Source organism: Hahella sp. KA22 (genome assembly GCF_004135205.1).
Classification (GTDB): domain Bacteria; phylum Pseudomonadota; class Gammaproteobacteria; order Pseudomonadales; family Oleiphilaceae; genus Hahella.
The window spans coordinates 342,797-400,467 of sequence record NZ_CP035490.1 but is presented as its reverse complement, the minus strand read 5'-3'; the positions used below and the strand labels follow the sequence as shown (position 1 = coordinate 400,467).

The following is a 57,671-nucleotide window of genomic DNA, read 5'->3' as shown; positions in this document are numbered from 1 at the left end:
AAAGCGGCGTCGTTCAGGCAAATCCAGTCCTTAATGCGAAGAAGAAAATTATTAGCAGTTTAGCTGATTTGTATCCTGAACTGCTTTTAATTCAGGTAATTACCCGCTTATTTTTTGGGGTGACAATGAGGTTTGGCAAACTTCGGCTGCTCGACCGCCATGAAAATCGTGGATATGTGAATGTCGCCGTTAGGGATGTCAGTGTGGTTTAGCTGTATTGACGGCGACGGCTTACTGTATAGAATGGCCGCCTTTTGGGAAATCTCATGGATTTGAATCTAATCGTTGGCGTTCTGATCGAGAGTGCTTGCCTGTTCGCTGCGGCTAAGCTGCTGAAAGTCTCGCTGGCGTTTATTGAGGCATTCTTGATCGTTCTTGCGGCGGCTTTGATTGGACTCTTTGTCTATGGGCTGCCTGGTTTGCTTCTCGCGATTGGATTCTATCTGGTTGCATTAAAGCTGATTACCAAAGCGGATGCTTATTCAGAGATTTTTATTCTTACACTCATAGGATTAGGCGTCCAGGCGCTACTGAAAAAGTTCTTATTCGCCGTCATTCTGGCCTGATTTCAACCCATACGCCCACGGTTTTGCTGTATGGCGTTGCCTCTACATCTAGTATTTACTTTTAGTATTCAAAACAATATATTGTGCCTCAGCTATGGTTCACGCCTGTTCAAAGGTTGTGCTAAGAGGGAATCCGGTGAGAGTCCGGTACTGACGCGCAGCGGTGTGGGGGAACGAAAGCGACGCGGGCGGAAACGCCCACGCACTGTCCTGAAAGTGGATGGGAAGCGGTCGCCGTAGGTTCGCAAAAACGTGTAAACGCCCCCGAGTCCGAAGACCTGCCATGCTGAAGTTATTCATGCCTTCGCGACTCAGGGTAATGATAAAGCGCCGCTTTGTGCGAGGCGATTTTTGTCCTGTCTGCGCGTCGCTTTATGTCCCTAATCGTGGAGGTTCGGCCAGAACACGCGATAGAGGACAATTCCATGACCGGCAGTTTTTCGTCCCCCAGTGAGGCGCGCGCCTCCAGTTCCCCATCTGTTTCATCCGAATCACGCACTCATAACGCCCTGCTGCAGGTGATCAAACGCACCGGTCAGGCTGCGCCGTTTGACGACCGAAAAATCGCCATGGCGGTGACCAAGGCGTTTTTGGCGGTGGAAGGACAATCCGCGTCCGGTTCGCCCCGTGTGCGGGATTCCGTAGAAAAACTGGTTAAAGATATCGTGGCTCGCCTGCGCCGCCGCAGCCCGGAAGGCGGTTCGGTGCATATTGAAGAAATTCAGGATCTGGTGGAGTTAGGCCTGATGCGCGGCGGCTTCCACAAAGTGGCCCGCGCTTATGTACTGTATCGTGAAGAGCATGCCCGTCAGCGCGCGCCTGCGCCAAGCGAACAGGCAGGGGAGACGCATCCCGATATCAATGTGAAATTCACTGACGGCTCAGAAGCGCCTTTGAATATGGGACGTCTACGTACAGTGATCAGCGATGCCTGTGCGGATCTGGACGGCGTCAGCGAGGAAAAAGTGCTGCAGGGCGCACTGAAGAACCTGTACAACGGCGTTAAGCATAAAGACGTCAACGCCGCGCTGGTCATGGCGGCGCGTCCTCTGATCGAAGAAGAACCTAACTATTCCTATGTGTGCGCCCGTTTGTTATTGGACGGTTTGCGTGAAGAGTCGCTGAGCTATCTGAATATCGCTGCGTCCGCCACGGAAACTGAAATGGCGGAACTGTATCCGTCTGCGTTCCGCGCCATTATCGAACGCTGCGTGGAGCATGAATTGCTGTCGCCAAGTCTGCTGGAATTCGATCTGGAACGACTGGGCGCCGCGCTTAAGCCTGAGCGTGATCGTCAATTCACCTACTTGGGGCTACAGACCCTTTACGATCGTTACTTCATTCACTGGCGCGAGACCCGCCTGGAATTGCCGCAGGCGTTTTTCATGCGCGTCGCCATGGGGCTGTCGGTGCAGGAAGACGACCCTAACGCTCGTGCGATTGAGTTCTACAACTTGTTGTCCTCTTTTGATTACATGTGCTCCACGCCGACGCTGTTCAATGCCGGCACCAACCGTCCGCAATTGTCATCCTGCTATCTGACCACTGTGCCGGATGACCTGGAGGGTATTTACGGCGCGATCAAGGACAATGCGCTGCTGTCCAAATGGGCGGGCGGTCTGGGCAATGACTGGACGCCGGTGCGCTCTCTGGGCTCCCACATCAAAGGCACTAATGGTAAATCCCAGGGCGTGGTGCCGTTCCTGAAGGTTGTGAACGACACGGCCGTGGCAGTGAATCAGGGCGGCAAACGTAAAGGCGCCGTGTGTGCTTATCTGGAGTCCTGGCACCTGGATATCGAAGAGTTCCTGGAACTGCGCAAAAACACTGGCGATGAACGCCGCCGCACCCATGACATGAACTCCGCCAACTGGATTCCTGACCTGTTCATGAAGAGGGTGTTCGAGGACAAGGAGTGGACGCTGTTCTCACCCAGCGATGCGCCGGATCTGCACGATTTGTACGGCTCCGCTTTTGAAGCGCGCTATACCCACTACGAATCCCTCGTGGAAAGCGGCGCCATCACCCTGTTCAAGAAAGTGCCTGCGCAGAATCTGTGGCGCAAGATGCTCTCCATGTTGTTCGAAACAGGCCATCCCTGGGTGACCTTCAAAGACCCCTGTAACCTGCGTTCGCCGCAGCAACACGTTGGCGTGGTGCACTCCTCGAACCTGTGTACGGAGATCACGCTGAACACCAGTCAGGACGAAATTGCGGTGTGTAACCTGGGCTCGGTCAACCTGGTCAACCACATTCGCAATGGCGAAATCGATCATGATCGTCTGCGCAACACCGTGTATACCGCAGTGCGCATGCTGGATAACGTCATTGACATCAACTATTACGCGGTTCCCCAGGCGCGTAACGCCAACCTGCGTCACCGTCCTGTGGGCATGGGCCTGATGGGCTTCCAGGATGCGCTGTACAAGCTTGGCCTGCCGTATAGCAGCGTCGAAGCAGTGCGCTTCGCCGATCAGTCCATGGAGCTGATCAGCTATTTTGCGATCACTGCTTCTTCTAATCTGGCGAAAGAGCGCGGACGCTATGAAACCTACGAAGGTTCCCTGTGGGATCAGGGCGTTCTGCCTATCGATTCTCTGGATCGTCTGGAGCAGGAGCGCGGCGCGGAATACTGCACGCTGGATCGTGGTCACAGTCTGGACTGGACGCCAGTGCGCGAGCTGGTGAAAAAGCAGGGCATGCGTAACTCCAATGTCATGGCGATCGCGCCTACGGCGACGATTTCCAACATTGTCGGCGTATCCCAGTCCATTGAACCGACGTATCAGAACCTGTTCGTCAAATCCAACCTGTCCGGCGAGTTCACCGTGATCAACCCCTGGCTGGTGCAGGAGTTGAAGGCGCGGGATCTATGGGATTCCGTTATGGTCAACGATCTCAAGTACTTTGATGGCTCCGTTGCGCAGATCGATCGCATTCCAGAAGACGTGAAGCAGTTGTTCCTGACCGCGTTTGAGATCGATCCTCGCTGGTTGGTGGAAGCGGCCTCCCGTCGCCAGAAATGGATTGATCAGGGGCAGAGCCTTAACCTGTACATGGCGGAGCCTTCCGGTAAAAAACTGGACAACCTGTACAAACTGGCCTGGTCCCGCGGCCTGAAAACGACTTATTACCTGCGCTCTCTCGGCGCCACGCAAATGGAGAAAATTTCTTCCGGCGCGTCCCAGAGCGACAACGCCAAACCTGATGTTGACGACACTGAGAATCAGGAACCGCAACCGAAGTTCTGTTCGATTCTCGATCCGGACTGCGAAGCCTGTCAGTAAGCGACGATAACAACCAGGAGCTATGACCATGAATACCGAACTGATGAAGCAGACTGCGACCTTGTCGGACTGGGACGATCCTCTGGCGGTGGCGATTCCTGCTGTGTCCACATCCTCGGCTGTTTCTCCACAGTCATCCGTTTCCACCTCTCCCGCTGCGGCCCCCGCCGCCGGGGGAGCCCCTGACAGCGTGCCAGAGCCCGCGGCCCTGGCGGAGGAGGCGATGGAAGAACAGGTTTTACAAAAGCTGGACCCGGTTAACCCTGACGACAAGCGGGTGGTGAACGGGATGACTGACATCAACCAGCTGGCGCCGTTCAAGTATCCCTGGGCGTGGGAGTTTTTCCTCAACGCCAACAAGAACCACTGGACGCCTCTGGACATCAACATGTCTCAGGACGTGTACGACTACCATCACAAGCTGACTCTGGAAGAAAAGCATGTGTATGAAAACGTGCTGGCCTACCTGACTACTTCCGATATCCTGGCCATGCGTAATATCGGTCTGGCGGTGATGGAGAAAATGAGCGCACCGGAATTGCAGATCTATCAGGCGCGGCAGGTGTACGAAGAATCTCTGCATACCTGGACCTATCAGCACTGTATTGAAACGATTGGTCTGGATCAGAGCGAGATTTATAACCGTTACCGCGTCACGCCAGCGATCTATCGCAAGATCAAGATGGGCAACGAGCGTATCAGCGCGCTATTGCGCCCGGATATCAACCTGCGTAACCGGGATGACCTGGAAACCTTCGTGATGGCGTATATTTTCTTCGCCGGTATTTTCGAAGGCTGCTGGTTTTACAATGGTTTCAGTCCCATCTTCGCTTTGCAGCGTCGCGGATTGATGAAAGGCACCGGCGAGCAGCTGCAATACATCATGCGCGACGAAGTCATGCACTGCGCCTTCGGTATCCGCGTGGTGAAACAGATCATCAAGGAAGAAGGCGTCACCCTTGATCCCAAAGCCATCAAAACGCTGTGGGAAGAAGCAGAAGCAGCGGAGACCGGCTACGCCCATTTCCTGCTGAAAGAACCGATCCTGGGCTATACCGCGGAAGACCACATCGAACAATTCCGTTTCATCGCCAACCGCCGCGCCAAGCAGCTGAAACTGGACGAGCCCTTCCCCGGCGCCGGCAACGCACTGCCCTGGCTGGACGAACAGGCCAGCATGCGTAAAGAGAAAAACTTCTTCGAAACCCGCGTGACGGAGTATCAGACCGGGGCGTCGTTACAGTGGTAATTTTATCTGCAAGCATACGGCGACAGATAATCTTTTAATCTCCGTTGAGATTGTTGATTAAATGATAGCCTCGCCAGTTTGGCGGGGCTAAAACTCATTATTTTTGCTGTTTAGATACTTAATGAGTCTAGAAGAGAACTGGAGGGAAGATCAGGATTTTGTTAATACGAAGCTACTTTTGCCCGTAACCTATGTGTATTCCATGAATAATGGCGGCTGCTTTTTAGCACAACAAGTGGCTGACCCTCTCTTGGCGCACTTCAATTACTCAGACTAGGTGCAAAAGTCCAGTTGTACCAATTACGGGGCAGAGGATGCATCGATTTGTAGCTTGGTTGACACAGAGTTTTAACGCTTTCCTAGGGAACCTCTGAATAACCCCAAGAATCAGTCATAATACGGCAGTCCAACTCAGCAGGAACACTTTTCATGGATCAGATGACTTTCTCCGAAGCCGAATACCAGAATAAAAAGCGTAAGACCCGCCGGGAAATCTTTCTGGAGCGGATGGATAAGCTGATTCCCTGGGAACGGTTGGAGAAGAAGGTCGCCCGTTATTATCCCAAGGGCGAGAATGGCCGGCCGCCGTATCCGTTATCCGCCATGCTTCGCGTTCACTGCATGCAACTGTTCTATAACCTCAGCGATCCCGCGATGGAAGATGCGCTGTATGAGATTGAGTCCATGCGTCGCTTTGCTGGTCTGCGCCTGTCAGACCGATTGCCGGATGAAAGCACGATCCTCCATTTTCGTCACCTGCTGGAGCGTCACGGTTTAGGCAAGACGCTTTTCAAGGAAGTGAACAAACAACTACAGAAGCAAGGGCTGATGATGCGGGAAGGCAGCATTGTGGACGCGACGATTATTTCCGCCCCGAGCTCCACTCAAAACCAGAGCGGCCAACGCGACCCGGAGATGCGCCAGACCAAAAAAGGCAATGAGTGGCGCTTGGGTATGAAAATGCACATTGGCGTAGACAGCGCCCGGGGACTGATTCACAGCCTTGAAACGACGGGAGCGAATGTCCATGACATCACAGTTGCGGGCAAATTGCTGCATGGAGAAGAAAGCGTCGTGTTCGGCGATGCCGGTTACCAAGGCATTCATAAGCGGGAGGAACACCAGAAGCGGGCGGGTGTCGCCTGGTTTATCGCGAGACGTCCAGGCGTGCGCCACACACTGAGCAAAGAGCATCAGAGAATGGAGATGCTGAAAGCGAGCATCCGAGCCAAAGTGGAGCATCCATTCCGCTACATTAAGCAGGTGTTTGGTTATGGCGAAGTCCGCTATCGAGGCCTGGCGAAGAACAGGAATCGATTATATCTACTGGCGGCCTTCAGCAATCTTCTTATGGTGTGGAAAGAGCTGCGGATATAGGGCGATAGGCCCACTTCCGCCCTGAAAGGGGCGAAAGTTGTTGGAAAAAGCAGTATATGGTTGGGCCAAATGCACAATGGAGAGGGATATTGGGATAACTATGGGTTATTCAGAGGTTCCCTAGTTTTTGTCTCTGAAAGACTCTGCTATAGCCTCTAATTCAGCCATGAGATTGTTATCTTCATCAGTATTTTCTTTTTCATTCGGCTTTTTAGGGTCAAAGTGTTTGATAATATCAATCAGCAAATATTTGTTTCTATCTATAAATCCATAGCAGTAGACAAGAACAAAACCACTTCTTCTATAAAATTGGAGGGTTCTATTGGGCCATGCTTTATTATCTCTTCTTATATGGAGATGCATGAGCTCCAGATATCGCCTATTAAAGGTCCTTGTATAGGGTGCATCTCTCCCAAAATCACCTGGTACATATCCATCTTCTTCCTTGTACCTTCTGAACTCGCTTTCTAGCTTTTCTTGCTGCTGTATGGTCAGCCTGTTTTGCAGGAGCTCATGCATGAAAACTTCAGCCATTCCAGCCCCCATTTTTATTTCTGGGCTTATTGGCGATTTCACTCAGCTCTGATTCCGTTAAAAAGTCACTTGACAGCGCTTTTCTTATTAGGACTCTTGTTTTTATATATCTTTTCTACCTGCTTAGTCTTCTTATTCAAAATGAACTTTATTTCCATTTATCTATACGCCCTTTTTTCTTTAGATTTTCTATATCTTTCTTCGCATTTTCTGATATGTTTACCAAATCTTCTTCGGTAATGCCGAGGCTGCTTTCTTCGGGTGAAATAAGCTTCGTGCTGCCTCTCTGGCTATATTCTATATACTCCATCATTTCTTCAAATAAATATGGCGAAACGGCATAGAATAGAACGTCATTTTTGTCATCAACAACAGCAACAGGCTCCGCATCTGCTTCTTCTAAAAGCTTTGCGAACTTTTCTTTGAACTCCTCTAACGGAGAGGTAAATGTTGATAATATTTCTTTGCTCATACAGTTTTACCTTATCTCTTTAAAACTCTTAAATAACACATTGAGCTTTATTTCAGGGGGGGCTATAAAAGCCATTATACCACCAGCTCGCATATCGCCTATCGGCCTTTATCCCTAAGAGTGCTCAGGGTGGGGGCCCCGAAATCACTATATTTATTTAATACTGTGAGCGTAGCCACTAAGTTTTTTGGATTCAGTTCAACCGCATATTCTTGAGTCAAACTGTAGTGTTCCCAGAGGCTTAAAAGTCTGTGATGTGGAAAGGGGCGCCACGCTCAATTCGCATAGTAAGGCTCAGCGCCTTTTGCGCTAACTTCGTGAATCGTACGTCTCATATTGCTTGGTATTTTTCGACAAGAATGGAGAATTGTGCAAAGGGTAGAGAGTATCGTGTTAGCTGTTTGAGCGACCATGGAGTCATTCTTGTGTTCGATAACTACAGTTGAATACATTTTGGAGGTTGCATATGTCCGATGGAAAAAATAAAACCTGGTTTATTACCGGGGCTTCTCGCGGGTTGGGGTATGAGATTGCTGTCGCGGCGTTGGCGGCGGGGGAAAATGTGGTGGCGACCGGGCGTAACCTGGATGCGCTGCGTAAGGTTTATGAGTCTGACGACCGCCTACTGTTGCTGGCGCTGGATGTATGCAGTCAGTCTCAGGCGGCGGACTGCGCCAAGCAGGCTGTGGCGCGCTTTGGCGGCGTCGATGTGCTGGTGAATAATGCGGGATACGGCCAGTTGGGCGTGTTTGAGGAAGTGGCCACAGACAGAATTTCCGCTCAGTTTGAGACCAATGTATTTGGATTAATGGACGTTACGCGTGCAATATTGCCCTACATGCGGGAACAGCGTAAGGGGCGTATTTTCAACATTTCCTCAATCGGCGGCGCGATTGGTTTTGAGGGCGCGTCGGCGTACTGCGCCTCCAAGTTCGCCATCGAAGGGTTCTCTGAGTGTCTGGCGGTGGAGGTGAAGCAGTTTGGCATTGGCGTCACCCTGGTGCAGCCCGGCTTTTTTCGTACGGATTTTCTGGATGACAGTTCAATCAGTTATGGCGATCTGCGAGTGAGCGACTACGAGCAGTACTCTACTGCTGTGATGGCAGGCTATCGCATTCGTAACCATCAGCAGGCTGGCGATCCGGCCAAGCTGGGCGAAGCCTTGGTGAAGCTGTCCCGCGAGGAGAATTGTCCGCTAAGATTCGCTGCCGGCTCGGATGCGGTGCAGTATCTCAGCCAGGCATACAGCGCCCGCCAGAGTGAGCTGGATCAGTGGGCGTCGTTATCCGTATCGACGGATATTTTGGAATAAATTTTCGCGCAGGCGCGCGATTTCAACAGGAGGCTGGGTATGTCGGAAATCCATGACCGGATTAAGGAATTAGCCGGTCTGATTCAGAAGCACTGTCCTAATGATGGCGTGCATGAAAGCGACATCCCCAGACTCTCGTTCATCCGCTCATCGTCCCCTACAGAACCAGTGCTCGCCGTTCATCAGCCTGCGGTATGCGTCGTGGCGCAAGGTGCGAAGAAAGTCATCTCCGGTGCACAGCTATTCAAGTACGACGCCGCCCACTACCTGGTGGTGTCGGTGGACCTGCCTATTGCTGGTCAGGTGATGCAGGCGTCGCCGGAGCAACCTTACTTGTGCATGCGGTTGGATTTGGATCTAACTATCCTCAGCGAGCTGATTTTGGACGAAGGAAGCGTCGATAACAGCGAGCCTCAGCAAAGCGTCGGCGTCAGTCTGGTGACGCCTCGTCTCCTGGATGCGTTAATCAGACTGGTTGCGTTGCTGAACGATGAGCCCAAAGACATCTCCGTTCTGTCTCCGTTGGCGGAAAAGGAGATCCTGTACTGGCTGGCGAATGGCGACCAGGGCGGCATTCTGCGTGAAATCACTAACGGAGACAGTCGTTTACGACAGATAAGCAAAGCCGTTCAGCATATAAAATCCACCTTTAATCGGCCTTTTGACATGGAAGAGCTGCTGCACCTTACCTGCATGAGCGCGTCATCGTTTTTCCAACATTTCAGGGCCGCCACCCACATGACGCCGCTGCAGTACCAGAAACAGCTGCGGCTGCTGGAGGCGCGACGGCAACTGTTTTTGGGCGACCAGGACATCGCCAACATCGGTTATGGCGTCGGCTACGACAGCCCCTCACAGTTCAGCCGCGAATACGCCCGCCTGTTCGGCCTCCCACCCTCCAAAGACCTGACGCGTATAAAAAACGCCGGCGCTTCAGAATACTGGCTGCCATAGTTGGCTGGTTTGGCTGTGGTGAAAAAGCCGACCATCCAAAGACAGTCGGCTTGCTGGCGTCTCAGGCCTGTTGCCTCAGGCGACTGAGTAGTAGGTGAGGGCTAGCAGTTCACTCCAGTTCGCCCACCAGATCCACCCCTGAGTAGTCGCGATAGGCGCGGATACTGATGTACCAGTCGCCGGCGGCGGGGTTGTTGATGGTGCAGACTTCGTTGTTGCCGTTGGTGTAGGGGCGGCAGTTGTATTGGGATGTGGTGGGCTGGGCGCCTTGGCGGACGTACAGGTCAGCGTCGCCGGAACCGCCGGAGGTGGTGGCAGTGAGTTTACTCATTCCTGAGGGGACGGACAGCTTGAAGTGCTTCCAGTCGCCGGTGTTGTCGGAAAGATTCTTTTCCTCGATTCTGGGTGTGTCGCCCACGCTGACGGTTTGCGTTTTACTGGCGGTGTTGCCGTCGTTATCGGTGACATTGAGGCTGACGCTGTATCCGCCAGCGCTGGCGTAAGTATGTGTGGGATTGCGGGAGATGGAGGAATTGCCATCGCCAAAATCCCATTGCCAGCTGACGATTTCGCCATCGCTGTCGGAGCTTTCGTCGCTGAAGCGCACTTCCAGTTTAGCCACTGAGAAAGAGAAGTCTGCGACAGGATCGCCGTTGGGCGTTTCATTATCGCCAGCGGGAATCTGATTATTGAAGTAGCTGGCCACTTGCGGCCAGATCTTATGAATCAGCACGCCCTGGTTGGGACAGCCGCCAAAGTGATGCAGTGCGATGACGCGGTTGGTTTGTCCGGCAAGAACCGGCGATCCGGAGCTGCCGCCGATAGTGTCGCAGTTATAACCCATGTCGGTGCCGGTTCCGCGGCCGTTGACGGATGGCTGATCCACCCGGCACAAACCGCCGCTGTTCTGGTCGCTCTCAATGGAAAGCTCCTTGGGATTGCCGCTGCCATGCTGAGGTATGTAGATGCGTTCCTGATTGGTCGCGGGACGCACATCCAGGCCGAAGTAACCGAAAGACTGGATGGAAGAGAAATTGTTGACGGTAAACAGGGTGTAATCCAGCTCATAGTTGGTGGCCAGCATGCTGGCGCCGGTGACTACTTTTGTTCCCGCTAACGAGCCGCTGCCGCAGCTGGTGCGCTGATAGTTGAACCAGACTTCCGTATTGGCCACGCCGGACTGGGACGAGACGCAATGGTTATTGGTGAAAATCCGGTTGTCAGGGCCGACGCGCCAGGCGGTGCACAGGCTGGAGCCATTGACGAGTATGCGCGCCACCGGGCGTGTGCGTTCATACTCTTCTGGATGGCTGTCCGCCCAGCACTGCACATCGCGTCTTTCATTGACGCCGCAAGTAGAGAACCCGCTGGTTTGCTGACTCATGAGTTCGTCGATCTCTTCCTGGGGAAAGCCCTCCATGACGGTGTCGACTTCAATACTGTAAGACGTCTGGCTGCTGACGCCGGGGAAATATTCCACGATAGCGGTTGATCCGATCACGGAAAGCGCGGCGAAAGAGGTTGCTCCGTCATCGCCTTCGCGTAACGTATGCAGTGATGGATTGTCTCCGCCGTAGCGATGCGCAATGTCTCCCTGGGCGTTACGTACGACGACGTAGCTTCCTTCAGGTATGTCGAAACGGGAGAAATGCACTTTGATGAAACTGGCGTTTTCTTTGTGGATTTTTATACGGCGATCACTGACCGCCTGATAGGCGGCGACGCTTTCTCTCCTTAGCTGGCGTTCATCCGTCAGTAGTCCTTTGAAAGGCGTTTCTGAAGCGATGGTTATAGGTGGTTGGGGAGCTGCAATGGCGTCATCCGACGCCGCCTGCAAGTTGGCGGATAGTGTTAAGGACAAAGCAAGCCCGGCGACCCAAGCTATTTTTGTTTTCATAAGGTCCTCTCACATTAGATAGTTAATTCCATTTTCCTAGCCTTAGCGGCGGTTCTAACCCTACCTCTTACGTGAATGGATATACTCAAACGGAATATTTATAGTTATTGGTATTCTAATGGTACAGGATAGCCAACTTATTCGAGCAGTTAGAAAAGAAGTGAAAGTTTCTACAATTTAGTCTAAAGGGCGGGACGTTTATGCTCGAAAGGAATGAGCGGCGGCCTGAATGATCTGTCGAAGGCGACATGGAATGGCGGCCTGTTTCAGGCTTCCGCCGGCATGCTGACACTAACGCTGAATACAAAAACGCCGGCCGCTCATACAAGCGGCCGGCGTTTTAAGTTAAGGCGTGAAACACGCCCCCCGTCATGGGGCAATACGAGCGCGTGAGGCCTTAGCTTTGCTTCAGCCAGTGACGGAAATCTTCCCGTTCCAGTAAGGGGCCGAAACGGCCATCTTCGCGCAAAGCGGCTTCATCGAACTCATAGCTGAAGCGCTCCTTCAAGACTTTCAGGGTTTCCCAGGCGATATCGAGCCGGTCAGTCTTGATGAGGGCGAAGGTCAGCGTGGAATAACTCGGCTCATAGTAAGAATCGCTGCGAATGGCTTCGTAGGAAAGTCGAATCGCCTCGTTGTACTTTTCGCTGAGCAGCTTGACTCGCGCCAGCTCGTCCAGAATGCCTGCATCTTTTAGGCGCGTCTGCTCAATCTGCGCCTGCAGGTGTTCCGCCGCCGCTTGATAGTTTTCCTGATTCAGGCTGCGGTAATAAAGCAGCCACTGATAGTTGGGCGAGGTTCCCAGACGTTCATTCAGCACGGCGGTTTGTTCTACGAATCCCGTCAAATCTCCTGCGTCGAGGAGCGACTCTGCGTAGACTAACTGGAGATAGTCATCGTTGCGGCGCTCGTCCGCGAGGCCTTCGAAGACGCGGTGAATCTCTTCGACATTGCCGGACTTGGAGACTTTGCCAAGTTGCAGGAGCAATGCCTGTTTGGTGGGATTGCCTTGCAGGTTGATTCGATAGCTCAAGGACAGCCCTTGCGCGATGCGATAGCTCAGGTCGTACACCGACAGCCAGTTGTGGAAATCGGTAATCCGATATTCCCCTGAGGCGTCTCTGCGATAGTAAACCGTCAGATACCCCAAGGCCTCGTCGTCCAATCGATAGGTAATTTGAGACTGCTCAGGACGGATACTGGCGATGTCGTAGTAACCGTTCTCCGTCGGCATATCGAGAAGACTGCCGGCGACGATGGCGCGATAGTTGGATAATTGCGTATCAATGAGTCGGTTCTTGGCGCTGGGACGAAACGCCACGGGCAGATCAGAGCGATCCACGGCTTTGCCCAGCAGTTCCTGCATGTCCACCATGTCGACGATCTTGTCGGTGTTGCGCAGGTTCAGAAGATCCCGCAATTGCTTGGCGAATTCATTGATGGGACGCGAAGGATACTCCCCTGGCGCTTCCTCCGCCGCGGTGGCGCTATCCGTAGACGCGGATTGCGTGGCGCAACCAACGATGAAGAGGGAAAACATCAGAACGCCAAGTGTCGCGCAGTGTTTAATGAGCCATTTAGCGGAGCGGATCATTGCGGCGCCTCCAAACCATAAACCATTGATTGAATGGATGAGATAAAGTCTGCAAAGCGCGACTTATCCGTCTCCTCGCTGCGCGTCACCTGATAATAATGTTCGCCGGAATCGTTGATCTGCTTCTTCAGGTCCAGGAATGACTGAGTTTCCGCCGCAGGCATGGCGGCGCGCTTGAATTCCAGCTCATGATGCAGATTCAACGTGCGACCCAGATAGTCTTCCTGATAGAAGTAGTTGAAATAGTCGTTGCTCTGGCTGACCTTGGCGGCCTGATCAGTAAATTTGAGACTGTAGGGATATTCCAGGGAAATATCATGCACCACTCTGATTGGCCCTGGCAGCGTCAGCGGCCCTGAACGTCGCGTCACCGCCGGACTTTTTACGTACTCAAACAGCGAGTAGGCGTAGAAGCGGGTCGCCTGCACGTCGTCCACAGGCGCATAAAACTCACTGATACGGTAATGCTCATCGATGATAAAGCGGTTGTTATCGCTGTCGTCGGTGATTTGAACCGGCTCCAGTTGTTCTGCGCCCGGATACAGTTTCTGCATGTAATTCAGCATATCCTGGCTGAACTCGCGTATGGATTTATTAGCCAGACGCTGGCGCATACGATCCGCTTCAATACCGGTATATTCTGTGGTGATGAAGTGTTCCACGGGTGCGCTGTAATCAATCACCTTGAAGCGCTCGTGAGTGATCATGCTTGGGGTCGCCGCCACATCCGGCAGGCCGACTTTGACCAGCTCCCGCTCGCTCGGATGGCCGATAATCAGCGCTTTGCCGTAATCGTAGTATCCCAGGGTGCTCAAAGAGCCTTTCTGGTAGCGACGGGTGGGGTCCAGCCAGTAACGCTGGCCATCCAGCTCCACCAGGGTGATGACATGGTCGAAACCGCCGGGTGAGGGCGCGATCTTATCGACGCCGGAAGCGATCTCCCAGGACACCAGGGCGGGGTAGGCGTCTATGCCGATACTTCTGAGCAAAGACACCAGCAACAGGGTTTTGTCCTTGCAGTCGCCGTAACGGTTTTCGATGACGGTATCCGGCGCCCGGGGCAGGTGGGAGTTCTGACCCAGCTCGATGCCCAGATAACGGATTTGTTCCTGTGCGAACTGCAGCGCAGCGATCACCGCCTGCTCTTTGGGCATGCTTTTCAGCTCATCCCGCAGGTCGCGCAGTTCTTTGGATTTGATGGGGCGCGCAGCGTACAGAGGCTCCGCCCAGCGAATCACGCCATCCCAGTCAGGAAAATCCGTCAGGCTGATAAAGCTGCCCGGCTCATAATCCAGTGGGTAATCGCCTTCGTTGTAGTAGGCGGCGACATTGGCGTCATCCCACACATAGACTTTGGATTTACCGTAAGCGCCGATGCTGGGCTGGGCGTCGTATTTCACGGCGGACATGCGCAGTTCGCGGTTGGGCGGCGCAATAACGCGGGTGTACAGACGATGCACTGGCACTTGCCAGGACATGGAGAGGCCCTGGAAGTAGTGGTCGCCGAAGACGGGGTTGCGACCGACGATGGAGTAGCTGAAGTCCACGACGTCGCCCACGCGAGTGCCTTTGACGAACACCACGCTGGTGACGTAACCGCTGAACATTTCCTGGCTCAGCTCGGTTTCTTCTCTGATTAAGGTGATGCTTTGCGGGTCCAGACGATCAATGACTTTGCCGTCGCGAATAACGTTCAGCTTGTGCCAGACCAACTGTTGAAAGTCTGGATTGAAGGTGACCTTGAGGTGGGAAATTTCCTCCAGGCCATCCAGATTGTTGGCGCGTTCGACAAAGTGATAGAAGTATTGCGGCGAGCGCGTGGCGGCGCTGGTCTGGCGGTCCACCAGCAAATACTCGACTGCTCCATTGTCGTGTTCAGGAGCGGCAGGCGCCTGCACGGACTCCACCCACTTCGGGGTGGTGGAAATGTCGTAGGCGTAACCATTGGATTTAAACGTTTGGCCGTTGGCCTGGCCGGCGAGCATAACGCCCAGGGTGGCGAGAAGGCCATAAAGTCTGCCGGAGAAGCGATTCATTCGTCTTCCTTGTGAGTACATCAATCAAAAAAAGGGTAGGCGGCGCAGTTTACCACGTACCCGGGAGCATGTGAGTGGTCGAATTGTAAACAAATTAAGAATGTCGCCGCGTTATTCCGCGGCGTAAACTTCTTCTCCGCGCAGCCAGGTCATCATGACCCGGGCCTGACGAATGTCTTGGGGGGCGGCGTCGAGGATATTTTTGTCCAGCACCACAAAATCCGCAGACTTGCCTACGCGGATGGAGCCAGTGATCGCCTCCAGCCCCAGGGCGATGGCCGCGTTGATGGTATAGGCGTCGAGTGCGGCGCGCACGCTGGGCAAGCCGCGTTCCTTAAGCTGCACGGCATTGGCGATGGCGGCCATTGGATTGATCGGGTTCACGTTCCAGTCACTGCTGAGAGTGACATTGGCGCCGCTGGCGTACACCTCCCCCAAAGGAATGAGACGATGCGCCCGCTGCTTCCCAATCAGTGGTTCGGCCCAGCTATGGTCCGCCGCGCCGATATAGTCGGAGCCCACCTGAAAATCCGCATCCACTTGCAATGCTTTGAAGCGGTCCAGATCGCTCGCGTCCACCAGCTCCAGATGCGTCATGTTGTAGCGGCGTTGTGAGCCGGCTTGACGAGCGGCGGCGATGGCGTTGAGACTTTCGCGCACTCCGCCGTCGCCAATAGCGTGGATATGCGCGCCATAGCCGAGTCGGTCCAGCTTGACCAGCCAGTCCTGCATGACCGCCTGGGGCAGGTAATTAAGGCCATAGGGCGATTGCGGAAAATAGGTGAAATCATAGGGCTGCAGGGTCTTCGCCGTGCCATTGATGAGAATGCCGTCGCTGTACATTTTCACCTGGTTGACGATCAACAGTCCGTTTGGATCTGGATTGTAAATCGAACGCAGAAAGTCCAACTGCTCCTGTTGCGGCACATGAGGGTAAATCCAGGGGCGCAGGGAGACGCGGGCGGTCAGCTCGCCATCCGCCGCCACCGCGCGCCAGACGTCATACCATCCGCGTTTCCAGTACAGACGACCGTCGCCAATGGTGGTGACGCCGTAACGGGCGGCCTCCGCCAGACCACTTAAAAGGCCGTCGTAGCTGACCTCGAACTTGTTGCGCAAACTGTTCCAGGCCTGTTCCATGACGATATCGCCAGCGTTATCGACAATGACGCCATTTAGTTCGCCGGTTTCCGGGTCTTTCATGATCCTGCCCCCTTGTGGGTCCGGCGTATCTGCATTGACGCCGGCGAGGCGCAGAGCGACGGAGTTAACCCACATGGAGTGCGACGTCTGCTCCATGATCACCACGGGGCGATCCGGGAATACGCTGTCGATCACTTGCAGGGGCGTGGGGCCTTCTCCGTTTAAAGTGGCGTCGATGGTATGGCCCCAGCCGATTACCCACTGGTCTGGTTGCGAGGTTTCACGGCACTGGCGTAAGTAAGGCAGCTGTTCGCTGGGAGTCAGGTCCGGGGCGAGTTCGCAATCGCCGCCAGCGGAGGAAGCGGCCTCGAAGACATGATTATGGTTGTCGATAAAGCCTGGTAACAGCAGTCCGCCTTTTACATCAATAACCTGCGTGTTCTCATCCATTAACGATTCGATATCCGCAGTGTCTCCCACCGTGAGAATGACGCCGTTACGCGTCGCCACCGCCTGCGCCATGGGCTTCTGCGCGTCGGCGGTGTATACCACGGCGTTAATGAAAGCCAGATCGGCCCCGCCGTCGCTGGAAGTCGTCGCCTCAGAGGTTGAAGCGCAAAGTGAAAGCGCCAACACAATCGGGGCGCACACATGGGGTGGATTCATTGAGTCGGCTCCTTGGGCCAGCATAGGGTGAAGCAAGCGCCGCCTTGGCGGCTGTCAGTCACGCTTACGGTTCCGCCATGCAACATGGAAATACTTTTTACAATCGCCAGGCCCAGTCCGGCGCCGCCGGAATCCCGTGAGCGGCTGGGGTCGAGACGTGTGAATGGCTCGAAGACGCGTTGGCGTTTGCCGGGCGGCACGCCGGGGCCGTCGTCGTCCACTTGAATCTCGAAGTGAGTATCGGTCAGGCGCCAGCTGATTCTGACGCTGTGGTCGGCGAAACGGGCGGCGTTTCGGATCAGGTTCACCAATGCGCGGGAGAATAAGCGCCGATCCGCCCACACCTGAATTTCCTGTGTGCTCGGCTCCGCGGGCGTAACGAATTCCACTTGTGGATGCATTTTGCGTTGTTTGGCCAGAATCTCTTCCACGACATCCATCACTGCGACAGGCTCACACTGCAGGTCGCCGCGGCCGTGCTCCAGGCGGGAGTAGCTGAGCACTTCTTTCACCAAACCGCTCAGTTCATCCAACGCGCCGCTGATCTCCTGATGCAGTGTGCGGATGTTTTCCGCATCCGGGGCGGTTTTCGTGGTTTCGTCATCCGCCAGGTCCAGCGCGAAGCTGATGCGCGCCATCGGGCTGCGGAACTCGTGAGCGACGCCATGCAGCAGGTCGCGCAGATCGTCATAGTGGCGGGCGCGGCTTTCTTTTTCCCGGGCGATATGACGTTCCACGGTTGACGCCTGCTTCAGCAATTCCGCTGGCTCTTCGGCGGACTGCACGGGGCCGGTGGGGCCATTAAAGAGACCATTGATGCGACGCAATGCGGCGCTAACCTGGGAGATGGATTCCCGTAATGGCCGCTTCACGCTGGCGAGGAGCAGGTACAGGACCACCGCTAACAGACTCAGATAAAGGACAACGTAGCCCGCCAGCCAGCTATAGAAAGAACCGCCGTCGCCTTGTTCCTTGAAGACCGCCTCCAATGTCATGTTTTTGTCAGGGATAGCGGTTTGCACGCTCCAGGAGTCCGGGGAGCTGCGCTCCGTCACCAGATATTCGCCCGCCATCAGGCGACGACGCTGATCAAGAGTCAGACTCATGTCCTTGTTCTCCAGAATGGAGTATTCGATCAGCTCATAAGAGGGCTGTAGCGCTATGTCCGCGCTTTCCAGCAGGTCCGAGGCGGCGGCCAGCAAACGGTCGCCAGCGGCAGTGGCTTCCTGCTCGGACAGCTCCGCGGCGACTTCCCGCAGGCCTTCTCCTGAATGACGACGGGATTCCTCGGCGGAAAGCGCGCTCTCCCACCACAACAGGGGATACGCCCAGTCGTAAGCGATAAAGCATACGCAAAACAACAACGCCAGGGCGGCGTAAAAACGCAGAAACATGCTCAACTCTCCCTTGTATCGGCGTCGTCGACAAACAGATAGCCTTCTCCGCGAACGGTTTTGATCATGCGCGGGTGTTTGGGATCGTCGCCAAGGCGTTTACGAATCCGCGAGACGCGCAAGTCGATGGAGCGATCAAGTCCGTCATACTCCAGGTTGAATATTTCCCGATACACCAGGTCGCGTGAGATAACTGAGCCCGCCTGGCGGGCGAGGTAATAAAGCAGGTTGAACTCCGCCGTGGTGAAGTCGATGGCGTTGCCGGCTCTGACTACCGTTCTGGCGTTGGGATTGATGACCAGATCCCCGATATGAACGGCCGCGCTTTCCTGCATTGCAGCAGCGTCCGAGTCCTGTACGGAGTAGGTTTCGACGCGGCGTAACTGGGCGCGGATATGCGCCAGCAGCACCCTGGATTTGACCGGTTTGGCCAGATAGTCATCGGCGCCGACTTCCAGGCCGGCGACTTCGTCGATGTCGTCATCCAGGGATGTCAGCATGATGATGGGGCCTTTATAGTGTGTTCTGACTTCCCGACACACGGATAAACCATCCATGCCCGGCAGCATGACATCCAATATGATGAGTTGCGGCTGATTGCGCTCCAGCCAGGCTACGGCGGACTCTCCGTCGTGAATCACATGCACGGAAAAGCCGTTCTGCTCCAGAAACTGGCGAACCAGCCGGGTCAGGCTTTTGTCGTCATCCACCAGTAGCAGCCGCTCAGTTACTTTCATGCTTCGTTTTCTCCATTCTATTTCCGCTGACATCAGGCCAGCGCCCGTGCTATGCGTCGTCACCGGGCGCGCGTTCGCATCAGGGCCCGGAGTGGATAACCAAAGGGTTATTGATATACAGGCTTTCCCACTCCTGTAGCTCCGGGTCGGTCAAGGGTAAGGAAAAGGTCGCCCAGTGGGCCTTTTTGCGGCACATGTCCGGCTTCAGGCGCACTACTGTCAGATCTGGACCTTCCCAGAAAAGCCGGAAATCATCCCGCCGCGTGCATCCTGTGCTTTTAACGCTGAAGACCAACTGATCCAGTTGAATCGACACGGACTGCAGCACGGCGGGTCGGCTCAGGGGAACGCCGGTTTGCGGCGCCTCCGTCTCCTCGGCGTACCCTGATGTCGCCGCCATAGATAACGTCAGTCCCAGGGCTAATATTATTCTGCTGTGCGCTTTCGTTCTTTGGTAAGAATAGCAATCGCTCATTGCGGCGACCTCCTGTAATTGGGTTGACAATTGTCGCTCGTATATCGGCGCGCCAGCCATAGCAGAGCGAGAAGCGGCAGCAGGAATCCGATAGCGCCGCCACCGCCTTTTTTGCCGTTGCCTTCGGAGGCGTCGAGAGCGACGGACCGAATGTGGGCGCGTTTGTTTTCGCTCGTGGTCTGTTCGCTGACGTCCTGGAACGACCAGGAAACGGTATGCTGGCCATCGTTCAAGGTGTGTTGGAATCGCTTATATTCACCTTCCGCTTTGGCGTCAAATATGCGCTGGCCGTCGATGTATAAATTGAGGTCTTCTGCGGCGCTATTTTCGATTTTCCACTCGAAGCTGAATACGCCTTTTCCGCTGAAGTGGGTTAGCAGCAGTGACTGGCTTTTCTTTTCACTCAATTCTGTAGTCAGTGTCCGCTTGCCGTCTTCTTCACGCTGAGTCCAGTCGCCTTCCTGGCTCTGTCCCCAAATGAAGGTGGCGTTTTGTCCCAGCTTGAAGTTGGCGTTGTTGATGGACTGCGCCGAGAAGACATAAGTCCAGTTCGGATGTGCGCTGTCCGTGCTATTGATCGTTAGCTTTGTGGTTTTACGCCCGGTTTCCGCGAACTGAAGCGTCAGGACCAGATGACAGACGGCGCCGGGTTTCAGCATCGCATTGTCACAGGCGGAGGCGTCAATTTGATAGCCACTGTCTCCGGTTAAGGTGAGCCCCTGTAATACCAAGTCTTTTTGGCTGTTGTTGGTGAGCGTCAAAGTCTTCTGAAGCTTGTAGCCGGCGCTAATCTGTCTGAAGTCCGTCTGGCTGATCGCAAGACCGTCCGCCTGCGCCATTTGCTCTTTGATCCACGTATTAAAGGTGGCGACGCGGGCGTAAACACCGGGAAAACCAGCTTTGGCGCAGCCTTCGCCAAAACTGACTACGCCAACCTGCGTCAACGCGCCATGGTTGTCCCATAGCATGGGTCCGCCACTGTCGCCGTCGCAAGTATCTTTTCCCCCCTTTGGGTAACCGGCGCACATCATAGTGTCGTCGATCGTTCCACTTATTGCGCTATAGGCGGTTGCGCACTCGGCCTGATCGTATAGGGGAACCTCTGTCTGGCGCAGCTTGTCAGGATAGTCGGCGCCGTCAGCAGACATATTGCCCCAGCCCATTACGGTAAAAGAGGCGTTGGGCGCCAGCGACGCCATAGTGGCTTCATCCGCCAGGGGAATAACCGGATGTTTGACCGCTTCTTTCAGCTCCAGCAGCATCAGGTCGCCATAGGGCTCGCCCAGCGCATGCACGAAGCGTTTTACACCGACGCGCTGTTGACCTTTGTCCTGCGATTTGAGATCAAAATCGCCGGCGACGACGAACACCGAGTCTGCCGGCTCGTCGCCAATACAGTGCGCGGCGGACAACGCCCAACGCTCCGCGATCAGGCTGGCGCCGCAAAAATGGTCGCCCAGGGTCGCGTTCTGAATAGACAGCATCCAGGGATAGCCGCCGGCTGATTGATCGCCGCCGATGATTCTGGCCGTAATAGGTTCCTTCGCAAGCGCGACATGAGACAGGGCGATCATGCCAAGCATTGCGCTCAAGGACAGAACTTTGTGAGGACTCATTCCAAACTCCACTTAAAAAACAGATTTACGCTTTTCCCGGCGTAGGCTAATTTGTTGGTGCGGCAGCGCCCACCGACGGCGCTATTTAAGTGGCTGGCCATGTAGAGCTCTATCTCGGTTTTGTATCAGATCGTACAGGAACGAGGGAGGCGGTGGGGCGACGCTTGTCAGGAATGAATTCAGTAACGCTGATTTAAGGTGGACAGGATAGTGACGACGTTAGAGCATGATCGGACTTTGGGCATCGCAGACATTGCGCAAGCCAAACGCAGAATACACGGGTATACCCTGGAAACGCCGTTAGTCAGCTCGTCTTTGCTGAACCAGTGGCTGGGACATGAGGTTTATTTCAAAGCTGAATGCCTGCAGAAAGTAGGCGCGTTCAAGGCCCGCGGCGGGTGCAACACAGTGCGCTGGCTGCTGGAGAACGGTCGCAGACCAGAGCGCATCATCGCCAACAGCTCCGGCAATCATGCGCAGGCGGTGGCCTGGGCGTCGAGTCTGTTTGGCATCCCTTCGACGATTTTCATGCCGGAGAATGTCTCCCGGGTTAAAGCCCGCGCCACGGAGTCCTATGGCGCCGAAGTCGCCTTGTGCGCGACCCGCGCCGAAGTGGACGAGCGAGTGCTGGAAGCGGCCAAAGACCCCGGCGTGTATTGGATTCCCCCCTACAATCACGAGCAGGTCATCTGCGGTCAGGGCACTGCGGCTTATGAGGCGCTGCATGAACTGGGGGAAGTGGATGCGGTGTTTGCGCCCTGCGGCGGCGGCGGGTTGGTTTCCGGCACATTGATTGCGACGCGGGCGCTTGCGCCGAAAGCGGAGATGATTGCGGCGGAGCCCTTACAGGCCAATGATGCGGCGATTTCTCTGCGGGAAAACAGGATTCATCGCCTGAGCGCCACTCCGGACACCTTGGCTGACGGCGCCAGAACTCTGGCGGTGGGCGACATCACTTTTGAATATATTCGACAACTGGACGCCCTGTATGAAGTAGAAGAGCAGCGCATTGCGTTTTGGACGCAATGGTTGACGCATTTGCTCAAGCTGCATATCGAGCCCACCAGCGCCATGACCATGGACGCCGTGCGCCAGTGGCTGAAAGGCCGCAGCGGCAAAAAACGCCTGTTGGTGATCCTGACCGGCGGCAACGTCGATCAGGGAATGATGTCGGCGCTGTGGCGGGACAATTATCTCAATGAGTTCGAGCTTTAACGCTGAACGCGCCGCTTCAGCCTTTAGCCCAGGCGACGCGTGGACTCTCTGATCACCAGCTCCACATTCAAATTGACGGACTCCGCGCCTTCGCCGCGAATCAGGCGCAGCAGCCGCTTCGCCGCGGTTTGCCCGACTTCATAAACCGGTTGCCGGATCGTGGTGAGGGGAGGGGTGGTGTAGGACGACATGGGCAGATCGTCGAAACCGATCAGGGACATGTCCTCAGGCACGCGGATGCCGCGGCGATACAACGCCAGACGGGCTCCATAGGCGGTCTGATCATTGGCGCAGAAGACGGCGCTGAAAGAAACGCCTTTGTCGAGCAGTCGATTCATCGCCATCAGGCCGCCGGGCTCGATAAAGTCGCCTTGCGCCAGCAGGTCTTCGTCAAAGGCGATGCCCGCTTCTTCCAACGCCATTTTGTAGCCATGCAGGCGGTTGCTGGCGTCGTGCTGTTCCTGCGGGCCCTGAATATGAGCGATTCTACGATGGCCTAGAGAAATCAAATGCTTGGTCGCCAGATAACCGCCCATGCGGCTGTCTATAAAGATAGACGCGGCGTTATCCGAGTGGGCGGTATGCCCGACGGCGACAATGGGAGTCTGTGAGGCCAGATCCAGAATCTGTTCGTTGTTGAGATTGCCGGTCAGCAGAATAATGCCGTCCACCCGTCGCGCGATCAGCAGACGGATGCGTTCAATTTCGCTCTGGCTGTTCCAGTGGCCGCTGGCCATCAGTGAGGCGTAGCCTGATCCTTGCAGACCTTCCTCAATGCCTTTGAGCAGCTCATTAAAGAAGGGGCTTTCTACCGCCTGAGTGATAACGCCAATGGTCATCGACTGGCCGCTTTTAAGGCTTTGCGCCAGCACATTGGGCTTGAAGTTCAGGTCCTCAATCGCCCGCTCCACAGATCTGCGTTTGTCGTCGGAAACCCGGGCGGTGCCGTTGAGAATACGGGAAACGGTGCTGACGGAAACCCCCGCCCGCTTCGCCACTTCGGTGACGGTGGAGGCCGCCGGCTGTGCGCCGAGTCGCTTCTTCTTCACTGTGTTTTTTCTGATTGTCTGTTCCAAGCTAAACTCCCATAGCCCGTCGAAATCCTGTCATTCCCTGGAAGATATGCGCATACGTCACTCTTCACTTCGCATGCGGCCGCTGAATCGTATAAGAACGGATTCGTTCCCGGCGTGTGCTCGTACGGTTCTGATAATAAATGAAATTTCCGGATATTTTCATTTTTTTATTGACAAGCGTATTTGCACGACGTTATAAAATTGCTGTGTTTGAAAACGTTTTCATTACGTTTTTGTCAAAATAACACAGCGCATTGATGAATAGAATAAGCACAAAAACCAACCTCGATGTAAGGGCTCCGGCCCAGGAGAATAATAAGATGAAGATCATGCATGCTTTTCTGTTGAGCGCGGCCATGTCGGGAAGCGTCGCCGCGCAAACCGTGACTCTGGAAGTGGCTTCATTTCCCGATCTGGACAGAGGCATTAAAGCCGCCATACCCCTATACCAGGAAGCGCATCCTGACGTGGAGATCAAGTTGGTCAGCCTGGCTTTCGGCGATCACCACAATGCGATGACCACCTCTCTCGCCACCGGCTCCAACCTGCCTGACGTCATGGCGGTGGAAGTCGGATTTATCGGCAAATTCGCCGCCTCCGGCGGCATTGAAGATTTATCCAAGCCTCCCTACAACGCCATGCAATATCAGGATCAATTCGCCAGGTTCACCCTTCCGCAGGCGACTGGCGGAGAAGGCAATCTGGCGGCGATTCCGGTGGATATCGGTCCGGGCGCTTTGTTTTACCGCCAGGACCTGTTACAAAAGGCGGGAGTGGATGAAAGCGCTTTCTCAAAAAATTGGGACGCCTTTATCGACGCCGGCAAAAAAGTGAAGGAAAAGACCGGCGCGTACATGGTGGCGCACGCCGGCGACCTGAAGGACATCATCATCCGTTCGGACCTGGAGGACGGCGAAGGCATCTTTTTTGACAAGGACAACCACTCACTGGTGACCAGTCCGCGTTTCGAAAAAGCGTTCAAAGTGGCGAAAGAGGCGCGTGACGCCGGTATCGACGCCAAGGTTAAAGCCTGGACCAGCGAGTGGACCGAAGGGCTGCGACGGGGCCAGATCGCCACGCAGATGATGGGGTCCTGGGTGGCGGGGCATCTCGCCAACTGGATTGCGCCGGAATCCGCCGGACTGTGGCGCAGCAAGCAACTGCCCGACAATGTATACGCCAGCTGGGGCGGCTCTTTTTACGCTATCCCCGCCAAGGCGCAGCATAAACATGAGGCGTGGGAATTTATCCGTTTCCTGGCTTTGAACAAAAGCATGCAGTTGGAGGCGTTCCATAAACTGGACGCGTTTCCCGCCCTGGTCACGGCGCAGAATGATCAGTTTTTGCAACAGCCCATCGAATTTCTGGGGGGACAAAAGGCCCGCGTTCAGTGGAAAGAAGCGGCGGATCGCATTCCCGCCATTACGGTGAACAAGTACGACACGATCGCCGATGAGATCGTCAATGCCGAGCTGGATAAGGTGCTGCTGCACGATAAAGATATCAAGGAAGCGCTGGCGGATGCGCACAAGCTCATCAAGCGTCGGGTCCGCTACTAAGCGGACTTGAGATGCGCGAACAACCAAAGTCCCTATCAGACTTAGTGGAGGCCCGGTAATGTCGGCGGTTATGGAGCGGCGGGAGACGCCAGCGGCGACGCCAGTCAAAGCCAGACGCAGTTGGTTGACCCGTAAAACGGCGCCTTATGTGTTCATCAGTCCGTTTTTCATTCTGTTCGCAGTGTTCGGATTGTTTCCGTTGCTGTTTACGATCTATCTGTCTTTTCATTACTGGGACCCGTCCACCGGTTTGGGCGGCATGAAATGGGTCGGCTTCGAGAACTTCACGTTCGTGCTCACGGACGACTGGTTTCACAAGTCGCTCTACAACACCTTCTGGATCGCGCTGGTGAGTGGAGTTCCCCAACACCTCGCGGCGATACCGCTGGCGTTTTTCCTGCACACCCGTTTATCGCGCTGGCGCAATGCGGTGGTGGGGCTGTATTTCCTGCCGTTTATCACTTCCACCGTGGCGATTTCCCTGGTGTTTACGTCGCTATTCTCTCGCGACTATGGGCTGATCAATGTGCTGCTGACGCAAATGGGGCAGTGGGAAGTCGCCGGCCTCAGGCCTCTGAGCTGGGTGTTTCCTACGGAGAACATCGACTGGAACGACCCCGGTTACACCAAGTGGGTGATCTCATTTGTGGTCTGGTGGCGTTACGTGGGCTGGAACACGGTGTTGTACTTGTCCGCGCTGCAGACCATTCCCAAGGATCTGTATGAGGCCGCGAGCATCGACGGCGCCAGCCGCCGCCAGCAGTTCTGGCATATCACCGTGCCGTTGCTGCGGCCCATGATGTTTCTGGCGATCACCCTCAGCATCATCGGCAACCTGCAGTTGTTTGAGGAGCCCTTTATTCTCACCGGCGGCCTGGGGCCGGGCGGCACCAGTATCGGCGGACCGGATCAGGCGGGCAAAACGGCGGCGATGCACATGTACGCCACCGCTTATATCGAGAGTGATTTCGGCACGGCGTCCGCGGTCGCATGGTTGTTGTTCCTGATCATCGCGATGATGACCTGGGCCAACAACAAAGCCTTCAAAGAAAAATCCTAGGCGGGAGCAGGCAATGGAAAAACGCATCATCCTGGACCCCGGTCAGTGGATCGCATTCATGGTCGTCGCGGTTGGCGCAATGATCATGCTGGGACCCTTTTACTTCATGTTCGTTTTCGCCACCCACAGCAACACGGATATTCTTTCCGTACCCCCGCCGGTGTGGTTTGGCGGCCAGTTTGTGGCGAATGTGCAGGTGCTGTTGGAGAAACTGCCCTACTTCTGGAATAACCTGGGAGTGAGCTTTTATGTGGCGATCATCACCACGGCGTTGAATTTGTTCTTCTGCTCCCTGGCGGGCTACGCCTTCGCCACCTATGAATTCCGCTACAAGAACCTGTTGTTCATGATCGTCATGAGCACGCTCCTCATCCCGCCGTTTCTCGGCATGATACCCACCACCCTGATCATGACGCTGTTCGGGTGGATGAACGAGCCGCGGGCGCTGTATCTGCCTATGGCTTGCAGCGCCCTGGGCGTATTTTTGATGCGTCAGTACATCAGCTCGGCGATTCCCCGGGAGTTGCTGGAAGCAGCGCGCATGGACGGCTGCGGTGAATTCGCCACCTTCCGTCATATCGTGCTGCCGCTGACGGGGCCCGCTATGGGCACCCTCGGGTTGATCACTTTTATCACATCCTGGAACAACTTCATGACCCCTCTGGTGGTCATGCGGGACATGGAAATGTACACGGTTCCGTTGGCGCTGCGCGCGCTGCAGGGCTCCGGGCAAGTGCCATGGGGCGCCATCTGCGCAGGCTCCTCCATCGCCGTGGCGCCGCTTCTCGTCATATTCATTCTGGCGTCGCGGAGGCTGATCGAAGGTATGACAGCCGGCGCGCTGAAGGGATAGAAGCGGCGATTTAGAAAGCAATAAGAGGCTTGTATTTTATGAATCAGAAATTTGCAAAGGATTTTACCTGGGGCGTGGCGACCAGCGCGTACCAGATTGAAGGCGCCGCCAATGAAGGCGGCAGGGGGCCCTCAATCTGGGACACCTTCTCTCATACGCCGGGCAAGACAGTGAATGGCGAGACCGGCGACGTCGCCTGCGATCACTATCATCGTTACCAGGAAGATGTGGATCTTATTGCTGGATTAGGTGTGGACGCCTACCGTTTTTCTATCGCCTGGCCGCGGGTGCAGCCGGATGGCAAAGGCGCCTGGAATGAAGCCGGGTTCGACTTTTACAGTCGCCTGATCGACGCGCTGCTGGTCAAAGGGTTGCAGCCCTATGTCACTCTGTATCACTGGGATCTGCCTCAGGCGCTGGAAGACGTGGGCGGCTGGCGCAATCGCGACACCTGTTATCGATTCGCCGACTATGCGGCGGAGTTCATGCGACGTTACGGCGATAGTGTGAAAACGATTTCCACCCATAACGAGCCCTGGTGCACCGCCACCCTGGGACACGCCACCGGCCAGTTCGCACCAGGTTATCAGGACGAGGCGATGGCCTATCAGGTGTCTCATCATCTGTTGTTGTCGCACGGGTTGGCCCTGCAGAGCATGCGTGCGGTGAACCGCGAGACGCCGGTGGGCATCGTGCTTAACCATACCCCTACGTATCCGGCTAACCCGGATTCGGAAGCAGACCGCCAGCTGGCGCGTCTGGACGACGGAACCAACATTCGCTGGTACATGGACCCGATTTTCCGCGGCGCCTATCCCCAGGATGTGCTGGCCTATCTGGGCGACAAAGCGCCCAAAGTCACGGTCGGCGATATGGACATTATCAGGCAGCCGCTGGATTTCCTGGGAGTGAATTACTACACCCGCGGCTACTTCAGCCAGGCTAATCCGCAAACCCCGGCGCCGGCGGCAATGGGGCTGACTGACATGGGCTGGGAAGTCTATCCGCAAGGGCTGGCGCAGCACTTGGTGAGAATCACCCGCGACTACCTGCCGCCGCCGATTTACATCACCGAGAACGGCGCGGCCTTCCCCGATCGCATGGAGAATGGCGAAGTGCAGGACCCGGCGCGGATTCATTATCTGGAGACACACCTGCAGGCGCTGCGTCAGGCCATGGAGATGGGCGCGGACATTCGCGGCTATTTCTATTGGAGTCTGGCGGACAACTACGAATGGAACTGGGGTTACAGCAAGCGCTTCGGGCTGACTTACGTGGATTACGCCACCCAGCAGCGCACGCTGAAAGCCAGCGGCCACTGGTATCGGGATTTTATTGCCCGTCAGCGCGCATAGCTGCGCAGGCGCAACCGAGTGAAACACTAACGCGGGATGAGTGGAGAACAGTATGGCGTCCTTACAATTGCTTGGCGTTGAAAAGAGCTACAAAGGCGGCGCCAGCATCATCAAAAAGCTGGATCTGTTTGTGGAAGACGGCGAGTTTGTGGTGTTGGTTGGCCCCTCCGGCTGCGGGAAGTCCACTCTGCTGCGTATGATCGCGGGGCTGGAAGAAGTTACCGCCGGCCATATCCTGATCGGCGACAAGCGCACGGAAGGGCTGCCCCCGTCCGAACGCGGCGTGGCCATGGTGTTCCAGAGTTACGCCCTGTATCCCCATATGACCGTGGCGGAAAACATGGGCTTCTCTCTCAAGATGGCCGGTCTGCCGAAATCCCAGGTGGCGCAGGCTGTGGAGCGGGCGGCGGAAGTGCTGCAAATCACTCACCTGCTGCAGCGCAAACCCAAGGCGCTGTCTGGCGGCCAACGCCAGCGGGTGGCCATCGGCCGGGCGATTGTGCGCCAGCCCAGCATCTTCCTGTTTGATGAGCCCCTTTCAAACCTGGACGCTGCGCTGCGCGCCCAGATGCGGCTGGAGCTGGCCAAGCTCCACAAGCAACTGGGAACCACCATGGTCTACGTGACTCATGATCAGACTGAAGCCATGACGTTGGGGGACCGTATTGTCGTACTTAACGGCGGTCATATCGAACAGACCGGCCGCCCCATGGAGTTATATGAGCGGCCCGGCAATCAATTTGTGGCGGGCTTTATTGGCTCGCCGAAGATGAATTTTCTCCCCTGTCGCGTGCAGGCCAGCAGCGAGCAGGGCGCGACGGTGCAGATCGGCTCATCGCCGCGTCCCTTGCAGATTCCCGCGCCATCCGGTCGCGCGTCCGGCGAACCGGTATGTCTGGGCGTGCGGCCTGAGCATGTGCGTCTGACGGCGCCGGACCAGGGGATTCCTGCGCGCGTGGACATTATTGAAGAAATGGGCGACGTCGCGGTGGCTTATCTGCATGTGGCGGGGCTGGAAAAACATCTGGTGGTGAAGACGCCTTCCTCCGCCATGGGCTTTTATGAAGGCGGTCAGGTCGGCGTTGCAGCCGAGCTGGAGTGCTGCCATTTGTTCAATCAACAAGGGGTTAACCTGTCTTTGGGCTGAGCCTGTTTCCGACGCGATTGCGGGGCCAGGGAACAGCCCGAAGTACGCAGAGAGCTTTGGGGGCGATTTGCGTATCGACGCGGCCAGATATGCCCGTCTTGGCGGCGGTTGTCAATTTGGGAACAAATTGGGAATCGTCGCCTTTCTTGTTTTCAGTCTCGGTATAAACGTTCTTTTTCATCTAAAAATGTTAATTATTTCAATAAGATGAATTATGGTTGCGGGCTTCTGACGCAAGCAGGGTTTCGCTCCGGGGTGACAGGCTGTCGCGTTATAACGCCCCGGTTAAGCCGCTGCAGCCTTGACCCTAATATCCCCCTGCAACATGATTTTGGGGACGTTCCCAACTGTAGAAGCCTGTCATGCCAACAATTATCGATGTATCGGAGCTGGCCCATGTGTCGAAGTCCACGGTCAGCCGGGTGGTGTCCAACAAAGGGTCTGTTTCTCCCGCTGCGCGTAAACGGGTGGAGGACGCCATTCGCAAGCTGGGCTACCGTCCCAATCATTTCGCACGGGGCCTGAAAAGTAATAAGTCCGACATTATTGGCGTGGTGGTGGTGAATCTCGCCAGCCCCTTCTATGCGCAGATGCTGAGCGGCGTGCAGGATTACATCTCCGGCTCGGACAAACATCTGGTGGTCACCAGCGGCTATGGCGATCTGGATCGGGAAGTCGCCGTCATCAATTCATTGCTGGATCGCCGCTGTGACGGGCTGTTGCTGTACGTGGAAAACGAGGTGCCGTTGGAGCGTCTGGCGGGCGTGCATCCCGGCAATTATCCCATTGTGACCATGGGGCGTATGTTGCCGGGTATTTCCAAATGGTCGGCGCGGGTGGACAACCTGCATGGCGGCTATCTGGCGGCGCGTTATCTATTGGAGAAAGGACACCGGCGCATCGCACATCTGATGGGGCCGGAGAGCTATCTGGACGCCCGTCTGCGCCGTGATGGATTTCTGCGCGCCATGGCGGAGCAGGGCCTGACGGAGCGCGATTACCTGATTCTGTCCGGCCCTTATGAGGAGACTTTCGGCTATCAGGCGACCCTGCGGCTGCTGGACGGCGGCGCCCGGTTCACCGCTATTTGCGCCGGCGATGACGATATGGCGGCGGGGGTCTATCAAGCCCTGCGCGAGCGTGGCGTCAGCGTGCCGGAGCAGGTCTCGGTGGTGGGGTATGACGACAACTTTCACGCCAAATTAATGTGTCCCGCATTGACCACTGTCAGGCAGGACGTGATGGAGATGGGCGAAGCGGCGGTAAAACTGCTCATCGAGCGCTTGGAGAATCCAACCATGGCGGAGAAGCACGTCGTGTTGGAGCCCAGGCTGATCGAACGGGATTCAGTGAGGGATCTGAACTGAATCGTCTGGGGTTCAACTTAAACAGGAAATGGGAAGACGAATGAAAGCGACGACAAAAATAAAAACGCAGTCTTTAATGGCTTGTTTGGCGCTGGCGGCTTCGGTGCAGGCTGCGGAGACGGATCAAAACAGGATTCACGGCGGCGAGCTGGTGCTGGCCCCGACCCAGACCAACGCCCATGTGCGTAACTTCAACCCCTATAATTTCTCCGTCGGCGCTTTTTACGCCCAGGACTTCATCTACGAACCCCTGTGGATTTACAACATCGCCCACCCCGGCCATGACTTTCCCCGTCTCGCCGTCGCCTTTGAGACCGCTGACGACCTGCGTTCCGTCACCTACCATCTGCGCCCGGGCGTGAAGTGGTCGGATGGCCAGCCGTTCAGCGCGGACGATGTGGTCTTTACGTTCGAACTGGCGAAATCCCATCCGGCTTTTCCAGTCGGACTGGACATCCAGTCCGACAGCAATCCCAATGGGCTGATCGTCAGCATGGAGAAGATCGACGATCTCACTTTTGTGGCGCGTCTAAGCAAACCCAGCGCGTTGGCCCACGAGCATATCGGCGTGATGTATCCCTTGCCTCGTCACGTCTGGAAAGACGTGCGGGACCCGACCACTTTCGCCAATCCGGAGCCGGTGGCCACCGGGCCGTTTACCGAGGTGCGCTCTTTCAGCATGTCCCAGTTCAAAGTGTGCCGAAACGAGAAATACTGGGACGCCGGCAAACCCTACATCGACTGTCTGAAGTTCCCTCAGTATTCCGGCAATGATCAGACCATGCTGGCGGCGCGCGCCGGCAAAATCGACTGGCTGGGAGACGGCATGTCGGACCCGGAAAAAACCTACGTCAACGGCGACAAGCACAACAAATACTGGTTTCCCGCCGGCGCCAACGCCAATTTGCATTTAAATACCCGTAAGGCGCCGTTCAGCAGTCTGCCGTTTCGACAGGCGTTCAGCATGGCGCTTAATCGCCGCTTTATTCTGGATGTGGCTACCTTCGGCCTGACCACGGAAACCCAATTTCCTATCGGCACTGGCGAACTTTACAAGGAATGGTATGACGCGGAAGCGTTGCAGTCTTATCGTTATCTGATGGAGTACAACCCCAAGCGCGCCAAGGCCTTGTTAGATGAAAACGGCTTCGTTGATCGCGATGGCGACGGCTGGCGCGACAATCCGGACGGCTCCCCCATTGAGTTCAAACTGGCGGTGCCCTCCGGCTGGTCGGACTGGGTCAACACCATGATGACGGTGTCGGAGAATCTGCGCGATATCGGGGTCAACGCCCATCTCAGCACCCAGGACGAGAGCACCTGGTTTGCGGGAACCACCCAGGGCGATTTCGATGTTTACATCATGTGGACCAAGCCTTCCGCGACGCCTCATGGAACCTACAGTCTGATGTTCGCCACGGACGGGCTGGCGGAAGGGCGGCGGTTGGAGCAGAACATGCACGGCATGGTCATTCCAGAAATCAATCAGGCGCTGGATCGCTTCGCGCAGACCCAGGATCGGGCCGAACAGAAAAAATGGCTGACCCAGGTGCACAAACAGGTGGCGGAGAAACTGCCGGTCATCACTCTGTTCGCCAATCCGGATTGGTATCAGTACAACGACTCCCGCTTTCAGGGCTGGGTGACTCAGGACAATCCTTATGTGCGGCCGATGTTGCATCTGGGGGTGCCGGAGCGGGGCGTGCATGTACTGAATCTGTCCCTGCGTAAAGACGCGGCGGCGCAAGTGGCGCGGCAATAGCCTCCGCCAGGGAGATGGGTTGATGCGCTTTATTCTGCGTCGTCTGGGGTTTTATTGCGCCGCCTTTGTGGTGGCGTTGACCCTCAACTTTTTTATCCCCCGTCTGATGCCCGGAGATCCGGCGGCGACATTGTTCGTCAGCCTGCGCGGACGCATGTCCCAGCAAAGTCTGGACGCCATGCGCGCCGCCTATGGGCTCGACGGCAGTCTGTGGGATCAGTTCGTCGCCTATGTGGTGCGGCTGCTACACGGCGATCTGGGCGTCTCCACGGTTAATTTTCCGCAGCCGGCCTCAGAAATGCTGTTATACGCCGCCGGCTGGACTCTGTTTCTGGTGGGCGTTGCGACCTTGCTGAGTTTTGGCGTGGGCATTTTATTTGGAATGTTCGCGGCCTGGCGGCGCGGCTCCTTCTTCGACACGCTGTTCACCCCGGTGAACGTCATGCTCAATGCGTTTACCCCGGCTGTGGTGGCGTTACTGCTGCTTTACGGTTTCGCCCTGCAACTGCAATGGTTTCCTTTGGGACGCGCCTACGACATCGACCTGGAGCCGGGACTGAATATGGCCTTCATGGGCAGCGTCTTGTATCACAGCGTGCTGCCGCTGGCGTCCCTGGTGATCATCGCTATCGGCGGCTGGCATCTGAGCATGCGCAACACCATGATCAACCTGCTCAACGAAGATTACATCACCCTGGCGCGGGCCAAGGGACTTAGCGGTCGCCGCATTCTGTTTCGCTACGCCGCTCGCAACGCCATGTTGCCGCAGATCACGTCACTGGCCCTGACTTTCGGGTTTGTGCTGGGAGGCGCGTTGATCACGGAGGTGGTGTTCAACTATCCCGGATTGGGCAAGTTCACCCTCGCCGCGATTGAGAAAAGAGATTACGCCTTTATTCAGGGACAACTGTTGTTTCTGACGTTCACCGTGTTGTTGGCGAACCTGATTGCGGATCTGTTGAATCTGCTGCTGGACCCCCGTTTACGCGACAGGAGTGAATTGGCGTGAAATTGCATGAACTTCAGGTCGAGCTGGGCCTGGACAAGATAAAGACGGGAGGGCTGCTGAGCCGGGCGCCGGCGCCTCTAAGGGTGTTTCTGGCGGATAAGCGCGGCGTCGTGGGTCTGCTGATTCTACTGCTGCTGACGGCGGCTGCTTTGGGCGCGCCCTGGTTGGCGGAGTTTCCACCGGATCGCATGAGCGCCATGCCGCAACTGCCGCCGGATAGCGAGCACTGGCTGGGAACCACGCGCATGGGCAAGGACGTCTTCGCACAATTGCTTTACGGCGCCCGCGCCAGTCTGACGGTAGGGTTATTGGCTGGATTGCTGGCGACCGTGATCGGGGTGTTCGTGGGCATGTGCGCCGGCTATTTCGGCGGCCGTCTGGATGACGTCATCAGCTTCATTGTCAACGTGGCGCTGGTGATTCCCGCGCTGCCGCTGATCATCGTGATCGCCAGCTTTGTCGACAGCGCCAGCCCCATGGTGATTGGATTGGTGCTGGCCGCCACCGGCTGGGGCTGGACCGCCCGTATTATCCGGGCGCAGACCCTGCAAATCCGCCATAAAGACTTCATTTTGGCCGCGCAACTGCTGAATGAGCCCTGGTGGCGCATTCTGGCGGCTCACATTCTGCCCAACATGCTGTCTCTGGTGGTGAGCGGCTTTGTGCTGACCACCATCTACGCCATTCTGGCGGAGGCGGGTCTGGAATTCATTGGTCTGGGCGACCCCAGCGCGGTGACCTGGGGAACCATTTTATTCTGGGGGCAGCAGAATTCGGCGCTGCAGGTCGGCGCCTGGTGGGAAATTCTGCCCGCCTGCTTCGCCATCATGCTCACCGGCGCGGCGCTGGTATTGATCAACTTCACAGTGGATGAAATCGCCAACCCACTGCTGCGCAAGCGGCGCGGGGAAAAAGCGGTCATCGCCTACCTGCGCAAGAAGGGATTGCCTGTCAATGACTGATGTTTTACTGAGCATTCGCAATCTGTGTGTGGATTACCTGACGGACGCCGGCGTCGCCCGCGCTGTGGATGAGATCAGCTTCGACATTCGCGCAGGCGAGGTGTTCGGTCTGGCGGGGGAATCCGGCTGCGGCAAGAGCACCACTGCTTTCGCTATCGCCAGTTTGATTCGCATGCCGGGTTTTGTTTCCGATGGCGAAGTGCTGTTTGAAGGACAGGACGTGCTGCGCATGGACGCAAAACGGCTGCGGGCGTTTCGCTGGGCGCAGACCAGCGTTGTCCTGCAGAGCGCCATGAACGCCTTGAACCCGGTGATTCGGGTGTCGGAACAGGTGTGCGACGCCATTCGCGCCCACCAGCGCGTGAATGAGGATCAAGCCCGCGCCCGAACCAGGGAGCTGTTTGCCCTGGTGGGCATCGATCCCGGCAGACTGGACGATTATCCCCATCAATTCAGCGGCGGCATGCGGCAGCGTATCTGCATCGCCATGGCGCTGGCGTTGCGGCCCCGGCTGATCATCATGGATGAGCCGACCACGGCGTTGGATGTGGTGGTGCAGCGCGACATCATCGGCAAGATTTCCGCATTGCAGCGGGAGTTTGGCTTCTCTGTGCTGTTTATCTCCCACGACCTGGGATTGATGCTGGAGTTTTGCGACCGCATCGGGGTCATGTACGCGGGCCGACTGGTGGAAGCCGGAACGACGCGGCAGGTCGGAGAGCAACCGGCGCATCCTTATACGCAAGCGCTGCTGCGCTCCTTTCCGTCATTGTGCGGCCCTCGCAGACGCCTGCAGGGCATCCCCGGCGCGCCGCCGCGTCTGACGGAATCGATCGCAGGTTGCGCTTTTGCGCCCCGTTGCGAGAAGGCGGAGTCGACCTGTCTCACCCAAGCGCAAGCATTGGCGTCTTTAACAGAAGGACGCGTCGTCGCCTGCGCCAGAGTTTCCCGTCCGCACGTAGCGACGACGCAAACTGCGGAGGTCTCATGACGTCAGAATCAGCATTGCTGCGCATGGAAAATGTGTCCCTGGATTTTAAAACCGGAACATGGGGGCGCCGATCCGTATTGCGCGCCTTACGTGAGGTCAGCTTGTCTCTGCGGCCGGGCAGGGCCCTGGCGTTAGTGGGCGAGTCGGGCAGCGGCAAGAGCACCTGCGCGCGATTGTTGAGCGGTCTGCACCAGCCGACGCAAGGCGATATTTTTTGGCGCGGCGAGGGCCTGATCGCATCTAAATCCAAGGAGATCGCCGCGTATCGTCGTAGTGTGCAAATGATCTTTCAAGACCCGTTCAGCTCTCTTAATCCGGCCTTATCCATCGGTTATCAGATTGAGCGGCCCCTGCTGGCCAACGGCATTGTCGATAACCCGGCCGACGCCGCCCGCCAAGCCCGCATCTTGCTGGAGCGGGTCGGCCTGCATCCCGCCGATGAGACCGCCGCGAAACGCCCCCATGAGCTGAGTGGCGGTCAGCGGCAACGAGTCGCCATCGCCAGAGCGCTGGCGGTGAAGCCGAAAGTGATTCTGGCGGATGAACCCACTTCCATGCTGGATGTGTCGGTGCGCATCGGCATTCTGAATCTGCTGTTGGATCTGAAGCAGGAGCAGGGCATTGCGTTTCTGTTCATCACTCATGATCTGGCTTCGGCGCGTTATTTCGCTGACGACATCGCCGTCCTTTTCGGCGGCTCTTTGGTGGAGCAGGGCGATAGCGAGGCTATTACACAGAATCCGCAGCACCCTTATACCCGGTTGCTGCTGAACTCCATTCCCGGTGCGGGCGACGATCCCTCGACCGCCCCGGCGCCTATGCCTCACCCGAACGCTAAAGGTTGTCCTTTCGTCCATCGCTGTCCGCAAGCCCTCGCCGAATGCAGGGACGTCATGCCGGCGTTACGCCAGCTGGCGGATAACCACGCCATTCGTTGTCATCTTTATTGAACTCATTTTCGGAACGCTTTTATGTCGACCAGCCTGCTTGTGAACCATCTTGGTTATTCCTGTGACGCCGTCAAACGTTGCATCGTCCAAACCCGGGAGCGATTAACCGGCTCGATGGCGCAACTGATCAGTGAGGACGGCGAGATCGTGGCCAGATTCGCTTTGGGCGATCCCATGCGCGCCGCTGGCTGGCACACCGGCGACTGTTACGTTTTGGACTTCAGTCAGGTTACGGAAGCGGGTCGCTATCGCTTTGAAATGGATGGCTGTGAGGCGGACGGCGGTCGCGCGCGCTCGCACTGGTTTGACATAGACCCGAGTATCGGACAGCGACTGACGCCGCTGATGACAGAGTATTTCCGGCTGGTGCGGTGTCAGGGACGCTATGACGACTATGACCGCAACCTGCCGTTTTTCGGCCAGCGTAAATCCGGGCGCGTCGATGTCAGCGGCGGCTGGTACGACGCCTCTGGAGATGTCAGCAAATATTTGAGTCATCTTTCTTACGCCAACTACATGGCGCCGCAACAGACGCCGCTGGTGGTGTGGAGCCTGCTGTCGGCGGCCCCGCGCCTGCCCAGGGCTGTTCAGGCTCAGGCTGGGGAAGAGGCGTTATACGGTGCGGATTTTCTATGCCGGATGTTCGACGAGGACGAGGGGTATTTTTATCAGATTGTATTTGATCGCTGGAGCAAGGACCCCGAGCAGCGCAATATCTGCAACTACGCCACGCAGAAAGGCTACAAGAGCGAACGCTGGGAGGCCAGCCTGCGTCAGGGCGGCGGCATGGCCATCGCCGCATTGGCCGCGGCGGCGCAGTATAGCGTGGCGCTTGGCGTGTATGACAAACCCTACCGGCGCATCGCTGAGCGCGCCTTCGCGCATCTGCAGGAAAACAATCTCGCCTACCTGGATAACGGCAAGGAAAACATCATCGACGACTATTGCGCCCTGCTGGCGGCGGTGGAGCTGTATCAGCTGACTGGGCTGGAGCGCTACTGTGAATACGCCACGGCGCGCATTCGTAATCTGGTCAATAAACAGGGCTGCGGTCATGGCTACGAAGGCTGGTGGCGGGTGGAAGAAGATAATGACCGTCCTTTCTTCCACGCCTCCGATGAAGGGCTTCCCATCATCGCCTTGCTGAGAGCGCAGGAGGTGATGGACAGCGACATTCCGCTGCAGTTCTTTGTGCGCCGTGGTCTGGAGTTTTATCTCTCTATCAGCCGGGATGTGGACAACCCTTTCGGGTATCCACGGCAGTTGGTGAAACCTCTCAAACAACGCCCGCGGGCGCAGTTTTTCTTCCCTCACAGCAATGAATCCGGCTATTGGTGGCAGGGGGAGAATGCACGGCTCGGTTCACTGGCGGCGGCGTCCCGCTGGTATCGACGGCAGAACGACGTTCCAGAACGTCTGCGGGCGGAGTTGCGCGGATTCGAACAGAATTTGCAGAATTGGCTATTGGGACTTAATCCGTTCAATTGCTGCATGGTGGAAGGCGTGGGCCATGATAACCCGCAATACAGCGAACTTTATCCCGCATCCAAAGGCGGGGTTTGCAACGGCATTACCTCCAGCCTGCATGATGAAATGGATATCGCCATGATGGAAACGGACGACCCGCTGCACAGTTGGCGCTGGAGCGAGCAATGGCTGCCCCACGCCGCCTGGTGGCTATTGGCCTTCTCCATGGAGGATCAGGGCGTTTCGTAGCGATAATGCCCGGTGATGGGATAGTCGAACAACATGTCCTCTAATTTGGGACCGCGTCCAATGTTGTGAACGATCATCGGGCGGCCGCTGAGCCAATGCTTTTTATCCACAACGATGCCGATATGAGGCAGGTTGCCCGGCAGCATCCAGGTCACCAGATCGCCGGGTTGATAATCTTCCGCCTTGTCAGTGACGGGCAGTGACTGGCCGTGACGGGAAAAGTAGCTCTGCAGATTCGGAACGCGGCGGTGATCGATGTTGGCGTCCGGCTTTTTCAGCCCCCAGATGTTCGGATACAACGAGAAATGCTGACGCATGTCCTCATGCACTTCTTTTTGCAGATCAACGCCTAGTTGACGGTAAGCGCGTATCACCACATCGGTGCAGACGCCGGTGTTCGCAGGCACGTCGCCGTTGGGGTAAGGAATTGAGCGATAGCGGCCGTCATAAACCACCTGATGGTTGGTTCGCTCAAGCGCCGCGGTGGACAGGCGTTGAGAAAAATCGCCATCGGCCTGCGTTAACGCAGAGCAGAACGTCATGGCGGCGAACAGGAAAAGGCGCGCCTTGCAGTGGACAATACAACGCATATGGATAACATCTGCTTCTTAATTCATTCAGACGTCAGCATGGCGGAAAGTGCAATGGAAAACCATTCGACTTCAGCGAATAATTCGACGCTTGCCGCAGCCTGTCGAACAGTCTCTTTTCTATGACGCTTCTAGACCCCTCAATATTGGCTTTTCTCGCCGCCGTGGCGTTATTCACCGGTTTTGTCAAAGCGGGTGTGCCGGCGTTGGGCGGCCTGATTTCCGCCGCCATGGCGCTGGTGTTTCCTCCCAAAGACGCCCTGGGAATCACCTTGCTGTATCTGCTGGCGGGGGATGTGGTGGCTGTCAGCCTGTATTGGCGGCAGGCGCATTGGGGTGAGCTGGGTAAGATGCTGCCGTCCATTTTTATCGGCATCGGGCTTGGCGCTCTGGCGTTGCAGTTTCTGGATAACGAAAGCCTTGGGCCTGTCATTGGCGCCTTGATTCTGTTCCTGGTGGCGATGGAGCCGCTGCGGCCTTATATCACCACCTGGGCGATGCGGCGCTTGACCGCCGTGCGCTATTCGTCTGGCATCATGGCGGGTATCGCCACCACCATCGGCAACGCCGCCGGTCCTATTCTCACCTTGTATTTTTTGCTGCTGAAGATCGATAAGCACGGCTTTATCGGCACCGCGGCGGTGTTCTTTCTAATCGTCAATCTGACCAAGGTTCCGGTCTACGCCTATCTGGGCGTGCTCAAGGACTATTACCTGCTGAGTTATCTTGCGACAGTTCCGCTGGTGTTGCTCGGCGCTTACGCAGGACGCCGTTTTCTAGTCTGGATACCCCAACAATGGTTCAACCGCATCGCCCTGATCATGACTGGCGTAGCGGGATTATGGCTACTGCTGCGGGCGCTCTGAGTCCGCGTCTGCGGGTCCGACATAGGCGAAACGTTTTACTTTGACCCCGTCTTTCTCGATAGTTTCGTCAAACATCGCCAACGGCCGCACCCACACGCCATAGTCGCCATACAACGCGCGATATACCACAAACCACTCCTCCGTCTCCGAATGCCGCGCCACCTCCAATAACTGATAACGCGGTCCTTTGTAATGCTGGTAGATGCCTTTGGGTAAGTGCATGCAGGAATCCTTTGAGTCTCATTCTGTATGGACAAGCCCTGTGATGGGCGGCTGTCTTGTTGGCGGGAAATAATAACGCATTATTAACATGACGATGATATTGGCATATTAATAATCAGGCGCATGGATGCGTCTGCGCTTTCAACCTGATTCACATCAGCGTACCGCCCTCGCATTCACCAGAACTGGCAGTTCTCTTTTTCTGGATAACCCTCTTTTTCCAACAAATATAGCGACAAAGTAGTTCATTCATCTCGCTATTTGAGCCGCCATTTAGAGCTCGTCCGCCGGAACATAAAACGTGAATATTAATCATGTAATAGGGTGACTATTTGCAAGTTTACTTAATCGTTACGTTTGTAATTAACCATTTGATTTATATAAATTAAAGTAATTTTAATAGATGTCACTTCGAGTGATTGAAATGGATTTGTTTTATTGATTATAAAAATAGAATGACTCGAATAAAGATGAAATATCTGAGTTAGATAAAACAAATCAGTACACAATGGGTGTAACAGTGAAGACGACTCAAGGTCTGGGATTTTTAACTTCATTCGTGTTTGTAAGCTGCGCGTCTGTTGCGCATGCGACAGTCATTGATTGGAGCAATACAAGCGGCGGTGATTTTAATAATGGCGCGAATTGGGCGGGAGGGACGGCTCCTGGCGCATCGGATACGGCGTCTTTTAACACCAACGCAGGTAGTTCTTATACCGCATCGTTGTCGGGAAACACAGATATTCGTGATGTCTCCGTGCGGAATGACCGTGTTGTTATCGACCTCAATGAGCATGATTTAGCGATACAGTCAGGCATCTCTGTGAATGGTAACGCCGATAGCCATCTGGAATTGAAGAATGGCCGAGTGACTTGGGTTAGAGAAAGCACTGTGAAAGCAGATATCCAGGTAGGAAGTGAGTTTGGGACAAAAACCAATCTGTCTCTGAAGAAGGCTACGATGAACGTCCACTCAGCTTTAATTGAGGATGGTGGCGAAATGGTTATAACAGATGGATCTCACCTGGAGCTCTCCAACGGAATCACTGTAGAGAAAGGAGGGAGCCTGAGGGTCTCGAAAGGATCGGAAAGATATAGTTATATTAATGGCCGAGGGCCCATTAAATTTGATGGGGAAGTGGTAGTGGATAGTGGCGCCTGGATTGATTTAGGCGGTACCGATCAGCTCTCCTCAATTAATGGCCATATGACTGTTCAAAATGGCGGCGACTTTCATACGGGTGATTTAGCCATAGGTGGAAACCTGGAAATGGACGGCCTGGACACCCATGCAGAGGCTCGAGATGTGACAATAACAGGGAACCTTAAAGTAGGCCATGGAACGATACTGTCGGCGGATTCGATTACTGTGCTTTCCGGTGGTGTGCTGGATCAGGACGAAGTCGGAGGTTTGTGGATGATGTCGTCAGCGGGCGTACTGGTGGATGGCGGCAAATACTTGGCTGCTGGCAGTATTGAAGGCCACTTGGCGAACGCAAATCATGGAACGGTTTCCATTGGCGGTAATGAAAAATACATATATACCTACGCTGGAGGTTACGAACAAGACAGCACTAGCACCCTGGAACTTACTCTGGGAGCGGAAGATCTTTTGGACGATCGCGGCCGGTACAAGATAGAGCTTGTAGAAGGGGATGCTATTTTAGAAGGAATTCTTAAGATTGATTTATGGGAGACCTTCAAACCCAAACTGAATGATGAATTTGGGCTGATTAGAGCGGGCGCAGGTATTGAGGGTATTTTCAGCCACTTTATACTGCCGGACTTACAGGCGGGCCTCGCTTGGGAATGGGGATTTGATACTAATAGGATTGGTGACACGCTACTCAATTTGAAAGTCGTGGAAGGCCATTCCGTGCCCGAACCCTACACTCTTGCTCTAATGACCATCAGCCTGGCTGGATTCGCTGGCGCGAGACGCTTTCGTAAAGCGGCGTAACCAGGCTCAAGTCGCTTTCAAGTATGGCTCGCTCGTCAGATGTGGTTGATGAGTGGGCTATACTCACAAAAAATTTTTTGGCGCTTTAGTTAAGGTGTGGCTTAGGATAAGTCGGGATAGTGTTTGAACACTCATACAAGGAGGAAAGCATGAGTCTCATCTCAATGGCGGAAAATCTTTGGATCTACAACGGTGAAGCAGTGCCTTATCTTGGGTTGGCGTATACCACCCGTATGACGGTGGTTCGCTTGTCCAACGGCGATATTCTTGTTCACTCCCCCACGCGTTACGATGAAAATTTGGCTCGGGAAGTCGCCGAGTTGGGGCCGGTCAAATATCTGGTGACGCCAAATAAACTTCATCATTTGTTTTTGCCTCAGTGGATGGCGCATTTCCCCGACGCCGCCTGCTACGGCACGCCTGGCTTGCAGGAAAAACGCAAGGATATTTCCTTTGACGGATTACTGGGCGATAACCCGGAGCCGGGGTGGGAAAAGGATGTGGACCAGACGTTGTTTCGCGGCAGCTTCGCCATGAAAGAAGCGGTTTTCTTTCATCGCAGCAGCCGCACTCTGATCCTTGGGGATTTGATCGAAAACTTCCGAGTGGACCATTTCCATGGTTGGCGTCGCTGGGTCGCTTTGCTGACGGGGATTATCGCGCCTCATGGCAAGACGCCAATAGACTGGCGTCTCACTTTTATATTCGGCAGGTCTAAAGCCAGGGCCGCGCTGCGCAAAATGCAGGCGTGGCGACCCGACAACATCATCATTGCCCATGGCGAATGTGTCATCGGCCATGGCTCCGAGTTTCTGGCGCGGTCTTTTTCCTGGCTGAAATAGCAGTTCGGCGCGGGGCCGTCTACATGAGGTCGACCCCGCACTTCAGGTCTTCAAACCAGGACAGGAACTGGCCGATTTTGTCTTTGCCGAAAAACGGTTTGCCGTGCTGCGGCAGCATCATCTCCACATCCAGTTTGCGCACCTGATTCACCCATGCCTGACAGGCTTTGTTGGAAGCCATGTAGCGCTTATGGAAGCCTTCCATCAACGGGATATGCTTGGCCATATCCTGCACGGGTTCATGATCCCAGCCTGGGGTCATGGCGGCGCCGACGTCGCCGGAGAATAGAATTTTGCTGATTGGATCGTAGAAGTGGAAATTACCCACTGAGTGTAAAAAGTGCGCGGGCACCGCGCGGATCTGGGATTTGCCCAAAGTGATCTGAGCGCCATCGTCCGGCAACTCCACCATGCGGTGGCTGAGAGATTTATTCATTTTTCCGGAGACGAACTCCGACACCAGATGCGGCAGGAAGCGCGCCCACAGACGTGAGGTCACTACCTGGCAGTCGGTGTGCATCAGCCAGCGCGGCAAGGAAGTGATGATGTCCGGGTCCTGATGCGAGGCGAAGACGTAACGCAGGGAGGACTTGATGGAAATGTGTTTGGACAGTTCGATGGAAAGCGGCGTGTAGGTCAATTCGCCGCCGGGATCAAAGAGCGCGGCTTCGCCATGGTCCACAATGACCAATTGATTGCTGGGAATTGCTTCCCCTTCGACCAGACCGGTCAGAAACAGGCAGACATGCCCGTTTTTATCATACAACTTCATTGCTTTTTGGCTCATATTCCCTCCATAGCCATTCGGCGCCGGCCGCCTTCGTTTAAAAATAAGACAGCCTGACAAGAAAGCGGCGTATTGTACGTGGCAAGTCCGATGCGGCTCTGATATAGGTCAAAATGGAGAGATGAGGAGGGCCTGAACCATAAAGATATCAAGGAAAATAGGGGGCTCAGGCCTGTTCGATGAGCTGTTCGACCAGGGTGACCACACCTTTGGTAGCGGGCGCGTTTATCACCTTGGCGTCTCGCGCCTCTGAATCAGCGTTAGGGTCGACAATATACATAGGGACGCCGCGTATGCGCTTTTCAACCAGGTAGGCGGCGGGGTACACCTCCAGGGATGTGCCGACGACCAGCATGATATCTGCGCTATGTACGATTTTCTGCGCTTGCGAGAACAGAGGCACAGATTCGCCAAACCAGACTACGTCCGGTCGTAACTGGCTGCCTTTTTCACATTTATCGCCAATGTTAATGTCCCGATCGCCGTGCTGGTAAACCAGCTTGGGATTTACCGAACTGCGGCTTTTCATCAACTCGCCATGAATATGCAGCACCTGACTGGAACCCGCGCGTTCGTGCAGATCATCTACATTCTGGGTGATGATGGACACCAGATAACACTCCTCCAGCCGGCTCAGGGCGTAGTGGGCGGCATTGGGTTGTGCTGCGGCCATGACGCGACGTTGCGCGTTCCAGTAGGCCAGCACTTTCTTGCGATCTTTGCGCCAACCTGTTAGCGAGGCGACTTCGTTATAGTCGGTCTCGCGCCACAGACCGTTCTCGCCGCGATAAGTTTGAATGCCGCTTTCGGCGCTGATTCCGGCGCCTGTAATTACCACGATATGCTTCATAAAAAACGTACTTCAATATTGGGAAGGGCGCTGAGCGTGCGAATCAGCATGCCAAACAATACGCTGTCCAGGCAACCTGGAATATCCCTGACGCGGAGTGACTGCAGCGTCAGTCGTTCACAAGGAGAGGCAATGAGTTTCGATACTTTTGTTGCGCGCCGCTTAAGGGACTCGCAGGGATTATTAAGCAGAATGCTCGCCAGTTGCATGAATAACGCTCATGGCGAGCTCAATCAGTTCATGAAACAGGCCATGTGCCTGGGACCTTCCGACCGTGTGCTGGAAATCGGCTTCGGCGCCGGCAAACTGATTCGCGAAATGGCGCATATCACCACCAACGGCGGGGTAGCGGGCATTGATACGTCGACGGCCATGGTATCTCAGGCGACGCGTCATAACCGTAAACTCATCTCCTCCGGGCGGGTGACGCTGGTGAACGCCTCCGTTGAGAGCATTCCCTTTGATGATGCGGTTTTCACCAAGGTGTGCAGCGCCAATACGCTGCATCTCTGGCCGGACCCGGAAGAGAATATTCGCGAGATAGTTCGCGTACTGACCAACGGCGGGACTTTGGCGCTGGGGTTATGTTCGGAGAATCAGCTCTCACGACATGGTTTGGCGCTTTGCTCTCAAGACAGCGTCATGGCGCTATTGCGTCTGGCGGGCTTGTCCCGCATAGAAATATTGCAGGAAAAACACCGGCAAATGACGTTCTACTGCGCACTGGCGACCAAATAGTCGCCGACCTTGAGATCATCCGGCGTGACGTAAAAACTGGCCCCGATACGGCTTTTAACCGCGACGCCTTCCTGTATCCTCGCCAGACATCCACTGACTTCTACGGCGCATTCCAGTTGATTGGGGCGCGCTATATCAATCATTATCAGATAGCGGTTTCCGGCAGCCGACACGATAGTCGTTTCACTGTGGCTTCCGGCGCGCTGCAGCAGCTCCGCATAGGAAGCGTCCCAAAGTTCCTTCATCGTGGTCTGCAGCGCCGCGATGGCGTCTTGATGTTCGTTATTACTCAGCAAAGGAATGATCTCATGGATAAAGACAATGCTCGGATTGCGTTAGTAACCGGAGGTAGTAAGGGTATCGGACTAGCTGTTGTGAAGAAACTGTTGCGTCGAGGGGATTGCGTGGTCACCTGCGGTAGAAATGACGCCAATTGGGAAGAGGCGAAGGCCGCGCATCCAGATCTGGATGCGGTGGACTTTTACGCTTGCGACCTGACGGATCGCCGTTCCCTGCGTCGCTTGTTCGGATACATTGAGAGCCGCTATGGCGCATTGGACATGGCGGTGAACAACGCCGCCTCGGGAACTGTTGCAGCGAGCGCTATCACCGATATGTCGGAAGAGCAATTGCGCGGGCCGCTGGAAAACGAACTCTGGGCGCCGGCGCTATGTCTCAAGTATGAGCTAGAACTTATGTCGCGCGGCGGCGCCATCGTCAATGTCAGCTCCGCCAATCGCTTCCGCCTGCAACCGGACCCATTCAACGCCGCCGCAGGCCAGGGGCTGGAGAGTCTGACCCGTTCTCTGGCGCTGTCGTATATCACGCGTGGCGTGCGTATCAATTCGGTCGCGCCCGGCGCCACCCGCACCCCGCGCTGGACCTCGCGGTTGCAAGACGGCCATAATCCACAACAGGAGCAAGCCGCTTCGCCCGCACCTATCGGTCGCTTCGCTGATCCTGAAGAAGTAGCGGAAGCCATCGTCTGGCTGGCCTCTGAGAGTGCAAGTTATGTGGTCGGCCATACTTTGGTGGTGGACGGAGGCCTGTCGCTTACCTGAATGTTGCGTTGAACTGGAATTCCAAGAGTGAGGACTGATGTCTTATCTTGCCCCGGCGGCGGCCGTGGAAACTGTCTCTGAAGTGAAAAAAAGCCGTTTCATCACGCGCGCCGGATATGCGGACAGCCGCGAGGCGGCGATGACGTTACTGGCCCAGGCGAAGCAGGACTACCCCGACGCCGGACATCATTGCTGGGCTTATCTGCTGGGTAACCCGAAATCCGCCCAGAGCGCGGCCATGTCAGATGACGGCGAACCCAGCGGCACGGCGGGAAAGCCGATATTGAACGTGCTGCAACACAAGGGCGTCGGCGATGTCATGGTGATCGTCATTCGCTACTTTGGCGGCGTCAAACTGGGAGCGGGCGGATTGGTGAGAGCCTATTCCGGCGCGGCCCAGCAGGCGATGGTGGAACTGCCGGTTCAGCTCAGGGAAACCCTGGCTGGCATCAGCCTTAGCTGTGACTTTCGCCACGAGCAGGTATTGCGTTTATGGCTGGATCAACATAGCGCCCGCAATGTGGCTGCGGACTATGCTGAGCATGTCACACTCAGCGCTGAGTTGCCCCAGGCTCAGTTGACTGCTTTGCAGGAGTTCGCCGCCGGCTTGGGAGTGGCGTTGTCGGTTGCGGAATAAGCAAAGTAACGGCTGTAACCTGGCGGACGGCGCTAACAGGATGGTTGCCAGCGGCGTCCGCATAATTTCTAATGGTCGCGCTAGCGCCCGAATTGATAATCAGACTGAATGATTTAATCCGGACCTGCTTGTGGGCGGGTTCGTTCAACTATAGCTGAGGAAGCCTGAGAATGTTGCGAAAACATCTATTGCCTTTAGTCGCCGCCCCTATTTTAAGCCTGGGCTTGGTGTCCGGTTGCGCTAATAGCGGCGCCTACACTGACTCCGCATTGACGCTGGGAGCGGGCGTGCTGCAGGCCACCACCCTCACGGAAGATCAAGTGATATCCGTGTCCCAACAGGCGGCGGACAAGATGGATAAAGAAAACAAAGTGGCCCCGTCCAGCAGCAAATACGCCAAGCGTTTGGACGCCATTACCCGCAATCTGAAGAATGCGGACGGGCTGACGCTGAACTACAAGGTTTATTTGTCGGATCAGATCAACGCCTTCGCCATGGCGGACGGCACCGTACGGGTATACTCCGGCCTGATGGACGTGATGCCTGACGATCAGGTTCTGGCGGTCATGCAGCATGAAATTGGCCACGTCAAACTCAAACACAGCTACAAGCAGATGCGTGAGAAAATGCTGACGGACGCCGCATTTCAGGCGGTGGTTTCCGCTGGCGGTACAGTGGGCGAGCTGACCCAGTCGCAGCTGGGACAAATCGCATATGCCGCAGTGAACGCGCGCTTTTCTCAGGCGGACGAACTGGAAGCCGACGCTTATTCCGTGAAATCACTGCACAGATTGGGCAAAGATCCCTATGCGATGAAGCGCTCCATCGAAACGTTGCAGAAAAAAGTTGGTGGCGAGTCCAGCTTTCTGAGTTCGCATCCGTCCAATGAGAAGCGATTGGAAAAAATCCAGGAAGAGATCAAACGTCTGTAACAGATAAGATTTCGACCCGGAGCATGAAAGACTTTGCCTGGGTCGGAATGCGGTGCGGCGGACGTCGGTTTGGCGCCGCCGCGAAGCGGGACTACGATTAAGAAAGCTCAACCAGACGCAGGGAGTGTGTGATGGCCGCGACAACAATCAGCCCCGTAATCAGTAAAGCCGAACAGGAGTCCGGCTATACTGAACCCAACTTTATTCCCTTCCCCGAAGAAAACGCCTGGAGCGATTTGGCGAAGGTGGTCGGCGGCGCGCTTAAGATGTTTCCGCCGTTCTACCTGCAATCCATTTTTGGTCCGATATCAAGCTGGCCGCCGCCCCATCGCGAACTGTCCGAATACACTATTCTCGACCTTTGGCGTTTAAAGCGTACGCTCGGATTTCTGGCGGACGCCAATATTCCGGCCCACTCACACCTGCCCAACAAATGGGCGCGAACCTTTCTTCCACCTTTCATCAACCGCCTGTTCTGGCGGCCAAGCGGCTATTTTCAGCAGACGGACCCGTTCGATTCCGTCACCTCATTCAGTCACGAACGCTGGTTCTTCCTCAACGGCATTCTGACCAACAAGCCCATTGCAGAGCTTAACTCGCAGTTGATCAGCCAGATGTTTCAGCGCCCGGTGACGGTTATCCACAATCAGACCAGCTCGTTTCTCTTGGATTTGTTTCAGTGTGCAGTCGGAAAAAGCTTCAAGATTGATCCCGATCTGGAGATCCCCCAGGCCATGACTGAACCAGACGTTAAGGCGACGATAGCATTGCTGGAGGCGATGAAAAATCCCGCGTTGGATCGGGTGGTGCTGCTCTGTCATTCACAAGGAACCATCATCGCGGCCAATGTGTTGCGTGCAATCAGTCGTGCATTGAAAGCGTTGCAGAAACTGAAAGATAACCCGGAATGCAATGACTGGGCGAATCTGGAATTTATTGATCGCTTGGCGTTGGCTCATCTAACCCCGGATCAATTTGGCCTCATGGATAAGAGCGGCTTTAACGCTTACGCCATTAAATTGCTCAAGAAGCTTGAGGTATATACCTTCGCTAATTGCGCCAATACCATGACCTATATCGCCAAAGTAAATATGCCCATTGAGATGGGCGGCGGCGTTACCGCGTTGCCTTATATCGAAAACTTCGCCAATCAGTATGATCTGGTCGCCCGCCTTGGCGTCATCTCACCGTTGCGAGAAGCCGGTTCATCTATCATTGATATTGACGGCCCACTCTATCTGCGTACGGATATCGACGCCTGGGGGCATCTGTTGAACCAGCACTATTTGTACGCCATCAGCGATTATCTGTCCGCACCTCAGGGAAGCTCTCGCAATCCTTATCAATTAGAAGGCGATAATGCGGATAAAACGCCTAGACTCTACTGCTACTTCCGAGGCGATAGCCCGGAACGGATAAAGTCGTTGGATGAAAATCTGCGGAGATTTCCTGTCGCATTGGATATGGTTTGATCTGTTTTTCACTGCGCGTCATGGTCGCACAAGACCTTGGTTAGGGGAAAGCTGCTGCTCCTACCCCTTTTTCCTGTTGGTTTTGTGATCAGTCTCCCAGGTTAAAAGGCGAGAGGAACTTGTTTTTAGCACGCAAACTTCAAGTGTAAAAAATATTGACGATTATTGTGCCGTTATTCCCGGGAGATCTCATTAGAGAATAACTGTATGTTTAATCGGCGATAACCTCGGCCAAAATATGTGATTTATTGTTATCTTTATTGGGTTTTTATCTATATATAAAGGTTTGATTGAATAAAATCAAAAATATAATCCCTAGAGAATAATCCAAAAAGTCTATATATGCTGTTCATGAAAATATTGGGATTATTTCTTAAGGTCTATATCTTTCTTGTGGCCATTTTAATATTCAGTGATCGGCTGATTAAATTTTGATAGGCCTATATCTAAAGGCTGTGTCCATTAACTTTACTGAGAAAATATACTTTTATATTGGTTAAAAATATAACGATATGTTTTTTATTATATTTTTAAACCAGGGAATACTTTGTGCCTTTCGGGTAACTCCAAAATCAAAATTATAAGGAGTAACCATGCACAAGGTTATTAATGCATTGTTTCTAGCAAGTAGTGCAGTGGCCTTTGTAGGGTCTGCTCAAGCCGCCATTGTAGACATTTACACGGATCAAGCTGCTTGGGCGTTAACAACAGGAGCCTATGAGGTCGAAAGCTTCGACCGGGACGCGTTAACCTCAGGACTAAGTATTTCTTCAGGATGGAGCCACTCCACGGTCAGCGGCGGGAAGTTCTATGACCGTGTTAGCGACACCTATGCCCCAACCGTTTTCACTTTTGAAGGCGGCGCCACCTCTTTTGGCGGCATTTGGGACTTGGCGGGCCCCGGAGGAGAGGGGACCGGCATCAAGATGGAAATTGAGCTGCTGGACGGCAGCAAGGTTGTCGAAGAAATGGCTCCGACGTTGAGCGGCACTTTCTGGGGCTTCGCTCTGGATCAAGGCTTCTCTTCGATCAAGTTCCTGGAAGGCTCTTTTGCTGCGCTGTTTGAAACTTACAGTCTGGACGAACTCTTTTTCACAGGAATCGCCAGTAAGGACAAAGACGCGGCTGAGACCAGCGAAGTTCCCGAGCCGGGAGTATTCGCACTGTTAGGTTTGGGCATGCTCGGTTTGTCGATGCGCAGGAGATCTTCTCAAGCGTAACCGACCTTACCGATGGAATAGGCCGGCGGAGACGTCGGCCTGAACCAGGAGTTAGCTCAAAAACTCCCTTTCCATTTTGCGAGAGTGCGCTACTGCGTTGGCGCCATGAAGTACTCGCTCCTTTTCCGACGTCTCGTCACATTGAACGCAAATGCGTCGGGATAATTCTTTCTTCCAGAATCTCTGGAACCATCAGGCAAAGCTCCCAGTAAACGCCGTCTTCTTTTTCTGATCGGTGTGAGGCGAAGCTGTATCCCAGCCGGCTTAACACATTTTCAATTCGTTTCGTGGAGAATTCTGGGCCGACTTTGAAAACGCCATTAGAGCGCCCGATACACCTGGCTTCCCGCACCATGCGAAACAGCTGTCGTTCAAACTCCAGAGATGTTTTCTTGGTGGTCATGTTCACCGTACTTGATCATGCTGAGTATTGATTTTGAGTCGAACTTCCCAGACTTAACAGGCGGGCTTAGTCGTGATGCCGCCTCTCTCAGCGTTAGGGAATGGCGCCATGGCCACAAGGACGCGGCAAATAACACTTGTATGAATATGATATAAAAACATTAAGTTATCAATATTTTTTAAACTGGTTATTAAGTGTTCGAAATGGTGTGCGTATGAGAGGCGAAAGCCCACGCAGGCCGCTGCGGCGTCGCCGTGCGGCCTGGATAATCTCTTAACGCGATTTGAACGTGGCATGAGCTTCAGGACTTCGACTTGCTGGCGAGATCTCGCACCACATACTGCAGAATTCCCCCATGACGGTAGTAATCCCACTCCGTTGGCGTATCAATGCGTACGTCCATGTCGAAAGTCTTCTTCGAGCCTTCTTTATCTACGGCAGTGACACTAATTGATTTGGGTGAATCTTCCAGAGAACCGAAGGAGTAAGTTTCTTCTCCGTTGAGGTTTAATGTCTGTGCGGACTCACCGGCTTTGAACTGGAGAGGCAAGACGCCGAAGCCAACCAAATTGGAACGGTGAATACGTTCATAGCTTTCCGCCAGCACCACTCGCACGCCAAGCAAACTGACCCCTTTGGCGGCCCAATCGCGACTTGAGCCAGAGCCATATTCTTTTCCGGCGATGACAATCAGCGGAGTCCCGTTTTCCCGGTAGCGTGAAGCGGCGTCGAAAATGCTGATGACTTCGCCGCTGGGCCAGTGTGTTGTCCAGCCCCCCTCGGTTTCCGGCGCCAGTTGGTTGCGCAATCTGACATTGGCGAAGGTGCCGCGCATCATCACTTCATGATTGCCGCGACGGCTGCCGAGACTATTGAAATCCCGTTTCTCAACGCCGCATTCGAGTAAATATTTCCCCGCGGGGCTATCTGGCGCGATGGAACCGGCGGGGGAGATGTGGTCGGTGGTGATGGAGTCGCCCACTTTCACCAATGCCCGCGCCTGTTCAATTATTGGCAAAGGCGGTGGCGATAGGGTCATGCCGTCAAAGAACGGCGGCTTCTTGATGTAGCTGGAGTCGGGCCAGTCATAGGTTTTACCTTCTGGAACCGGCAACGCGCGCCAAGCGTCAGTCCCTGCAAAGACATCTGCGTATTGGCTGCGATAGCGCTCTGAGGAAACTGTGGCGGCGATGAGATCGGCGACCTCTTTTTGAGAAGGCCAAATATCCTTCAGATAGACATCTTCGCCATTTTTATCCTTGCCAAGGGAGTCTTTATAAATATTCATGCGCATGGAGCCAGCCAGAGCATAGGCGACCACCAGTGGCGGCGAGGCCAGATAGTTGGCGCGCACTTCTGGATGTATGCGGCCTTCGAAGTTGCGATTACCGGATAGCACCGACGCCACCATGAGTTTGTCTTTGCGGATGGCGTTTTGAACCGCCTCCGGCAGCGGACCAGAATTACCGATACAGGTGGTGCAGCCGAATCCGACCAGATTAAAGCCGAGCGCCTCCAAATCATCCATTAGCCCCGCCGCTTTGAGATAGGCTGGCACGACCTGAGAACCGGGCGCGAGGGAGGTTTTTACCCAGGGTTTGACGTTTAGCCCGCGCTGCCGCGCATTTCTCGCCACTAACCCCGCCGCCAGCATGACCGCTGGGTTAGACGTGTTAGTGCAGGATGTAATCGCGGCGATCACCACGTCTCCATGCTGGAGTTGATGGGACTCCCCGCTGTGTCCTTGCTCTGTCTTGCTGTCGGAAGCGGGGCTCAAGTCCAGATAATCCTTCAAGGTGCTTTCAAAGGACTCCTTGGCGTCGGAGAGTGCGACGCGGTCCTGGGGACGTTTGGGGCCAGCCAGACTGGGTATGACTGAGCCCAGATCTAGCGTCAAAGTTTCACTATATTCCGCCGGGCTGGCTCCGGTTTCCCGCCATAGTCCCTGAGCTTTGGTGTAGGTTTCCACCAGATTGATCAGATTGTCTTCTCTGCCGGAAAGCCTGAGGTAGGCTAAAGTCTCTTTATCCACAGGGAATATGCCGCAGGTGGCGCCATATTCAGGCGCCATATTGGCGATAGTGGCGCGATCAGCCAAGGGCAGGTGATCGAGTCCATCGCCGTAAAATTCGACGAATTTACCCACCACGCCTTTCTTACGCAGCATTTGCGTGACAGTGAGGACGAGGTCTGTGGCGGTCGCGCCTTCGGGGAGCTTGCCGGTGAATTTAAAGCCCACGACTTCCGGCGCCAGCATACTGACTGGTTGCCCCAGCATGGCGGCTTCCGCTTCAATGCCGCCAACGCCCCAGCCCAATACGCCGAGACCATTGATCATTGTCGTGTGAGAGTCCGTACCGACCAGGGTGTCAGGGTAGGCGAACCATTCACCGTCAATTTCTTTTTGCATCACGACCTGTCCCAGATATTCCAGGTTTACTTGATGCACGATGCCGGTGCCGGGAGGCACTACTCGGAAGTTGGAAAACGCTTTTTGTCCCCAACGCAGAAACTTGTAACGTTCTTCATTACGTTCGAATTCAATTTGAGTGTTGCGCGCAAGGGCGTCGTTGTCGCCGAAATAGTCGACCATCACGGAGTGGTCAATGACCAGATCAACAGGTTCGAGGGGATTGATTAATTTGGGGTCGCCGCCGAGACTCATCATCGCGTCGCGCATGGCGGCCAGGTCCACTACCACCGGAACGCCGGTGAAATCCTGTAATACAACCCGCGCCGGCGTAAACGCAACCTGTGCGCTGGGCTGGGCGTTAGCGTCCCATTGCGCAAGAGCGGCGATGTCATCTTTGGTGATGCTATAGCCATCTTCTCGCCGCAACAGATTCTCCAGCAGAATCTTGATGGAATAAGGCAGCCGTTCGACTTTATATTCCGCCGGCATCGAACTTAGTAGATGTATGCGGTAGCTGCGGTCTCCGACGGATAAATCGGAGAGAGTGTTAAAACTGTTCATGGCGCCTCCTTGGTCCGCCTGGTCGGGAAGGAAGGTTAACCGCTTGCGGCGCCGGCTCCATGTACTGCTGCATCGGGAGAGGAGGCGGGCTTGGATAACCGGCCGAACCGTTCCCAGGCCTTTTCATGAAAGAAATAGGCTACAGTGTTGCACAGTGGCTCCACTAATGCGATAGCGCCTCCGACGATGAGATCGCCGGTTAACAGGTACCCTACAGTGAAGGCGACGCTGAAATGGATGATGGCGAAGGTAAACGTTTTAACCATGTCTGACTCCCCCGTACCACGGTAGCCGTATGTTTGTTATGGCTAGATTAGAATGATTCTCATTATTTGAAAAAGTAATCATAACTATGCTTCCGATTGAGAGGATTAATCGGAAGCGGGAGAGCGCGGTAGGGGGCGTAAATCGCTAGGGGTCGTAAATAATGTGCGCCGGAATGAAATGTTGCTACAGAAAGCAGATGAGCATCAGAGCTGTTGATGGTACGCCTGATAACCAATCCATAAGATAGTGCCTAACAGCCCAAGATAACCCAGCACTAAACCAGTGATAGCCAGCCCCGCGCCGGTCAGCACGCCAGCGCTTTCCCTAATTTTGTGGAGCGCAATATGTCCACAGATGATCGCTACCAGGGAGCCAAAGAAGAACAGGCCGATGAGGCTGAAGATAAAGCTGGTGACGGCCAATCCAGATGTGTGGGAAAACGTGGCTTTGTCGGATGAGGGGCTTACGCTGGGACGCTCTCTTGGTTGCGATGGCGGCGCCGTTTGCGCGGCGGGAGCAGGGCCTGTCGCTTGCGCCGACGCGCTTGGCGCAGAGGGCTGTTCCGCCGTGGCGGCTCTTTCCAGAAAGTAGATTTCTGTCGCCAGCGTACCTAAGGGAAGGAAGTCCACTTTGTCTCCCCGTCGCGGCGCTTCCTGACTTTTCCACTCAGCCAGACTGAAGGCGTAACGGTTGCCTTGATGACATCTCAACACGCCTTCGCGGTTGTTATGATTGATATCAAGCACTACTCCGTCCATATCTGTCACCTACGTCTGCTGGAACTCTATATGCGTCATTTGGAAAATAGGGAGCCGGTTAGTGTAACGGACGCAAACAGCGGAAGTAGCCTGGGGAAAACCCTAGGGGCGTTAGGTCGTCTTATCTAAAAATACAAATAGAATCAGAGAGAAAGCGTCGTACTGCTCGGAGCGGATGGACTGCTAATGCCGCCGGAAAAGAGGAGACGAGAAGAGGGCGGATGTGGCCAGTCCGCCCTGCGCGTTATGAAGCAAATAAGTACGTCGAAGTCTATGTAGATCACTCCTTGGTGACGCGTCTTTCCATAATGGCGGGATCGTCCCAGCGGTAGATGCGGTTTTCCGTATAAGTGATTTCAGGAATTCGCTCTCCCTCTGAGAGCTTTTTCAAATAGCGGTAACTGATTCGTCCCATTTCCTCGAAATCAATGGAAACAAAGGCGTGGACGAGCCTTTCACTCAACTGATCTAGCTGTTCTGGCAGTGGCGTGCCTATGCCTATGACAACTATCTTGTTGAGCGAATCAAGATACTCAGCCTTCGCCGGCATCATGACTTCCCGATAAAGATTGAGGTCGATCTGCGGCCATGAACCGACGGAGAGGAATACATTGATGTCCTTGTTATAGATCGCCTCCCGCATTTGCAGCAGGGCGCGATCGTATTTATCCCAGTTGTACCAAGGACAGCGAACAGGCTCATGCCATCCGTTTTCGCCAGAGAGTTTGCGATCTGCGGGAAAGGCGTCATCTCCGCTAAGCACCTGCCGCACGCCCCGCAAGCGCGCATTAAGGTTTGGGTTGTAAGGGCCGCCGCTCATCAGGCAAACAGCGCCGCCTTGCGGTCGCAGACGCATGGCCTGAGTGGCGAGATTGCGTCCAAAGCCCAGGTTGTCGGGTCCTACGTAAGCGCTACGCAAGTAGGCGTGAGGCTTTTCCAGATCGGAATCAAAGGTAATGATGGGAATGCCGCGCTCTGAAGCAGCTCGTAAAGAGCTTGCAGCGAGGTATTCAGAATTGGTGACGGAAACGGCAATGCCGTCAATGCGTCGATCCATCGCCTCCAGCAGCTCACGGTCTTGAGTGCGAAAATGTGCGGGACCGACTTCTCCAATATGAATACAGGTGTCGTCATTGAGGCGGGCCTCCTCTTCACACCCTTTCCAGGCGTTGATGAAATTGATGTCCTCCACGCTCTTGCCGGCGATGCCGAAAATGCGTCCGGCGGCCTGCGTCGGAAATGCGGCCAGGGATAGCGACAGTGCGGTGATGAGGTGCATCCCAAAGAGCCAAGATCGACTGTCCATGTGCGTCTCCAAAACTCATTGAACCCAGTATTGTCTCTAAGTATGGAGCAATTCCCGTGAAATTGACGGCTTAAGCTACTCGTACTTGACTGGGGGCAGTTTAAGCGAGTTCAGAATTTCTGTTTTGGAGAAGGAAACAGGGTTACTGATGAATTTAAAACCAGTTCCCATGAGAGGATATCGGAGTTGGAACTCAACTTTGTCAAAATCGGATTCAGCCAAGGCAACGGAAATTTCGCCATGGTCTGATTCCACCATTAGATTGGAGAAATCGAAGGCGATATAACGCTGACCATTAAAATGTCGCTCATCGATTTGATTATTGCTAATGACATACGGACCCATCGCGATTGAACTGCCCACCGAGCGGCCATCTTTAAAAAGTTCCGCCCGAACTTGCAAAAGTGGATCGCGTGTATCGATATGCTCACTATTGGCGCTAAATGCGATACTGAGATAACGGCCTGGAAATAAATCCAGGCTTTGATTCCCTTTGGAAATGTGGGCAACTGCAACAGTAGGATCGGTAATGAGTACCTGCTCACTGGCGCAACCGCTAAGCCCTGCGTAAATTGATAGAGCTGGCAGTAACATATAAATATCTTTCACTCGAATCATTACTTGACGCCTATAACTTTAGGGTTTAGAGGAGCATGGCTCATCTCTTCACGGGCTTTCTTATACATTAACAACGCATCTGCATGTGTCACATCCAACTCAATATTATAAGCGCCATTTTCCTCTCCTAATTGTCCTCCTACATTAGCTATATAGCCGCCGGATCTACCGGATTGAGTAGCTAAAGAAGGTAGGGATAGTAAGCTACTGGCAATGTTGCCAACCAAAGGGATTTTTCCGATAGTATTATCTATGAGTGACTGTTTTATATAGATATTCACCCATTTGGCAACCATTACTTTGCTGAACGGCCATAAAGAAACTGGATCTAAAGTAATGAGTTCGTCAACAGGAATGCTTAGACTGAAAAGCTGCTGGGCTATGTCCATAACGGCTTGCCCTCCCCAGCTATGGCCTGTTAACCGTATGCTTTTGTATTCGCCTGATTTCCACTTAGACTTAATATTAGTCAGGATGAGTGTTTCTTCTTCGTGACCGTAGTAATAGCAGGTAATATTAGGCGCGGATTTTTGACGATAATTTTTGACGCTTTCCATCAAATTGGTTGGGGCTGCTATAGTTGTTATCCAGTCCTTTTTATCTCCACCACCGCCAACAAAAAACTCTACTTTGGACATGTCTCATCCTTGTAAACTATATTCGCTGTTGTTCCCCTCTAGAGTTCTAGAGAGCTAAAACTAGTGATAGTAACGTCCATGTTCTAAATGTTTAATTTCCCAAATGGTATAGTCTCGGTTTGTTGGGGATTAACCAAATTCCTCCATAAAATCCAGAGCGAACTGGTGGCGGATCTGTTTGCGGTGGTTGGCCCAGAGT

Annotated in this window: 53 protein-coding genes and 1 riboswitch (2 of these 54 running past the window's edge); of the genes, 28 read left to right on the top strand and 25 right to left on the bottom strand. The window is 54.8% G+C overall.

Annotated elements, in window-relative coordinates; genetic code table 11:
- A protein-coding gene (locus tag EUZ85_RS01835) for a pilin (RefSeq protein ID WP_127974253.1) crosses the window boundary here: on the bottom strand, positions 1–21 show its 5' end (the start). 951 nt of this gene lie to the left of the window's left edge; only the first 21 of its 972 coding nucleotides appear in the window; its start codon is at positions 19–21; its stop codon lies beyond the left edge, outside the window.
- A 245-nt stretch (positions 22–266) separates the two neighbouring features.
- On the opposite strand from EUZ85_RS01835, the gene EUZ85_RS01830 reads away from it, so the two are divergent.
- The 4 genes from EUZ85_RS01830 (at position 267) to EUZ85_RS01815 (ending at position 6,479) form a co-directional block, all read left to right on the top strand.
- Positions 267–566 (top strand): hypothetical protein, encoded by a 300-nt coding sequence (locus EUZ85_RS01830; protein ID WP_127974252.1) that lies wholly within the window; start codon positions 267–269, stop codon positions 564–566.
- 78 nt (positions 567–644) lie between these two features.
- Positions 645–867: riboswitch (cobalamin riboswitch) on the top strand.
- Between the two features lie 124 nt (positions 868–991).
- Positions 992–3,853: a ribonucleoside-diphosphate reductase subunit alpha gene (locus tag EUZ85_RS01825; protein WP_127974251.1), complete on the top strand. Its 2,862-nt coding sequence runs from the start codon at positions 992–994 to the stop codon at positions 3,851–3,853.
- Between the two features lie 28 nt (positions 3,854–3,881).
- A complete protein-coding gene (locus EUZ85_RS01820) occupies positions 3,882–5,102 on the top strand; it encodes a ribonucleotide-diphosphate reductase subunit beta (protein WP_127974250.1) in 1,221 nt (406 codons plus the stop codon).
- A gap of 429 nt (positions 5,103–5,531) precedes the next feature.
- On the top strand, positions 5,532–6,479 hold the full coding sequence (locus tag EUZ85_RS01815; RefSeq protein WP_127974249.1) for an IS5 family transposase: 948 nt from the start codon (positions 5,532–5,534) through the stop codon (positions 6,477–6,479).
- 120 nt (positions 6,480–6,599) lie between these two features.
- Here EUZ85_RS01815 and EUZ85_RS01810 read toward each other — a convergent pair whose 3' ends face one another.
- Both EUZ85_RS01810 and EUZ85_RS01805 read right to left on the bottom strand, forming a co-directional pair.
- Positions 6,600–7,055, bottom strand: coding sequence for a type II toxin-antitoxin system YafO family toxin (locus EUZ85_RS01810; protein ID WP_206617982.1), 456 nt, complete (start codon positions 7,053–7,055; stop codon positions 6,600–6,602).
- 106 nt (positions 7,056–7,161) lie between these two features.
- Positions 7,162–7,485, bottom strand: coding sequence for a hypothetical protein (locus EUZ85_RS01805; RefSeq protein WP_127974248.1), 324 nt, complete (start codon positions 7,483–7,485; stop codon positions 7,162–7,164).
- 466 nt (positions 7,486–7,951) lie between these two features.
- On the opposite strand from EUZ85_RS01805, the gene EUZ85_RS01800 reads away from it, so the two are divergent.
- Together EUZ85_RS01800 and EUZ85_RS01795 are read left to right on the top strand one after the other, a co-directional pair.
- Positions 7,952–8,797: an SDR family NAD(P)-dependent oxidoreductase gene (locus EUZ85_RS01800; RefSeq protein ID WP_127974247.1), complete on the top strand. Its 846-nt coding sequence runs from the start codon at positions 7,952–7,954 to the stop codon at positions 8,795–8,797.
- 39 nt (positions 8,798–8,836) lie between these two features.
- A complete protein-coding gene (locus EUZ85_RS01795) occupies positions 8,837–9,751 on the top strand; it encodes an AraC family transcriptional regulator (RefSeq protein WP_127974246.1) in 915 nt (304 codons plus the stop codon).
- A 109-nt stretch (positions 9,752–9,860) separates the two neighbouring features.
- On the opposite strand, the gene EUZ85_RS01790 is transcribed toward EUZ85_RS01795, so the two are convergent.
- The 8 genes from EUZ85_RS01790 to EUZ85_RS01755 all read right to left on the bottom strand — a co-directional run bounded on the left by EUZ85_RS01790 (position 9,861) and on the right by EUZ85_RS01755 (position 21,309).
- The gene (locus tag EUZ85_RS01790; RefSeq protein WP_127974245.1) at positions 9,861–11,648 is read right to left on the bottom strand and encodes a PKD domain-containing protein; all 1,788 of its coding nucleotides are present in this window, start codon (positions 11,646–11,648) and stop codon (positions 9,861–9,863) included.
- 397 nt (positions 11,649–12,045) lie between these two features.
- A complete protein-coding gene (locus EUZ85_RS01785) occupies positions 12,046–13,242 on the bottom strand; it encodes a lipopolysaccharide assembly protein LapB (RefSeq protein WP_127974244.1) in 1,197 nt (398 codons plus the stop codon).
- On the bottom strand, positions 13,239–15,278 hold the full coding sequence (locus EUZ85_RS01780; RefSeq protein ID WP_164887416.1) for a DUF3857 domain-containing transglutaminase family protein: 2,040 nt from the start codon (positions 15,276–15,278) through the stop codon (positions 13,239–13,241). The genes EUZ85_RS01785 and EUZ85_RS01780 overlap by 4 nt, the downstream gene beginning before the upstream one ends.
- Before the next feature lie 111 nt (positions 15,279–15,389).
- Positions 15,390–17,087 (bottom strand): amidohydrolase, encoded by a 1,698-nt coding sequence (locus tag EUZ85_RS01775; RefSeq protein WP_127974242.1) that lies wholly within the window; start codon positions 17,085–17,087, stop codon positions 15,390–15,392.
- Entirely contained in the window at positions 17,084–18,082 is a 999-nt protein-coding gene (locus EUZ85_RS01770) for a sensor histidine kinase (RefSeq protein ID WP_371683246.1), read from the bottom strand. The genes EUZ85_RS01775 and EUZ85_RS01770 overlap by 4 nt, the downstream gene beginning before the upstream one ends.
- Positions 18,083–18,483: 401 nt before the next feature.
- Positions 18,484–19,218 (bottom strand): response regulator transcription factor, encoded by a 735-nt coding sequence (locus EUZ85_RS01765; RefSeq protein ID WP_127974240.1) that lies wholly within the window; start codon positions 19,216–19,218, stop codon positions 18,484–18,486.
- Positions 19,219–19,297: 79 nt separating this feature from the next.
- On the bottom strand, positions 19,298–19,693 hold the full coding sequence (locus EUZ85_RS01760) for a hypothetical protein (protein WP_127974239.1): 396 nt from the start codon (positions 19,691–19,693) through the stop codon (positions 19,298–19,300).
- Positions 19,690–21,309 (bottom strand): serine protease, encoded by a 1,620-nt coding sequence (locus EUZ85_RS01755; RefSeq protein ID WP_129498705.1) that lies wholly within the window; start codon positions 21,307–21,309, stop codon positions 19,690–19,692. The genes EUZ85_RS01760 and EUZ85_RS01755 overlap by 4 nt, the downstream gene beginning before the upstream one ends.
- Positions 21,310–21,519: 210 nt before the next feature.
- Between EUZ85_RS01755 and EUZ85_RS01750 the strand changes: the two genes are divergently transcribed.
- A complete protein-coding gene (locus EUZ85_RS01750) occupies positions 21,520–22,524 on the top strand; it encodes a serine/threonine dehydratase (RefSeq protein WP_127974237.1) in 1,005 nt (334 codons plus the stop codon).
- 23 nt (positions 22,525–22,547) lie between these two features.
- Here the strand turns inward: EUZ85_RS01750 and EUZ85_RS01745 are convergent, their stop codons facing one another.
- On the bottom strand, positions 22,548–23,600 hold the full coding sequence (locus EUZ85_RS01745; RefSeq protein WP_127974236.1) for a LacI family DNA-binding transcriptional regulator: 1,053 nt from the start codon (positions 23,598–23,600) through the stop codon (positions 22,548–22,550).
- Positions 23,601–23,920: 320 nt separating this feature from the next.
- Here EUZ85_RS01745 and EUZ85_RS01740 point away from each other — a divergent pair, with 320 nt between their 5' ends.
- From EUZ85_RS01740 to EUZ85_RS01685, 12 genes are all read left to right on the top strand, one after another.
- Entirely contained in the window at positions 23,921–25,159 is a 1,239-nt protein-coding gene (locus EUZ85_RS01740) for an ABC transporter substrate-binding protein (protein WP_127974235.1), read from the top strand.
- A gap of 58 nt (positions 25,160–25,217) precedes the next feature.
- Positions 25,218–26,219 carry a carbohydrate ABC transporter permease gene (locus EUZ85_RS01735; RefSeq protein ID WP_127974234.1) on the top strand — a complete coding sequence of 334 codons (1,002 nt, stop codon included), beginning with the start codon at positions 25,218–25,220 and terminating at the stop codon, positions 26,217–26,219.
- Positions 26,220–26,232: 13 nt separating this feature from the next.
- A complete protein-coding gene (locus EUZ85_RS01730; protein WP_127974233.1) occupies positions 26,233–27,072 on the top strand; it encodes a carbohydrate ABC transporter permease in 840 nt (279 codons plus the stop codon).
- Between the two features lie 38 nt (positions 27,073–27,110).
- Positions 27,111–28,427: a GH1 family beta-glucosidase gene (locus tag EUZ85_RS01725; RefSeq protein WP_127974232.1), complete on the top strand. Its 1,317-nt coding sequence runs from the start codon at positions 27,111–27,113 to the stop codon at positions 28,425–28,427.
- Positions 28,428–28,479: 52 nt separating this feature from the next.
- Complete coding sequence (locus EUZ85_RS01720; RefSeq protein WP_127974231.1) at positions 28,480–29,574, top strand: ABC transporter ATP-binding protein; 1,095 nt, start codon at positions 28,480–28,482, stop codon at positions 29,572–29,574.
- A 362-nt stretch (positions 29,575–29,936) separates the two neighbouring features.
- Positions 29,937–30,941, top strand: coding sequence for a LacI family DNA-binding transcriptional regulator (locus tag EUZ85_RS01715; protein ID WP_127974230.1), 1,005 nt, complete (start codon positions 29,937–29,939; stop codon positions 30,939–30,941).
- A 40-nt stretch (positions 30,942–30,981) separates the two neighbouring features.
- On the top strand, positions 30,982–32,703 hold the full coding sequence (locus tag EUZ85_RS01710; RefSeq protein ID WP_127974229.1) for an ABC transporter substrate-binding protein: 1,722 nt from the start codon (positions 30,982–30,984) through the stop codon (positions 32,701–32,703).
- A gap of 22 nt (positions 32,704–32,725) precedes the next feature.
- Positions 32,726–33,712, top strand: coding sequence for an ABC transporter permease (locus EUZ85_RS01705; protein ID WP_127974228.1), 987 nt, complete (start codon positions 32,726–32,728; stop codon positions 33,710–33,712).
- A complete protein-coding gene (locus tag EUZ85_RS01700) occupies positions 33,709–34,674 on the top strand; it encodes an ABC transporter permease (protein ID WP_127974227.1) in 966 nt (321 codons plus the stop codon). The genes EUZ85_RS01705 and EUZ85_RS01700 overlap by 4 nt, the downstream gene beginning before the upstream one ends.
- Positions 34,667–35,665, top strand: a complete 999-nt coding sequence (locus EUZ85_RS01695) for an ABC transporter ATP-binding protein (RefSeq protein ID WP_127974226.1) — start codon at positions 34,667–34,669, stop codon at positions 35,663–35,665. The genes EUZ85_RS01700 and EUZ85_RS01695 overlap by 8 nt, the downstream gene beginning before the upstream one ends.
- A complete protein-coding gene (locus EUZ85_RS01690) occupies positions 35,662–36,615 on the top strand; it encodes an ABC transporter ATP-binding protein (protein WP_127974225.1) in 954 nt (317 codons plus the stop codon). Before EUZ85_RS01695 ends, EUZ85_RS01690 begins: the two co-directional genes overlap by 4 nt.
- A 21-nt stretch (positions 36,616–36,636) precedes the next feature.
- Positions 36,637–38,331 (top strand): glycoside hydrolase family 9 protein, encoded by a 1,695-nt coding sequence (locus tag EUZ85_RS01685; protein WP_127974224.1) that lies wholly within the window; start codon positions 36,637–36,639, stop codon positions 38,329–38,331.
- Here EUZ85_RS01685 and EUZ85_RS01680 read toward each other — a convergent pair.
- On the bottom strand, positions 38,316–38,921 hold the full coding sequence (locus EUZ85_RS01680) for a DUF1287 domain-containing protein (protein WP_241566928.1): 606 nt from the start codon (positions 38,919–38,921) through the stop codon (positions 38,316–38,318). The genes EUZ85_RS01685 and EUZ85_RS01680 overlap by 16 nt on opposite strands.
- Before the next feature lie 122 nt (positions 38,922–39,043).
- Between EUZ85_RS01680 and EUZ85_RS01675 the strand changes: the two genes are divergently transcribed.
- Complete coding sequence (locus EUZ85_RS01675) at positions 39,044–39,787, top strand: sulfite exporter TauE/SafE family protein (RefSeq protein ID WP_127974223.1); 744 nt, start codon at positions 39,044–39,046, stop codon at positions 39,785–39,787.
- Here EUZ85_RS01675 and EUZ85_RS01670 read toward each other — a convergent pair.
- Positions 39,767–40,009, bottom strand: a complete 243-nt coding sequence (locus EUZ85_RS01670; RefSeq protein WP_127974222.1) for a DUF1653 domain-containing protein — start codon at positions 40,007–40,009, stop codon at positions 39,767–39,769. The two genes, EUZ85_RS01675 and EUZ85_RS01670, sit on opposite strands and share 21 nt — an antisense overlap.
- A 520-nt stretch (positions 40,010–40,529) precedes the next feature.
- Between EUZ85_RS01670 and EUZ85_RS01665 the strand changes: the two genes are divergently transcribed.
- Positions 40,530–41,969 carry a PEP-CTERM sorting domain-containing protein gene (locus EUZ85_RS01665; protein ID WP_164887415.1) on the top strand — a complete coding sequence of 480 codons (1,440 nt, stop codon included), beginning with the start codon at positions 40,530–40,532 and terminating at the stop codon, positions 41,967–41,969.
- Between the two features lie 149 nt (positions 41,970–42,118).
- Positions 42,119–42,811, top strand: a complete 693-nt coding sequence (locus tag EUZ85_RS01660) for a DUF4336 domain-containing protein (RefSeq protein ID WP_127974220.1) — start codon at positions 42,119–42,121, stop codon at positions 42,809–42,811.
- A gap of 19 nt (positions 42,812–42,830) precedes the next feature.
- Here EUZ85_RS01660 and EUZ85_RS01655 read toward each other — a convergent pair whose 3' ends face one another.
- Entirely contained in the window at positions 42,831–43,598 is a 768-nt protein-coding gene (locus EUZ85_RS01655; protein WP_127974219.1) for an MBL fold metallo-hydrolase, read from the bottom strand.
- Positions 43,599–43,764: 166 nt separating this feature from the next.
- Positions 43,765–44,448, bottom strand: a complete 684-nt coding sequence (locus EUZ85_RS01650; protein ID WP_127974218.1) for a Sir2 family NAD-dependent protein deacetylase — start codon at positions 44,446–44,448, stop codon at positions 43,765–43,767.
- Positions 44,449–44,580: 132 nt separating this feature from the next.
- Between EUZ85_RS01650 and EUZ85_RS01645 the strand changes: the two genes are divergently transcribed.
- The gene (locus tag EUZ85_RS01645; RefSeq protein WP_164887414.1) at positions 44,581–45,186 is read left to right on the top strand and encodes a class I SAM-dependent methyltransferase; all 606 of its coding nucleotides are present in this window, start codon (positions 44,581–44,583) and stop codon (positions 45,184–45,186) included.
- On the opposite strand, the gene EUZ85_RS01640 is transcribed toward EUZ85_RS01645, so the two are convergent.
- Positions 45,162–45,482 carry a hypothetical protein gene (locus EUZ85_RS01640; protein ID WP_127974216.1) on the bottom strand — a complete coding sequence of 107 codons (321 nt, stop codon included), beginning with the start codon at positions 45,480–45,482 and terminating at the stop codon, positions 45,162–45,164. The genes EUZ85_RS01645 and EUZ85_RS01640 overlap by 25 nt on opposite strands.
- A gap of 12 nt (positions 45,483–45,494) precedes the next feature.
- Between EUZ85_RS01640 and EUZ85_RS01635 the strand changes: the two genes are divergently transcribed.
- From EUZ85_RS01635 to EUZ85_RS01615, 5 genes are all read left to right on the top strand, one after another.
- Complete coding sequence (locus EUZ85_RS01635; protein ID WP_127974215.1) at positions 45,495–46,247, top strand: SDR family NAD(P)-dependent oxidoreductase; 753 nt, start codon at positions 45,495–45,497, stop codon at positions 46,245–46,247.
- A gap of 37 nt (positions 46,248–46,284) precedes the next feature.
- Complete coding sequence (locus EUZ85_RS01630; protein ID WP_127974214.1) at positions 46,285–46,884, top strand: YigZ family protein; 600 nt, start codon at positions 46,285–46,287, stop codon at positions 46,882–46,884.
- Between the two features lie 170 nt (positions 46,885–47,054).
- Complete coding sequence (locus tag EUZ85_RS01625; protein WP_127974213.1) at positions 47,055–47,816, top strand: M48 family metallopeptidase; 762 nt, start codon at positions 47,055–47,057, stop codon at positions 47,814–47,816.
- A 131-nt stretch (positions 47,817–47,947) separates the two neighbouring features.
- Positions 47,948–49,288, top strand: coding sequence for a hypothetical protein (locus EUZ85_RS01620; RefSeq protein ID WP_127974212.1), 1,341 nt, complete (start codon positions 47,948–47,950; stop codon positions 49,286–49,288).
- Between the two features lie 593 nt (positions 49,289–49,881).
- Positions 49,882–50,508 carry a PEP-CTERM sorting domain-containing protein gene (locus tag EUZ85_RS01615; protein WP_127974211.1) on the top strand — a complete coding sequence of 209 codons (627 nt, stop codon included), beginning with the start codon at positions 49,882–49,884 and terminating at the stop codon, positions 50,506–50,508.
- A 136-nt stretch (positions 50,509–50,644) separates the two neighbouring features.
- Here the strand turns inward: EUZ85_RS01615 and EUZ85_RS01610 are convergent, their stop codons facing one another.
- The 8 genes from EUZ85_RS01610 to EUZ85_RS01575 form a co-directional block, all read right to left on the bottom strand.
- A complete protein-coding gene (locus EUZ85_RS01610; RefSeq protein WP_127974210.1) occupies positions 50,645–50,911 on the bottom strand; it encodes a hypothetical protein in 267 nt (88 codons plus the stop codon).
- Between the two features lie 301 nt (positions 50,912–51,212).
- Entirely contained in the window at positions 51,213–53,885 is a 2,673-nt protein-coding gene (gene acnA, locus EUZ85_RS01605; protein ID WP_127974209.1) for an aconitate hydratase AcnA, read from the bottom strand.
- A 35-nt stretch (positions 53,886–53,920) separates the two neighbouring features.
- Complete coding sequence (locus EUZ85_RS01600) at positions 53,921–54,151, bottom strand: DUF2061 domain-containing protein (RefSeq protein ID WP_127974208.1); 231 nt, start codon at positions 54,149–54,151, stop codon at positions 53,921–53,923.
- Between the two features lie 204 nt (positions 54,152–54,355).
- A complete protein-coding gene (locus EUZ85_RS01595) occupies positions 54,356–54,910 on the bottom strand; it encodes a DUF4190 domain-containing protein (protein ID WP_127974207.1) in 555 nt (184 codons plus the stop codon).
- A gap of 280 nt (positions 54,911–55,190) precedes the next feature.
- The gene (locus EUZ85_RS01590; RefSeq protein ID WP_127974206.1) at positions 55,191–56,216 is read right to left on the bottom strand and encodes a substrate-binding domain-containing protein; all 1,026 of its coding nucleotides are present in this window, start codon (positions 56,214–56,216) and stop codon (positions 55,191–55,193) included.
- A 75-nt stretch (positions 56,217–56,291) separates the two neighbouring features.
- Positions 56,292–56,834, bottom strand: a complete 543-nt coding sequence (locus EUZ85_RS01585; RefSeq protein ID WP_127974205.1) for a hypothetical protein — start codon at positions 56,832–56,834, stop codon at positions 56,292–56,294.
- The gene (locus tag EUZ85_RS01580) at positions 56,834–57,472 is read right to left on the bottom strand and encodes a hypothetical protein (RefSeq protein ID WP_011400536.1); all 639 of its coding nucleotides are present in this window, start codon (positions 57,470–57,472) and stop codon (positions 56,834–56,836) included. Before EUZ85_RS01580 ends, EUZ85_RS01585 begins: the two co-directional genes overlap by 1 nt.
- Positions 57,473–57,601: 129 nt before the next feature.
- Positions 57,602–57,671 carry the 3' end of an ATP-binding protein gene (locus EUZ85_RS01575; protein WP_127974204.1) on the bottom strand. 3,560 nt of this gene lie beyond the right edge of the window, so 70 of the gene's 3,630 nt are visible here — the last part of the coding sequence; its start codon lies off the right edge, out of view; the stop codon is at positions 57,602–57,604.

Bases quoted from the DNA above. Each gene is read 5' to 3' on its own strand.
- EUZ85_RS01765 (WP_127974240.1), bottom strand. From the start codon at position 19,218: ATGAAAGTAACTGAGCGGCTGCTACTGGTGGATGACGACAAAAGCCTG.
- EUZ85_RS01600 (WP_127974208.1), bottom strand. From the start codon at position 54,151: ATGGTTAAAACGTTTACCTTCGCCATCATCCATTTCAGCGTCGCCTTC.
- EUZ85_RS01610 (WP_127974210.1), bottom strand. From the start codon at position 50,911: ATGACCACCAAGAAAACATCTCTGGAGTTTGAACGACAGCTGTTTCGC.
- EUZ85_RS01710 (WP_127974229.1), top strand. From the start codon at position 30,982: ATGAAAGCGACGACAAAAATAAAAACGCAGTCTTTAATGGCTTGTTTG.
- EUZ85_RS01690 (WP_127974225.1), top strand. From the start codon at position 35,662: ATGACGTCAGAATCAGCATTGCTGCGCATGGAAAATGTGTCCCTGGAT.
- EUZ85_RS01715 (WP_127974230.1), top strand. From the start codon at position 29,937: ATGCCAACAATTATCGATGTATCGGAGCTGGCCCATGTGTCGAAGTCC.
- EUZ85_RS01595 (WP_127974207.1), bottom strand. From the start codon at position 54,910: ATGGACGGAGTAGTGCTTGATATCAATCATAACAACCGCGAAGGCGTG.
- EUZ85_RS01670 (WP_127974222.1), bottom strand. From the start codon at position 40,009: ATGCACTTACCCAAAGGCATCTACCAGCATTACAAAGGACCGCGTTAT.
- acnA (WP_127974209.1), bottom strand. From the start codon at position 53,885: ATGAACAGTTTTAACACTCTCTCCGATTTATCCGTCGGAGACCGCAGC.
- EUZ85_RS01635 (WP_127974215.1), top strand. From the start codon at position 45,495: ATGGATAAAGACAATGCTCGGATTGCGTTAGTAACCGGAGGTAGTAAG.
- EUZ85_RS01585 (WP_127974205.1), bottom strand. From the start codon at position 56,834: ATGATTCGAGTGAAAGATATTTATATGTTACTGCCAGCTCTATCAATT.
- EUZ85_RS01725 (WP_127974232.1), top strand. From the start codon at position 27,111: ATGAATCAGAAATTTGCAAAGGATTTTACCTGGGGCGTGGCGACCAGC.
- EUZ85_RS01685 (WP_127974224.1), top strand. From the start codon at position 36,637: ATGTCGACCAGCCTGCTTGTGAACCATCTTGGTTATTCCTGTGACGCC.
- EUZ85_RS01720 (WP_127974231.1), top strand. From the start codon at position 28,480: ATGGCGTCCTTACAATTGCTTGGCGTTGAAAAGAGCTACAAAGGCGGC.
- EUZ85_RS01760 (WP_127974239.1), bottom strand. From the start codon at position 19,693: ATGAGCGATTGCTATTCTTACCAAAGAACGAAAGCGCACAGCAGAATA.
- EUZ85_RS01790 (WP_127974245.1), bottom strand. From the start codon at position 11,648: ATGAAAACAAAAATAGCTTGGGTCGCCGGGCTTGCTTTGTCCTTAACA.
- EUZ85_RS01680 (WP_241566928.1), bottom strand. From the start codon at position 38,921: ATGCGTTGTATTGTCCACTGCAAGGCGCGCCTTTTCCTGTTCGCCGCC.
- EUZ85_RS01580 (WP_011400536.1), bottom strand. From the start codon at position 57,472: ATGTCCAAAGTAGAGTTTTTTGTTGGCGGTGGTGGAGATAAAAAGGAC.
- EUZ85_RS01830 (WP_127974252.1), top strand. From the start codon at position 267: ATGGATTTGAATCTAATCGTTGGCGTTCTGATCGAGAGTGCTTGCCTG.
- EUZ85_RS01660 (WP_127974220.1), top strand. From the start codon at position 42,119: ATGAGTCTCATCTCAATGGCGGAAAATCTTTGGATCTACAACGGTGAA.
- EUZ85_RS01590 (WP_127974206.1), bottom strand. From the start codon at position 56,216: ATGGACAGTCGATCTTGGCTCTTTGGGATGCACCTCATCACCGCACTG.
- EUZ85_RS01630 (WP_127974214.1), top strand. From the start codon at position 46,285: ATGTCTTATCTTGCCCCGGCGGCGGCCGTGGAAACTGTCTCTGAAGTG.
- EUZ85_RS01785 (WP_127974244.1), bottom strand. From the start codon at position 13,242: ATGATCCGCTCCGCTAAATGGCTCATTAAACACTGCGCGACACTTGGC.
- EUZ85_RS01820 (WP_127974250.1), top strand. From the start codon at position 3,882: ATGAATACCGAACTGATGAAGCAGACTGCGACCTTGTCGGACTGGGAC.
- EUZ85_RS01775 (WP_127974242.1), bottom strand. From the start codon at position 17,087: ATGAATCCACCCCATGTGTGCGCCCCGATTGTGTTGGCGCTTTCACTT.
- EUZ85_RS01815 (WP_127974249.1), top strand. From the start codon at position 5,532: ATGGATCAGATGACTTTCTCCGAAGCCGAATACCAGAATAAAAAGCGT.
- EUZ85_RS01705 (WP_127974228.1), top strand. From the start codon at position 32,726: ATGCGCTTTATTCTGCGTCGTCTGGGGTTTTATTGCGCCGCCTTTGTG.
- EUZ85_RS01805 (WP_127974248.1), bottom strand. From the start codon at position 7,485: ATGAGCAAAGAAATATTATCAACATTTACCTCTCCGTTAGAGGAGTTC.
- EUZ85_RS01625 (WP_127974213.1), top strand. From the start codon at position 47,055: ATGTTGCGAAAACATCTATTGCCTTTAGTCGCCGCCCCTATTTTAAGC.
- EUZ85_RS01770 (WP_371683246.1), bottom strand. From the start codon at position 18,082: ATGACATTGGAGGCGGTCTTCAAGGAACAAGGCGACGGCGGTTCTTTC.
- EUZ85_RS01615 (WP_127974211.1), top strand. From the start codon at position 49,882: ATGCACAAGGTTATTAATGCATTGTTTCTAGCAAGTAGTGCAGTGGCC.
- EUZ85_RS01695 (WP_127974226.1), top strand. From the start codon at position 34,667: ATGACTGATGTTTTACTGAGCATTCGCAATCTGTGTGTGGATTACCTG.
- EUZ85_RS01645 (WP_164887414.1), top strand. From the start codon at position 44,581: ATGAGTTTCGATACTTTTGTTGCGCGCCGCTTAAGGGACTCGCAGGGA.
- EUZ85_RS01740 (WP_127974235.1), top strand. From the start codon at position 23,921: ATGAAGATCATGCATGCTTTTCTGTTGAGCGCGGCCATGTCGGGAAGC.
- EUZ85_RS01795 (WP_127974246.1), top strand. From the start codon at position 8,837: ATGTCGGAAATCCATGACCGGATTAAGGAATTAGCCGGTCTGATTCAG.
- EUZ85_RS01620 (WP_127974212.1), top strand. From the start codon at position 47,948: ATGGCCGCGACAACAATCAGCCCCGTAATCAGTAAAGCCGAACAGGAG.
- EUZ85_RS01655 (WP_127974219.1), bottom strand. From the start codon at position 43,598: ATGAGCCAAAAAGCAATGAAGTTGTATGATAAAAACGGGCATGTCTGC.
- EUZ85_RS01730 (WP_127974233.1), top strand. From the start codon at position 26,233: ATGGAAAAACGCATCATCCTGGACCCCGGTCAGTGGATCGCATTCATG.
- EUZ85_RS01825 (WP_127974251.1), top strand. From the start codon at position 992: ATGACCGGCAGTTTTTCGTCCCCCAGTGAGGCGCGCGCCTCCAGTTCC.
- EUZ85_RS01650 (WP_127974218.1), bottom strand. From the start codon at position 44,448: ATGAAGCATATCGTGGTAATTACAGGCGCCGGAATCAGCGCCGAAAGC.
- EUZ85_RS01735 (WP_127974234.1), top strand. From the start codon at position 25,218: ATGTCGGCGGTTATGGAGCGGCGGGAGACGCCAGCGGCGACGCCAGTC.
- EUZ85_RS01755 (WP_129498705.1), bottom strand. From the start codon at position 21,309: ATGAGTCCTCACAAAGTTCTGTCCTTGAGCGCAATGCTTGGCATGATC.
- EUZ85_RS01780 (WP_164887416.1), bottom strand. From the start codon at position 15,278: ATGAATCGCTTCTCCGGCAGACTTTATGGCCTTCTCGCCACCCTGGGC.
- EUZ85_RS01800 (WP_127974247.1), top strand. From the start codon at position 7,952: ATGTCCGATGGAAAAAATAAAACCTGGTTTATTACCGGGGCTTCTCGC.
- EUZ85_RS01675 (WP_127974223.1), top strand. From the start codon at position 39,044: ATGACGCTTCTAGACCCCTCAATATTGGCTTTTCTCGCCGCCGTGGCG.